This is a genomic window from Streptomyces himalayensis subsp. himalayensis (assembly GCF_013778455.1).
Lineage (GTDB): Bacteria > Actinomycetota > Actinomycetes > Streptomycetales > Streptomycetaceae > Streptomyces > Streptomyces himalayensis.
On sequence record NZ_JACEHE010000002.1, the window covers coordinates 112,308 to 169,978 of the forward strand.

The 57,671-nt window shown below is 70.3% G+C and carries 47 protein-coding genes, 1 tRNA gene and 1 pseudogene (2 of these 49 cut by a window edge); 15 read left to right on the forward strand and 34 right to left on the reverse strand.

The features are described 5' to 3' along the window. The 10 genes from H1D24_RS04250 to bldG all read right to left on the reverse strand — a co-directional run. Positions 1-196: the start of a DNA polymerase III subunit delta' gene (locus tag H1D24_RS04250; RefSeq protein ID WP_181656005.1), read on the reverse strand. 1,010 nt of this gene lie to the left of the window's left edge; the window shows 196 of its 1,206 coding nt (coding positions 1-196); its start codon is at positions 194-196; its stop codon lies beyond the left edge, outside the window. Positions 197-351: 155 nt separating this feature from the next. Beyond that, the gene (tmk, locus tag H1D24_RS04255) at positions 352-3,555 is read right to left on the reverse strand and encodes a dTMP kinase (RefSeq protein ID WP_181656006.1); all 3,204 of its coding nucleotides are present in this window, start codon (positions 3,553-3,555) and stop codon (positions 352-354) included. Positions 3,556-3,745: 190 nt separating this feature from the next. Then, positions 3,746-6,613, reverse strand: a complete 2,868-nt coding sequence (gene topA, locus H1D24_RS04260; protein WP_181656007.1) for a type I DNA topoisomerase — start codon at positions 6,611-6,613, stop codon at positions 3,746-3,748. Positions 6,614-6,842: 229 nt separating this feature from the next. After that, on the reverse strand, positions 6,843-7,040 hold the full coding sequence (locus H1D24_RS04265; RefSeq protein WP_181656008.1) for a hypothetical protein: 198 nt from the start codon (positions 7,038-7,040) through the stop codon (positions 6,843-6,845). A 309-nt stretch (positions 7,041-7,349) separates the two neighbouring features. Continuing rightward, positions 7,350-9,608: a serine/threonine-protein kinase gene (locus tag H1D24_RS04270; protein WP_181656009.1), complete on the reverse strand. Its 2,259-nt coding sequence runs from the start codon at positions 9,606-9,608 to the stop codon at positions 7,350-7,352. 191 nt (positions 9,609-9,799) lie between these two features. Then, complete coding sequence (locus H1D24_RS04275; protein WP_181656010.1) at positions 9,800-11,371, reverse strand: DUF7059 domain-containing protein; 1,572 nt, start codon at positions 11,369-11,371, stop codon at positions 9,800-9,802. A 227-nt stretch (positions 11,372-11,598) separates the two neighbouring features. After that, positions 11,599-12,180, reverse strand: coding sequence for a small secreted protein (locus tag H1D24_RS04280; RefSeq protein ID WP_181656011.1), 582 nt, complete (start codon positions 12,178-12,180; stop codon positions 11,599-11,601). A 193-nt stretch (positions 12,181-12,373) separates the two neighbouring features. After that, positions 12,374-14,779: a sodium-translocating pyrophosphatase gene (locus H1D24_RS04285; RefSeq protein ID WP_181656012.1), complete on the reverse strand. Its 2,406-nt coding sequence runs from the start codon at positions 14,777-14,779 to the stop codon at positions 12,374-12,376. 290 nt (positions 14,780-15,069) lie between these two features. Beyond that, on the reverse strand, positions 15,070-15,507 hold the full coding sequence (locus H1D24_RS04290; RefSeq protein WP_181656013.1) for an ATP-binding protein: 438 nt from the start codon (positions 15,505-15,507) through the stop codon (positions 15,070-15,072). A 101-nt stretch (positions 15,508-15,608) separates the two neighbouring features. After that, the gene (gene bldG, locus H1D24_RS04295; RefSeq protein WP_010986038.1) at positions 15,609-15,950 is read right to left on the reverse strand and encodes an anti-sigma factor antagonist BldG; all 342 of its coding nucleotides are present in this window, start codon (positions 15,948-15,950) and stop codon (positions 15,609-15,611) included. An 81-nt stretch (positions 15,951-16,031) separates the two neighbouring features. Here bldG and sftH point away from each other — a divergent pair. After that, positions 16,032-18,550: pseudogene (gene sftH, locus H1D24_RS04300) on the forward strand (DNA 3'-5' helicase SftH). Here sftH and H1D24_RS04305 read toward each other — a convergent pair. The 7 genes from H1D24_RS04305 to ssd all read right to left on the reverse strand — a co-directional run bounded on the left by H1D24_RS04305 (position 18,487) and on the right by ssd (position 23,848). After that, on the reverse strand, positions 18,487-19,023 hold the full coding sequence (locus H1D24_RS04305) for an Rv3654c family TadE-like protein (protein WP_181656014.1): 537 nt from the start codon (positions 19,021-19,023) through the stop codon (positions 18,487-18,489). The pseudogene sftH and the gene H1D24_RS04305 overlap by 64 nt on opposite strands. Next, entirely contained in the window at positions 19,020-19,391 is a 372-nt protein-coding gene (locus H1D24_RS04310) for a TadE family type IV pilus minor pilin (protein ID WP_309484196.1), read from the reverse strand. The genes H1D24_RS04305 and H1D24_RS04310 overlap by 4 nt, the downstream gene beginning before the upstream one ends. Positions 19,392-19,578: 187 nt before the next feature. Further along, a complete protein-coding gene (locus tag H1D24_RS04315; protein ID WP_181656015.1) occupies positions 19,579-19,800 on the reverse strand; it encodes a DUF4244 domain-containing protein in 222 nt (73 codons plus the stop codon). A gap of 97 nt (positions 19,801-19,897) precedes the next feature. After that, on the reverse strand, positions 19,898-20,671 hold the full coding sequence (locus H1D24_RS04320) for a type II secretion system F family protein (protein ID WP_181656016.1): 774 nt from the start codon (positions 20,669-20,671) through the stop codon (positions 19,898-19,900). Beyond that, entirely contained in the window at positions 20,668-21,504 is an 837-nt protein-coding gene (locus H1D24_RS04325; RefSeq protein ID WP_181656394.1) for a type II secretion system F family protein, read from the reverse strand. Before H1D24_RS04325 ends, H1D24_RS04320 begins: the two co-directional genes overlap by 4 nt. A gap of 23 nt (positions 21,505-21,527) precedes the next feature. Beyond that, positions 21,528-22,736: a TadA family conjugal transfer-associated ATPase gene (locus H1D24_RS04330; protein ID WP_258563824.1), complete on the reverse strand. Its 1,209-nt coding sequence runs from the start codon at positions 22,734-22,736 to the stop codon at positions 21,528-21,530. Beyond that, positions 22,733-23,848: a septum site-determining protein Ssd gene (ssd, locus tag H1D24_RS04335; RefSeq protein WP_181656017.1), complete on the reverse strand. Its 1,116-nt coding sequence runs from the start codon at positions 23,846-23,848 to the stop codon at positions 22,733-22,735. Before ssd ends, H1D24_RS04330 begins: the two co-directional genes overlap by 4 nt. A 559-nt stretch (positions 23,849-24,407) precedes the next feature. Here ssd and H1D24_RS04340 point away from each other — a divergent pair. Further along, the gene (locus H1D24_RS04340; protein ID WP_181656018.1) at positions 24,408-25,241 is read left to right on the forward strand and encodes an HAD family hydrolase; all 834 of its coding nucleotides are present in this window, start codon (positions 24,408-24,410) and stop codon (positions 25,239-25,241) included. Between the two features lie 405 nt (positions 25,242-25,646). Here H1D24_RS04340 and H1D24_RS04345 read toward each other — a convergent pair whose 3' ends face one another. Further along, positions 25,647-26,471, reverse strand: a complete 825-nt coding sequence (locus tag H1D24_RS04345; protein ID WP_181656019.1) for a Fic family protein — start codon at positions 26,469-26,471, stop codon at positions 25,647-25,649. Between the two features lie 143 nt (positions 26,472-26,614). Here H1D24_RS04345 and H1D24_RS04350 point away from each other — a divergent pair, with 143 nt between their 5' ends. Next, positions 26,615-27,616, forward strand: coding sequence for an ATP-binding protein (locus H1D24_RS04350; RefSeq protein ID WP_181656020.1), 1,002 nt, complete (start codon positions 26,615-26,617; stop codon positions 27,614-27,616). A gap of 110 nt (positions 27,617-27,726) precedes the next feature. On the opposite strand, the gene H1D24_RS04355 is transcribed toward H1D24_RS04350, so the two are convergent. Continuing rightward, positions 27,727-29,031 carry a polysaccharide deacetylase family protein gene (locus tag H1D24_RS04355; protein ID WP_181656021.1) on the reverse strand — a complete coding sequence of 435 codons (1,305 nt, stop codon included), beginning with the start codon at positions 29,029-29,031 and terminating at the stop codon, positions 27,727-27,729. Positions 29,032-29,446: 415 nt separating this feature from the next. Between H1D24_RS04355 and H1D24_RS04360 the strand changes: the two genes are divergently transcribed. The 6 genes from H1D24_RS04360 to H1D24_RS42080 all read left to right on the forward strand — a co-directional run bounded on the left by H1D24_RS04360 (position 29,447) and on the right by H1D24_RS42080 (position 37,734). Beyond that, on the forward strand, positions 29,447-31,978 hold the full coding sequence (locus H1D24_RS04360; protein WP_181656022.1) for a SulP family inorganic anion transporter: 2,532 nt from the start codon (positions 29,447-29,449) through the stop codon (positions 31,976-31,978). 124 nt (positions 31,979-32,102) lie between these two features. Beyond that, positions 32,103-34,100 (forward strand): acetate--CoA ligase, encoded by a 1,998-nt coding sequence (gene acs, locus H1D24_RS04365; protein ID WP_181656023.1) that lies wholly within the window; start codon positions 32,103-32,105, stop codon positions 34,098-34,100. A 285-nt stretch (positions 34,101-34,385) separates the two neighbouring features. After that, positions 34,386-35,804, forward strand: a complete 1,419-nt coding sequence (gene nhaA, locus H1D24_RS04370) for a Na+/H+ antiporter NhaA (RefSeq protein ID WP_181656024.1) — start codon at positions 34,386-34,388, stop codon at positions 35,802-35,804. A gap of 104 nt (positions 35,805-35,908) precedes the next feature. Beyond that, on the forward strand, positions 35,909-36,415 hold the full coding sequence (locus tag H1D24_RS04375) for a phage holin family protein (protein WP_181656025.1): 507 nt from the start codon (positions 35,909-35,911) through the stop codon (positions 36,413-36,415). Then, positions 36,412-37,371 carry an alpha/beta fold hydrolase gene (locus H1D24_RS04380; RefSeq protein WP_181656026.1) on the forward strand — a complete coding sequence of 320 codons (960 nt, stop codon included), beginning with the start codon at positions 36,412-36,414 and terminating at the stop codon, positions 37,369-37,371. The genes H1D24_RS04375 and H1D24_RS04380 overlap by 4 nt, the downstream gene beginning before the upstream one ends. Positions 37,372-37,545: 174 nt before the next feature. Further along, positions 37,546-37,734 carry a hypothetical protein gene (locus H1D24_RS42080; RefSeq protein WP_258563825.1) on the forward strand — a complete coding sequence of 63 codons (189 nt, stop codon included), beginning with the start codon at positions 37,546-37,548 and terminating at the stop codon, positions 37,732-37,734. A gap of 147 nt (positions 37,735-37,881) precedes the next feature. On the opposite strand, the gene H1D24_RS04385 is transcribed toward H1D24_RS42080, so the two are convergent. The 3 genes from H1D24_RS04385 to nth all read right to left on the reverse strand — a co-directional run bounded on the left by H1D24_RS04385 (position 37,882) and on the right by nth (position 41,043). Continuing rightward, positions 37,882-39,081, reverse strand: coding sequence for a MarP family serine protease (locus tag H1D24_RS04385; RefSeq protein ID WP_181656027.1), 1,200 nt, complete (start codon positions 39,079-39,081; stop codon positions 37,882-37,884). Positions 39,082-39,197: 116 nt separating this feature from the next. Further along, entirely contained in the window at positions 39,198-39,914 is a 717-nt protein-coding gene (locus tag H1D24_RS04390) for an NUDIX hydrolase (protein WP_246460752.1), read from the reverse strand. Between the two features lie 85 nt (positions 39,915-39,999). Continuing rightward, positions 40,000-41,043, reverse strand: coding sequence for an endonuclease III (nth, locus tag H1D24_RS04395; RefSeq protein WP_181656395.1), 1,044 nt, complete (start codon positions 41,041-41,043; stop codon positions 40,000-40,002). 554 nt (positions 41,044-41,597) lie between these two features. Here nth and H1D24_RS04400 point away from each other — a divergent pair. Further along, positions 41,598-42,272, forward strand: a complete 675-nt coding sequence (locus H1D24_RS04400) for a Crp/Fnr family transcriptional regulator (RefSeq protein ID WP_030573597.1) — start codon at positions 41,598-41,600, stop codon at positions 42,270-42,272. Positions 42,273-42,414: 142 nt separating this feature from the next. Here the strand turns inward: H1D24_RS04400 and H1D24_RS04405 are convergent, their stop codons facing one another. From H1D24_RS04405 to sp36, 4 genes are all read right to left on the reverse strand, one after another. Then, a complete protein-coding gene (locus H1D24_RS04405; protein ID WP_181656029.1) occupies positions 42,415-43,245 on the reverse strand; it encodes an MBL fold metallo-hydrolase in 831 nt (276 codons plus the stop codon). Beyond that, a complete protein-coding gene (locus H1D24_RS04410) occupies positions 43,242-44,117 on the reverse strand; it encodes an NUDIX hydrolase (RefSeq protein WP_181656030.1) in 876 nt (291 codons plus the stop codon). Before H1D24_RS04410 ends, H1D24_RS04405 begins: the two co-directional genes overlap by 4 nt. A gap of 123 nt (positions 44,118-44,240) precedes the next feature. Further along, positions 44,241-44,714 carry a RidA family protein gene (locus H1D24_RS04415; protein ID WP_181656031.1) on the reverse strand — a complete coding sequence of 158 codons (474 nt, stop codon included), beginning with the start codon at positions 44,712-44,714 and terminating at the stop codon, positions 44,241-44,243. Further along, a complete protein-coding gene (sp36, locus tag H1D24_RS04420) occupies positions 44,711-44,869 on the reverse strand; it encodes a Sp36 family protein (RefSeq protein ID WP_157902902.1) in 159 nt (52 codons plus the stop codon). Before sp36 ends, H1D24_RS04415 begins: the two co-directional genes overlap by 4 nt. Before the next feature lie 72 nt (positions 44,870-44,941). Here sp36 and bagA point away from each other — a divergent pair, with 72 nt between their 5' ends. Both bagA and bagB read left to right on the forward strand, forming a co-directional pair. After that, complete coding sequence (gene bagA / locus H1D24_RS04425) at positions 44,942-45,919, forward strand: ATPase BagA (RefSeq protein WP_181656032.1); 978 nt, start codon at positions 44,942-44,944, stop codon at positions 45,917-45,919. After that, positions 45,916-47,298, forward strand: coding sequence for an ATPase BagB (gene bagB, locus H1D24_RS04430; protein WP_181656033.1), 1,383 nt, complete (start codon positions 45,916-45,918; stop codon positions 47,296-47,298). Before bagA ends, bagB begins: the two co-directional genes overlap by 4 nt. A gap of 97 nt (positions 47,299-47,395) precedes the next feature. Here bagB and H1D24_RS04435 read toward each other — a convergent pair whose 3' ends face one another. Beyond that, positions 47,396-47,737, reverse strand: a complete 342-nt coding sequence (locus H1D24_RS04435) for a WhiB family transcriptional regulator (RefSeq protein ID WP_181656034.1) — start codon at positions 47,735-47,737, stop codon at positions 47,396-47,398. A 476-nt stretch (positions 47,738-48,213) separates the two neighbouring features. Here H1D24_RS04435 and H1D24_RS04440 point away from each other — a divergent pair, with 476 nt between their 5' ends. Continuing rightward, complete coding sequence (locus H1D24_RS04440; RefSeq protein ID WP_181656035.1) at positions 48,214-50,451, forward strand: transglycosylase domain-containing protein; 2,238 nt, start codon at positions 48,214-48,216, stop codon at positions 50,449-50,451. Positions 50,452-50,592: 141 nt separating this feature from the next. On the opposite strand, the gene H1D24_RS04445 is transcribed toward H1D24_RS04440, so the two are convergent. Further along, entirely contained in the window at positions 50,593-51,057 is a 465-nt protein-coding gene (locus H1D24_RS04445; protein WP_181656036.1) for a GatB/YqeY domain-containing protein, read from the reverse strand. Positions 51,058-51,133: 76 nt separating this feature from the next. Here H1D24_RS04445 and H1D24_RS04450 point away from each other — a divergent pair, with 76 nt between their 5' ends. Next, on the forward strand, positions 51,134-52,060 hold the full coding sequence (locus tag H1D24_RS04450) for a metallophosphoesterase (protein ID WP_181656037.1): 927 nt from the start codon (positions 51,134-51,136) through the stop codon (positions 52,058-52,060). Between the two features lie 248 nt (positions 52,061-52,308). After that, positions 52,309-52,382, forward strand: a tRNA-Pro gene (locus H1D24_RS04455). An 83-nt stretch (positions 52,383-52,465) separates the two neighbouring features. On the opposite strand, the gene H1D24_RS04460 is transcribed toward H1D24_RS04455, so the two are convergent. The 6 genes from H1D24_RS04460 to H1D24_RS04485 all read right to left on the reverse strand — a co-directional run. After that, positions 52,466-53,668, reverse strand: a complete 1,203-nt coding sequence (locus tag H1D24_RS04460; protein ID WP_181656038.1) for a site-specific integrase — start codon at positions 53,666-53,668, stop codon at positions 52,466-52,468. Between the two features lie 74 nt (positions 53,669-53,742). Further along, positions 53,743-53,952, reverse strand: coding sequence for a helix-turn-helix domain-containing protein (locus H1D24_RS04465; RefSeq protein WP_181656039.1), 210 nt, complete (start codon positions 53,950-53,952; stop codon positions 53,743-53,745). Between the two features lie 460 nt (positions 53,953-54,412). Next, a complete protein-coding gene (locus tag H1D24_RS04470) occupies positions 54,413-55,885 on the reverse strand; it encodes an AICE element replication initiation protein (RefSeq protein ID WP_181656396.1) in 1,473 nt (490 codons plus the stop codon). 2 nt (positions 55,886-55,887) lie between these two features. After that, the gene (locus H1D24_RS04475; RefSeq protein WP_181656040.1) at positions 55,888-56,733 is read right to left on the reverse strand and encodes a bifunctional DNA primase/polymerase; all 846 of its coding nucleotides are present in this window, start codon (positions 56,731-56,733) and stop codon (positions 55,888-55,890) included. A gap of 151 nt (positions 56,734-56,884) precedes the next feature. After that, complete coding sequence (locus tag H1D24_RS04480) at positions 56,885-57,349, reverse strand: hypothetical protein (protein ID WP_181656041.1); 465 nt, start codon at positions 57,347-57,349, stop codon at positions 56,885-56,887. A gap of 12 nt (positions 57,350-57,361) precedes the next feature. Then, on the reverse strand, positions 57,362-57,671 hold the final stretch of the coding sequence (locus H1D24_RS04485) for a deazapurine DNA modification protein DpdA family protein (RefSeq protein ID WP_181656042.1). Its footprint extends 485 nt past the window's final position; only the last 310 of its 795 coding nucleotides appear in the window; its start codon lies off the right edge, out of view; its stop codon occupies positions 57,362-57,364.

Consider the following 57,671-nt stretch of genomic DNA (forward strand, 5'->3'; position numbering starts at 1 on the left):
CCGCGAAGGCCCGGGCGGCCGTGGAGCGGCCTGAGCCGGGCGGGCCCGTGAACAGCCACGCATGCGTCATCTTCGACGCCTCCGGGAGCGGGGCGTCCGAGGCGGCGGCGGTCACCAGAGCGTCGGCGTCACGGGCGGCAGCGGCGAGCTGGGCGCTCACCTTCTCCTGGCCGACCAGGTCGTCCCACACGCTCATGGGTCCACCGCCCTTTCGTCGTACTTCGGCTTGCCCGGTCCATTGTGGGGCTGCGCACTGACAGTGGCGGACCGGCGGACCGGCGGACCGGGACCGGCGGACCGGCCGACCGGCGGACCGCGGACCGGCGGACCGGGCGGAAGGGACCGAAGGCGTCAGCGGCGGCCCCTGCCCCACCGCCCGCCGTCGTTCCCGTCCTGGTCCTCCTGCGGTCCCAGCAGCTCGTCCGCCAGGGTCGGGAGGTCGTCCAGGGGAGTCTCCTCCGCCCAGTCGGACCGGGGGCGGCGCGCGCGGCCCTCGGCATCGACGCGGGGCAGCTCGTGGGTCCTGGCGGTCGAACCGTCCGGCTGCGGCCCGTCCTGGCGCTCATCGCGGAAGTAGCCCGGCGGCACCCGGTCGGCGGGGTCCTCGCCCTGCCGGTCGTCACGTACCGGAGGCAGAACAGCCGTCTCCTCCGCCGCACCTGCGGGCCCGGCGGGGGCCGCGGGCGGCTGCGGCAGCACCGCGGTCTCCTCCGCATCCTGGCCGGTCCAGTCCTGGCCGGGCCGGGCCGTCGCAGCGCCACCGTGCTGCACGGGAGGCAGCACAGCCGTCTCATCCCCGGCACCCGGCGCCTGCACCGGCGGCAGCACCGCCGTCTCGTCCACCGGTCCGCCGGAGGCGTTGGTCGGCGTCACGATCGGGGTGGGCACCGTCCGCTCGTTGTCGGGCGAGACGCTGGAGGTATCCGTGGCCTCCGAGGCCCCGCCTGCCGACTGTGCCGCAGACGCCGCCGAGGCAGCCGCCGCCTCCGCCGCCAGGCGCCGGGCCTCCTCGGCCCGCAGCAGCGCCTCTTCCGCCTTGCGCTGCTTCTCCATACGCCGCGCCTCGGCCTCCGCGCGCAACCGGGCCTCTTCCTCCGCCTGCCGGCGGAGACGCTCCTGCTCGGCTGCCCGTACCTGCTCCTCGGCCTGCCGCCGGGCGCGCTCCTCCTCGGCGAGGCGGCGGGCCTCCTCGGCGCGCTGCCGGGCCTCCTCCGCCTGGCGTTCGGCCTCGCGGCGCTGGGCCTCCTCGACCTCGCGGCGCTTGCGCTCCTCTTCCTCGGCGCGGAGCTTCGCCAGCTGCTCCTGGCGCTCGCGCTCCAGGCGCTCCTCCTCCGCCTTGCGCGCGGCCTCCTCCTCGGCCTTCCGCCGCGCCTCCTCCTCGGCGGCCTTGCGGGCCTCCTCCTGGGCCTTCACCTCGGCTGCGGAGAGCGGCAGCATCACGTCGAGCCGGTGCCGGATCACGGTCGTCACCGCCTCCGGCTCCTGAGCCGCGTCGACGACCAGGTAGCGGCCCGGATCGGCGGCAGCCATCGTCAGGAAACCGGACCGCACGCGCGCGTGGAACTCGGCAGGCTCCGACTCCAGACGGTCCGGCGCCTCCGTGAACCGCTCCCGCGCGGCCTCCGGCGAGACGTCCAGCAGGACCGTCAGATGCGGGACGAGCCCATCCGTAGCCCAGCGCGAGATACGGGCGATCTCGGTCGGCGACAGATCACGGCCGGCGCCCTGGTACGCCACAGAAGAATCGATGTAGCGGTCGGAGATGACGACGGCGCCGCGCTCCAGGGCGGGCCTGACGACCGTGTCGACGTGTTCGGCGCGGTCGGCCGCGTACAGCAGGGCCTCCGCCCGGTGCGACAGACCCGCGGACGACACATCCAGCAGGATCGACCGCAGCCGCTTGCCGACCGGCGTCGCGCCGGGCTCACGCGTGACCACGACCTCGTGGCCCTTCGCGCGGATCCACTCCGCGAGCGCCTCGGCCTGCGTCGACTTCCCGGCGCCGTCACCGCCCTCCAGAGCGATGAAGAAGCCGGAAGCGGCGGGCGCCTGGGCGGGGTCACCGCCACGCACCGCGTCCCGCAGATCGTGCCTCAGCGGCACCCCGGACCGGTCGTCGGTCTTCGAAAGCACCAGCGCGGCCACCGGCAGCAGCAGCGCCCCGACGAGCATCAGCGTGAACGCCGCGCCGCCGTGTGCGAACACGAACTTGCCGCCGGCCAGCCGGTACGGCCCGATCGCCGCCGCCAGCACCGGCGCGGCCACGACGCCGAGCGCGACGCACACCCGTACGACCGCGTGCAGATGCTCGGTCGTACGCGCCCGCCGGTACTCCTCGGTCTCCTGGTCGAGCAGCGTGTGCCCGGTATTCGCGGCGACACCCGCGGCGACGCCCGCGATCACCATGATCAGCCACACGCTCGTCACATCCGGCACGAGACCCGCGGCGAGCAGCGCCACCCCGGTGAGCGCCACGGCGAGCGCCAGCAGCCGACGGCGCGACAGCGACGGCAGGACGGACGGAGCCGTACGGATACCGACGACGGTGCCGCCGGTCAGCGCGAGCACCAGCAGCCCGTACAGCACCGGGCCGCCGCCCAGGTCCTTGGAGTGCAGGACCGCAACGGCGACCGCGGCCGCGACGGCCGTGGCGACCGCGGCGCAGGCCAGCACCAGCAGCGGGATCGCCTTCGTACGTCCCTTGTCGGCGCCGGAGCCCGTCTTGGGGCGGCGCAGGCCCTCGAGCGGGGAACGCGCGCGCGGCGTCTGCGCGTCGGGCAGTTCGAGGAAGTACAGAACTGACAGCGAGGCGGCGAACAGGCCCGCCGCCACGTAGGAGGCGAGGGCGGCCTGATGCTGCCCGAACCAGGCGATGCCGGCGCCCAGCAGATTGCCGACGAGCGTGACCACGACGAGCGCGGCGGCGGCGATCGGCAGCGCCACGAAGCCGGTACGCAGCGACAGCCGCCGCAGCGCGTCCATGTGGTCCGGCAGCGGTCGCACCGCGGCGCCCTCGAGCGGCGGCGGGGGCAGCAGCGCGGGCGCCGCGCTCTCCCGGCACACCGTCCAGAAGCGTTCGGCGACGCCGGTCACGAAGGCGGTGACGAGCAGGAGGGCGAACGCGTTGTCCGGGGTCCAGTCGATCCACAGCGGAGCGACGATCAGCAGCGCGGCGCGCACGCCGTCCGAGCCGATCATGGTCCAGCGGCGGTCCAGGGGACCGCCAGGGGACGTGAGCGAAGTGAGCGGACCGAGCAGGACCGCCCCGAACAGCAGGGTCGCGAGGATCCGCGCCGCGAAGACGGCGGCGACTCCGAACGCCACGCCGCGGTAGCCGCCTCCGAACGAACTCTCGGAAATCGCTGCCTGGAGCACCAGCAGCACGAGGACGAGAAGGGCGAGTACGTCCCCCATCCCGGCGACGAGCTGGGCGCTCCACAACCGCTTCAACTGCGGCCCGCGCAACAGTGCGCGGACGGCGCGCTCTCGGGAATCTGCGACCAGGGCGTCGTCAGGGGCCGGATTCTGGGCCGGTGGCTGCTCGGCTCGCGTCATCCTGCAAGGGTATCCGGACGCGAGTACTCCCCGGAGGGGACCCGAACAGACTGACGCCCCGGCGCCGGGTGGCATCGGGGCGTCGCAGGTCAGCACGCAGGTCCGGCGACTGCTCTGTTCCGTACTGTGCGGCTACTCAGTCGTCCGCGGCTGCTCAGTTGTCTGCGGCTGCTCAGTTGTCTGCGGCTGCTCAGTCGTCCGCGGCCGAAGAAGCCGTCGCCTTCTTGGCGGTGGTCTTCTTCGCCGTGGTCTTCTTCGCAGCCGTCGTCTTGGCGGCCGTCGTCTTGGCAGCCGTCGTCGTCTTCTTCGCAGCGGTCTTCTTGGCGGCCGTCGTCTTCTTGGCGGCCGTCTTCTTCGCCGGTGCCTTCTTCGCGGCCGCCTTCCTGGCGGTCTTCTTGGCCGGGGCCTTCGCCCGCTTCTCGGCGAGCAGCTCGAAGCCGCGCTCCGGCGTGATCGTCTCGACGCTGTCGCCCGACCGCAGGGTCGCGTTGGTCTCGCTGTCCGTGACGTAGGGGCCGAAGCGGCCGTCCTTGACGACCACCGGCTTGCCGCTGACCGGGTCCTCGCCGAGCTCCTTCAGCGGCGGCTTGGCCGCGGCCCGCCCGCGCTGCTTGGGCTGGGCGTAGATCGCGAGGGCCTCGTCCAGCGTGATCGTGAAGAGCTGCTCCTCGTTCTCCAGGGAGCGCGAGTCCGTGCCCTTCTTCAGGTACGGCCCGTAGCGCCCGTTCTGCGCGGTGATCTCGACGCCTTCGGCGTCCGTCCCGACCACGCGAGGCAGCGACATCAGCCTGAGCGCGTCCTCGAGCGTCACTGTGTCCAGGGACATCGACTTGAAGAGCGAGGCCGTACGCGGCTTGACGGCGTTCTTGCCGGTCTTCGGGGTGCCCTCGGGGAGCACCTCGGTGACGTACGGACCGTAGCGCCCGTCCTTCGCCACGATCTGGTGGCCCGTCTCCGGGTCCTTGCCCAGCTCGAAGTCGCCGCTCGGCTTGGCCAGCAGCTCCTCGGCGTACTCGACGGACAGCTCGTCCGGGGCGAGATCATCCGGGACGTCGGCCCGCTGGTGCTCCTCGGCATCGCGCTCACCCCGCTCGATGTACGGGCCGTAGCGCCCGACGCGCAGCACGATGTCGTTTCCGACGGGGAACGTCGACACCTCGCGGGCGTCGATCGCGCCCAGGTCGGTGACGAGCTCCTTGAGGCCGCCGAGGTGGTCGCCGTCGCCGTTACCGGCGTCCGCCGCGCCACCATGGCCCTCGCCCTCGCCCTCGCCGAAGTAGAAGCGCTTCAGCCACGGCACGGCCTGCGCCTCGCCGCGCGCGATGCGGTCGAGGTCGTCCTCCATCCTGGCGGTGAAGTCGTAGTCGACGAGCCGGCCGAAGTGCTTCTCCAGCAGGTTGACCACGGCGAAGGACAGGAAGGACGGGACAAGCGCGGTGCCCTTCTTGAAGACGTAGCCCCGGTCGAGGATCGTGCCGATGATCGACGCGTACGTCGACGGGCGGCCGATCTCGCGCTCTTCCAGCTCCTTGACCAGGCTGGCCTCGGTGTAGCGGGCCGGCGGCTTGGTCGCGTGGCCGTCGACCGTGATCTCCTCGGCGGACAGCGCGTCACCCTCGGTGACCTGCGGCAGCCTGCGCTCGCGGTCGTCGAGCTCGGCGTTCGGGTCGTCGGCGCCCTCGACGTACGCCTTGAGGAAGCCGTGGAAGGTGATCGTCTTGCCGGACGCGGTGAACTCGGCGTTCCGGCCGTCGCTCGCCCGGCCGCCGATCTTCACCGTCACGCTGTTTCCGACGGCGTCCTTCATCTGGGACGCGACGGTCCGCTTCCAGATCAGCTCGTAGAGCTTGAACTGGTCGCCGGTCAGACCCGTCTCGGCGGGGGTGCGGAAACGATCGCCCGAGGGGCGGATCGCCTCGTGCGCCTCCTGCGCGTTCTTGACCTTTCCGGCGTACGTGCGCGGCTGGGCCGGCAGGTAGTCGGCGCCGTACAGCTGCGTGACCTGCGCGCGGGCGGCGGCGACAGCCGTGTCCGACAGCGTCGTGGAGTCCGTACGCATGTACGTGATGTAGCCGTTCTCGTACAGCTTCTGCGCGACCTGCATCGTGGCCTTCGCGCCGAAGCCGAGCTTGCGGCTCGCCTCCTGCTGGAGGGTCGTGGTGCGGAACGGCGCGTACGGCGAGCGGCGGTACGGCTTGGACTCGACCGCGCGCACCGAGAACTGCGTGTTCTCCAGCGCTGCGGCCAGCGCACGGGCGTTCGCCTCGTCGAGGTGAAGCGTGTCGGACTTCAGCTGCCCGAGCGAGTCGAAGTCACGGCCCTGAGCGACGCGCTTGCCGTCGACCGTGTTCAGACGTGCGACCAGCGACGACGGGTCCGACGAGTCGCCGGGGCGGCCGGTCGCGAAGATGCCGGTCAGGTCCCAGTACTCGGCGGAACGGAAGGCGATGCGCTCGCGCTCCCGCTCGACGACCAGCCTGGTCGCGACGGACTGGACACGGCCCGCCGACAGTCGCGGCATGACCTTCTTCCACAGGACCGGCGATACCTCGTAGCCGTAGAGGCGGTCGAGGATGCGGCGGGTCTCCTGGGCGTCGACCATGCGCTTGTTCAGGTCGCGCGGGTTCTCGACGGCCTCGCGGATCGCGTCCTTGGTGATCTCGTGGAAGACCATCCGGTGGACCGGGACCTTCGGCTTCAGCACCTCGAGGAGATGCCAGGCGATCGCCTCGCCCTCGCGGTCCTCATCGGTGGCGAGGAAGAGCTCGTCGGAGTCGCGGAGCAGGTCCTTGAGCTTCTTGACCTGGGCCTTCTTGTCGGCGTTCACGACATAGATCGGCTGGAAGTCGTGTTCGACATCCACGCCGAGGCGGCGCACCTCGCCGGTGTACTTCTCCGGCACCTCCGCGGCACCGTTCGGAAGGTCGCGGATGTGCCCGACGCTCGCCTCGACGGTGTAGCCGGGGCCGAGGTAGCCCTTGATCGTCTTCGCCTTGGCAGGCGACTCGACGATGACGAGTCGGCGGCCGCCCTGTGCGGTCTCGCTGGTCGGGGACAACTTCGCTCTTCTCTCCGGTCGGCACTCGATGACTGTGCGGTACGTAGGGTGACGCTGCGGAGTGTGACGGTACATCCCGCCCCCGTGTCAAACGGGAAAAGCCCACAACGGCCACTCGAACGGTAACCCGAGTACCGGTATTCCTGCCGCACGGAGTGGCGACCTGGTCTTTTCGGGCAGACCCGCGCACCGAGCGGCGCGGTGCCCGGCGACATGGCCGCCGCCGACGTCACAGCCCTGCGAAGCACCAGATCCCGAGCAGCAGCGCGCCTGCTCCGGCGACGGTCGCAAGCGTCGCAGATGCGACCGGGTTCACACCCTGTGCCACGGGTGCCCGATGCAGCACCCGCGCCCCGGTCCAGACCAGGAGGGCGGCTCCGAACAGCACGAACACCGTCCCTGCGAAGATCGCCGGCCCGCTCTCCATGCGCTCTGCCCTCCGCCGCTGCTCGTTGGCTCCCCAGGAGCTGCCCCGGACCCACCAGGTCCGGGCGGCAGGCTGGCACAGCCGGGAAGCCCCGGCACGAACCCGAGGTGAACGGCAGAAGGCATCGCGGCGCGCACTCGGAGGCGCCGCGCGCACCCGCCAGGTTGCCAGCAGTCGGTGAGCGGGAGGCCTGCAGTCGGTGAGCGGGAGACCGCCTGCGGCCCACGCCGAGCCCGGCCCTCTCAGACCCCAGACCGTGCCCGGCCTGCCCACACCGCTCCCAGCCGGCTCAGGCCGCGTCAGGCCGGCTCAGGCCGAGCCCGGCGCCGGTATCTTCCCGCTCGTCTTTTCGCCGTCGGCCCTGCCTACCGTGCACACGACCTTCGTGAACCCCTCCTCCCAGTCGTCCTCGCCTGCGATCCAGCCGTACACGACGAGCTCGGCGCCGGACGCCCAGGTCGACTCGAATGTGTTCTTGCAGAGCTTGTTCGCGTTGTCGAGAGCCTTCTTGTGCGCCATGTTCTCCGGGGCCGGGACCATCCCGATGACCTGGTCGGTGTGCGGCTTGGCGCAGTCGACGAGCGGCGCCCGGTAGGTGTCCTTCTCCTCGATGTAGTTCCAGCAGTCGCCGATGCTCATCTGGCTGACCCACAGGTCCGTGCCCGAGTCGCGGAAGTTCCCCACCTCGCCACCGATCGGGACGTGGCGCCCCAGTACGAGACATGGCGTACCGCCACCGCTCGCCTGGAACCGGTCCTTCGCCGGCGTCAGGGCGTAGGAGCCCGCGTCGGGGAGGGCCGTCGCTATCTCCTCGGTCTGCTGATCGCAGCGCCTCGCGCCCTCGTTGACGGCCTCGTCGTAGTCCTTGGATATGTCGACGGCCACGACCTGCCCGTCAGGAACGTCCTCCGCGCAGTCGACGACGCCGAGGTTGGGCACGGACTTGAACGGCTCGCCCGACCAGACAGCGTTCACGCAGTCTCCGACCTGCAACCGCTTGGTCAGTCCCGCCTTTTCTCCGTACGGGTAAACGGGGCCTGTCGGTGTCGGCGATGGCGTGGCAGTTGGTGACGCCGACTTCCTACCGGCCGAGTTCTTCTTGCCGTCGCCGCTCCCGTCTCCCGCGAGCGAGACCGCGGCCCAGGTGCCGCCGCCGACGGCGAGCACCACGGCGACCACGATCGCCACGAGGGCCGCGGCGGGCGGTCGGCGACGCGGCCCATCTGGCCCGCCCGGCCCCGGACCGCCCGGACCACCGGTCTGTCCGGGCCCTCCGAACTGAGCTCCCGGAGCCCCTGAATAAGGAGAACCGGAACCGGAATGTGTCGGGCCGGAGGCCCCGGACCCGACCGCGTAGGGGTTCCATCCGTCGTACCCGGGGGCACCGCCCTGTGCGAGCGCCGGTGAGCCGAACGGTGTGCCCAGGGGCGTTCCCACCTGCGATCCGGCCGGTGTGCTCGGTCCGGACGCCGGGGTCTGCGGTGTGTGCGGGGCCTGGGCGGACTGCGGCGTATGCGGAGTGCCGGCGCCCACGACCCCAGGCGTAACCGGAGTTCCCGGTCCGGATCCGTACCCCGACGCGTGCCCTGCCGGATGGCCGGAGCCGTCCGGCGTCGATCCGGATGCCCATCCGCCCGGTCCGGACGCCGGCCCCGGCACCGGCGTGACCACCGGCGGAGGCCCGAAGAAACCATCCGACGGCCCCTGAACGACCCGTTCCAGACCACGGGCCACGGCCTCGGGCGCCGACCGCCGCACCGGGTCCTTGATGAGCAACCCGTGCAGCACGGGAGCGAGTTCACCGGCTCGTTGCGGCGGGTTGGGGTCCTCGGTGAGCAGGGCGGTCAGCGTCGAGTACTCGTCGCTGCGGTCGAAGGGGCCTCGGCCCTCCACGGCCTGGTACAGCGTGGCGCCCAGTGAGAAGAGGTCGGCCGCGGGCGTCGGCGGCTCGCCTCGGGCCCGCTCGGGTGCCAGAAAACCGGGAGTTCCGAGGATCCCCGCGGTCGAGGTCAGCCGGGGCTCCCTCGACTCCGGCTGCAGCGCGATGCCGTAGTCCGTGAGCAGCACGCGCGCGTGTGGATCACCCGAAGCGTCCGGCGCCAGAAGGATGTTGGCCGGTTTCACATCCCGGTGCAGGATGCCGATGCGGTGCCCGGCGGTGAGCGCGTCCAGCACCGCGAGCCCGATCCGGGCCGTCTGCTCGGGCGACCGCGGCCCCGACCGGCGCACGAGGGCCTGGAGATCGACCGCGTCCGGCACGTACTCCATGACGATCCACGGCAGCCCCTCGTGCAGCAGCACGTCGTGCACCGTCGCCACATGCGGATGGCCCCGCAGCCGCGCCGCGTGCCGGGCCTCGCTGCGCGCCCGCGCAATACGCTGCGCGGGCTCCGAGGCGTCCATCGGCCCATCCGGCATGGCGATCTCCTTCATGGAGACCTCGCAGGCCAACTCCTCGTCGTACGCGAGCCAGACGCGCCCCATGCCGCCCGCGCCCAGCGTCCTCAACAGCCGGTAACGACCGTTGATGACCCTGCCTTCACCGTGATCCGGCGTCTCCCCCGCCATGGCGCCTCCCCCGAGACAGCGCGCCTCCCCCGAGGACGCGTGAAGCTGGTCTCTCGAAGGTAGCTTCGCAGACACCACTGACAGGAGGCCTTTTGCGGATCAATCCCCTCATATCGGCCCCTTGAGCGCCAGTAGCCTTGTCCGACCCCACGGGCAACAGCGCGCTATGGCGGGGACGCGCAGAGGAACACCTACGAAACCGTCGGCTCCAGGAAGCCCTGCTCGATCAGCAACCGGATCTGAGCGGGCGTCCGGTCGCGCAGCAACACAGGGTCCTCGCCGACCAGTTGGGCGATCGCGTCGAGGATCCGTCCGGCGCTGAGCGTGCCGTCGCACACGCCCGCGAATCCGGCGCCGACCGTGTCGACCTTTGTCGCCCGGCGCATCCCACGGTGCTGACGCAGCACCACATGCTCGGGGTCCTCGGCTCCGGGCAGCCCGACCTGCTCCTGCACGACCTCGGCAGCGAGCGCGAAGTGCGAGGTGAGCAGCGCCGCGTCGTCGTGCGTCCGCAGAAAGCCCTGGCGCTCGAAGTGCCTGAGCACGGTCTCGCCGAGCGGCTGTTCGACCGGGTGCGGCCACTCCTCCACCGTGACGGAGGGCTCCGCCGAGTCCGTCCTGTGCAGCGTGATCCATCCGAACCCGATGGACTTCGTCTTGCGGGCCTCGAACTCGTCGAGCCACGCGTCGTACCGCGCGGCGTACTCGGCCGGGTCCGTACGGTGGTCGCCCGCGTCGCGCAGCCACAGCTCCGCGTACTGCGTGATGTCCTGCACCTCACGCTGCACGATCCAGGCGTCGCAGCCGCGCGGCACCCAGGAGCGCAGCCGGTCGGTCCACTCCTCGCCCTCCACGTGCTGCCAGTTGGCGAGGAACTGCGCATACCCGCCCTGGTTCAGCCGCTCCCCCGCCTGCTGGACGATCGTCCGGCACAGATCGTCCCCGCCCATCCCGCCGTCCCGGTAGGTGAGCCGAGACCCTTCGCGAGAGAGGGGCGAGATCACGAACGGCGGGTTGGACACGATCAGGTCGTACGTCTCGTCGGCCACTGGCTCGAAGAGCGAGCCCTGACGCAGATCCGCTTCCGGGGCCCCGGACAGCGCGAGCGTGAGCCGCGTGATGTGCAGCGCGCGCGGGTTGAGGTCGGTCGCGGTCACCCGGGTCGCGTGCTGGGCGGCGTGCAGCGCCTGGATACCTGAGCCTGTGCCGAGGTCCAGGGCCGATGCCACGGGCCTGCGCACCGTGATCCCGGCCAGGGTCGTGGACGCCCCGCCGACCCCCAGCACGACGGCTGTGTCTGCCTGACGGCCCTGGCTGCCGCTGCCTCCGGCACCCCCGACCGCGCACCCGAGGTCCGAGACGATGAACCAGTCCTCGCCGTCAGGTCCGCCGTACGGCCGCACATCCACCGTCGCCGCGACCTCGTCGCCGCCCGCGCGGACCAGCCACCCGCTGTCGAGGCACTCCTCGACCGGCAGAACGTCCGCCACGCGTGCGTGCGGCACGGGTTGCTGCAGCAGAAAGAGTCGTACGAGCGCTTCCAGCGGGGTGTCCCCTCGGGTGGCGCGCAGGGCGGGGACGGTCTCGCTGCGCGCCAGCGCCGCGTACGCGGGGGCGCCGAGCAGTTCGAGAAGCCCGTCGGCGGTGAAGTCGGCGGCCAGGAGGGCGTCGCGCAGCCGGACGGCGACGTCGGCCCGGCCGGACGAGGGCAGGGAGGACAGGGAGGACAGGGAGGACTGACTGGCGCTACTCACGCGACCCATTGTGTCGCCCAGAGCCCGGAACGGCGCGCTGCCCTGCCTTGCTGTGGGCAGGCAGGTCCGCACCGCTGTGGGCAGGCGTTCCCCAGGGCTGGGGGGGCACCCCCCCAGCGGTAGCTGGGGGAGGGTGGCACAGCACCACGACGGCGGACGCCTCGGCGACGTACGAATCGAACACCCGGGCGTCGGGGCGGGCCCGGCCGGAAGCCGCCCCCAAGGGGCGGCGCCCGTCACCCCTGCGTAGCCGCCGGCGAGGCAGACTTGCAGCTCGCCTGCCGCTGCATGGCCTCGCCGACGTCGCCCTCCTCGAGCTTCTCCAGCGCGTCGTTGCCGCTCTTGCTGAGCTTGTCCAGCTCGGTCGCGATGTCCTTGAGACCGTCGGCGAACTTCGCCTGGTCCTCGGTGTTGAGGTCGTCGACCTTCTTCTTCAGGTCCGCGTACGCCGCGGAAATGCTCTTGAGCTCCTTGACGGCGTTCTGCTGCTTCTTCTCGCCGCCGTCGACCGGCGGCGCACCGGCCTTGTCCACGGCGGAGCCGATCGACTTGTACGCGTCAGACATGTCCTGGAAGGCCTGGGAGTCGGTCTTCTGGACGTCCTCCGGCGTGCTGTTGTCCGAGGTCTGCTTCTGGATCGCGGCGTTGGCGTCCTCGATCGCCTTCGCCTGCGGCTTCACCGCGTCGCAGACCGACTTGGCCCAGGAGTCCAGCTCCTCGTTGCTGTCGCCACTGCATCCCGACAGCGCCAGTACCAGTACCGCACCGCCGGACAGTGCGGCCGCGAGCTTCTTGTTCACCGGATTGGTCCCTTCCATGGCTCTCGGCCCCGGAACTTACACGCCAAGTGGGCGACTATCGCATGCCGGACGTCCGCTATGGGCCCCATTGAAGCCATTTGCACCAAGAGAGAGAAGGCTCACGAGTGCACGAAAGCGGGCGTGCAGCGCGCAGTAGCGCGCCGCACGCCCGCCCGTCGAGCCCTGTCTGACCAGGCCTTCTGACCAAGGGTCAGGAAACCACCGCCGGGTCGGCCGGCTTGGACGTCCGCTCGGCGTTGTCTTCGTCACTCACAGCGATGCCGCGCCGCTTGGAGACGTACACCGCGCCGACGATGACCACGATGGCCAGCGCCGCGATCAGGATACGGATACCGACACTGGCATCGTCGCCGTAGTTGAATTTGACTACCGCTGGCGCGATGAGGAGCGCCACCAGGTTCATCACCTTCAGCAGCGGGTTGATCGCCGGTCCCGCGGTGTCCTTGAAGGGGTCGCCGACCGTGTCGCCGATCACCGTCGCGGCATGGGCCTCACTGCCCTTGCCACCGTGGTGACCGTCCTCGACGAGCTTCTTCGCGTTGTCCCAGGCGCCCCCGGAGTTGGCGAGGAAGACCGCCATCAGCGTGCCCGTGCCGATCGCACCCGCGAGATACGCACCGAGCGCACCGACACCGAGCGTGAACCCGATCGCGATCGGCGCCATCACAGCGAGCAGACCCGGCGTCGCGAGCTCGCGCAGCGCATCCTTGGTGCAGATGTCGACCACGCGCCCGTACTCCGGCTTCTCGGTGTAGTCCATGATCCCGGGGTGCTCGCGGAACTGCCGCCGCACCTCGTAGACCACCGCGCCCGCCGAACGCGACACCGCGTTGATGGCGAGACCGGAGAAGAGGAAGACGACGGCCGCACCGGCGATCAGACCGACCAGGTTGTTGGGCTGCGAGATGTCCATCAGCAGGTTCATCGGCGCGTCCCTGCCGGTGACGCTCTCGCCGACCTCCTGTGCGGCCGTGACGATGGCGTCCCGGTACGAGCCGAAGAGCGCCGACGCCGCGAGGACGGCCGTGGCGATGGCGATGCCCTTGGTGATGGCCTTCGTGGTGTTGCCCACGGCATCCAGGTCGGTGAGCACCTGAGCGCCCGAGCCCGTGACGTCACCGGACATCTCGGCGATGCCCTGCGCGTTGTCGGAGACCGGACCGAAGGTGTCCATGGCGACGATCACGCCGACCGTGGTGAGCAGACCGGTACCGGCCAGCGCCACCGCGAAGAGCGCCAGCATGATCGACGTACCGCCGAGCAGGAATGCCCCGTACACGCCAAGGCCGATCAGCAGTGCGGTGTAGACCGCCGATTCGAGACCCACGGAGATACCGGCGAGGACGACGGTGGCCGGGCCGGTGAGGGAGGTCTTGCCGATGTCCCGCACGGGTCGCCGGGTGGTCTCGGTGAAGTAGCCGGTGAGCTGCTGGATCAGCGCGGCCAGGACGATGCCGATCGCCACGGCGACCAGCGCGAGGATCCGGGGGTCACCGCTCTTGGCCTGGATCACCGCGTCGGTGACGCCCTTCAGGTCGGCGTACGAAGACGGCAGGTAGACGAAGACCGCGGCGGCCACCAGCGCTAGCGAGATCAGCGCGGAGATGAAGAAACCGCGGTTGATCGCGGACATGCCGCTGCGGTCCGCACGGCGGGGCGCCACAGCGAAGATGCCGATCATCGCCGTCACGACGCCGATCGCGGGAACGATCAGCGGGAAGGCGAGACCTGCGTCGCCGAAGGCCGCCTTGCCGAGGATCAGCGCGGCGACCAGTGTCACGGCGTACGACTCGAAGAGGTCCGCGGCCATACCTGCGCAGTCGCCGACGTTGTCGCCCACATTGTCGGCGATGGTCGCGGCATTACGCGGGTCGTCCTCCGGAATGCCCTTCTCGACCTTGCCGACCAGGTCGGCGCCGACGTCGGCGGCCTTGGTGAAGATGCCGCCGCCGACGCGCATGAACATCGCGATCAGAGCGGCGCCGAGACCGAAGCCCTCAAGGACCTTCGGCGCATCGGCCGCATACACGAGCACCACACAGGAGGCTCCGAGCAGACCGAGCCCCACCGTGAACATGCCGACGACGCCGCCTGTACGGAACGCGATCTTCATGGCCTTGTGCGAGACGGCCGTCAGATCCTTTTCGGGTTCTCCTTCTGCGGGAGTCGCTTCGCGCGCGGCGGCTGCCACACGCACATTGCTCCGTACGGCGAGCCACATGCCGATATAGCCGGTGGCCGCCGAGAATGCCGCGCCGATCAGGAAGAACACCGAGCGTCCGGCGCGCTGATTCCAGTCGTCCGCGGGCAGCAGCATGAGCAGGAAGAACACCACGACGGCGAATACCGCGAGAGTGCGCAGTTGCCGGGCCAGATAGGCATTCGCGCCTTCCTGCACCGCCGCCGCGATCTTCTTCATGCTGTCGGTGCCCTCGCCTGCCGCGAGCACCTGGCGCACCAGCACTCCGGCGACCACCAGAGCCGCGAGCGCGACGGCCGCGATGACGGTCACGATGAGGCGGTTGTCGTCGGTCAGAACTGCGGCTGCGAAGGTTGAGGGATGGTCCAGCTGATGAGGGGTAGAAAGCCCCGCCATTCGTCCTCCTTGACGCTTGGGCTGAGCTCAAGATGTGGACGGATTGTAGGTAGCAGGCCCTGATCAAAACAGAGCGCGACAAACGGAATCGGACTTCATGTGCTCTTCAGCAAATGATCCCTCAACGCCGGCGGCATCCAAAAGGAGTAATGCCTTGAAAGCGTTGACACCAGATGAATGATCTAGGTAAATGAAAAAAGCCCTGTTCAACAGGGCCCGAAAGAGAAAAAGATCAGAACATGCGTGCGTCGCCAGGCGCGGGTCGATGGGTCAGCGACCCGCGCACGCGATCACGGCAGCACCGCCGCCGACGCGGTCGGCCAGCTCATGCGGATGAGGCCGCCGTGCTCGTCGGCCCTCACCTCGACATCGTCCACGAGACCACTGATGACGGCGAGGCCCATCTCGTCCTCTTCCGGCTCGAGCTCGTCGGCTGCCACACCGTCCGCGCCCGGCGCGCCGTGAGAAGCAGCCGCATGCGGCACCTCGTCGCCGACCTCGATGGAGAACTGCTTCTCCTCCTCGGTCAGCACCACCCGCACCGGCGCGGTGACGCCGCCGCTCTGGTGCAGCCCGACGGCCCGGCTGCAGGCCTCGCCGACAGCGAGCCTGACCTCGTCGAGAACGGCCTCGTCCACCCCAGCCCTGCGCGCAACTGCTGCCGCCACCAGTCGGGCGGTCCTGACATGCTCGGGTAGCGCGCTGAAGCGGAGTTCAACGGTGGCCATGCATCCCCCTCGGACGTATGGGCGTGCTCTCGGGAGACCGGGCCACAGCGGCCCGGTCTCCCTACTTGTGGCACCCCGGTTCGGAGCCCGGGGAGACCGGCTCAGTCGGTGGCCGCGACCGCTTCCTCAACCGAGGTGTGGATCGGGAACACCTTCGTCAGGCCGGTGATCCGGAAGATCTTCAGAATGCGCTCCTGGTTGCAGACCAGGCGCAGCGAGCCCTCATGGGCACGCACCCGCTTGAGTCCGCCCACCAGCACGCCGAGCCCGGTGGAGTCGAGGAAGTCCACGCCCTCCATGTCGACGACGAGGTGGAAATTGCCGTCGTTCACCAGCTCGACCAGCTGCTCGCGCAGCTTGGGCGCGGTATATACATCAATTTCGCCACCGACCTCGACGACCGTACGATCGCCGACGGTACGGGTCGACAGGGACAGGTCCACGGATCCTCCAGCACCTTGCTATCGAGCGGTCGTCCCTAGGGACACCTCGGCTTGAGCCCCCGGGACGGATCGCCAGCCGCGATGGCATTCAATCACTTACCGGCAGGCGTGCACGACGCCTTAGGCCATTGTCCGTCACGCCAGTGACACACTCGATGCCGATGGCCAACAATCACCGATCGGATCGACGCACGGGGGACACCACGGTGCGCCCCTCCCCTCGTGCTGTCCTGGACCGGCTCGCCCCGGGCCCGAGCCGCGCTTCCCGTATCACTCATACGGAGCACTTGCCCCCGAGAGCGGGACACCATGCCGTCTGGCCGGACCGCATCCGCCCCGAGGTCATCGCGGCCGTACAGGCCGCCGGTATCGAGCACCCCTGGTCCCACCAGGCACTCGCCGCGGAGTACGCCCTGGACGGCGAGTCCGTGGTCGTCTCCACCGGCACCGCGTCCGGCAAGTCGCTCGCCTATCTCGTGCCGGTCCTCAGCACCCTGCTCGACGGCTCCGACGCACCCAACGGGCGGGGCGCGACTGCCCTCTACCTCGCCCCCACGAAGGCGCTCGCGGCCGACCAGTGCCGGGCCGTGAAGGATCTCGCCCGCCCCCTGGGCAACGCCGTACGGCCGGCGGCCTACGACGGCGACACCCCCGTCGAGGAGCGCGAGTGGGTGCGCCAGTACGCCAACTACGTCCTGACCAACCCCGACATGCTGCACCGCGGCATACTCCCGTCCCACCCCCGCTGGTCCTCCTTCCTGCGTGCCCTGCGCTATGTCGTCATCGACGAGTGCCACACCTACCGCGGTGTCTTCGGCTCCCACGTCGCCCAGGTTGTGCGCCGCCTGCGCCGCCTGTGCGCCCGCTACGGCTCCGAACCGGTGTTCCTCATGGCCTCCGCCACCGCCGCCGAACCCGCGGTGGCCGCCCAGCGCCTCACCGGACTCCCCGTACGCGAGATCGCCGACGACGCCTCTCCTCGCGGAGAGCTCGTCTTCGCCCTCTGGGAGCCACCGCTCACCCAGCTCCACGGCGAGAAGGGCGCGCCCGTGCGACGCACGGCCACTGCCGAGACCGCCGACCTCCTGACCGACCTGGTCACGCAGGGCGTGCGCACGGTCGCCTTCGTACGGTCCCGCCGGGGGGCCGAGCTGATCTCCGTGATCGCCCAGGAGCGGCTGGCCGCACTGACGTCAGCAGCCGAGACCCCCGGCGACCGCTCACTCGCCCAGCGCGTTGCGGCCTACCGGGGCGGCTACCTGCCCGAGGAGCGCCGCGCCCTGGAGCGCGCCCTCCACTCCGGGGACCTCCTCGGTCTGGCCGCCACCACCGCCCTCGAGCTCGGAGTCGACGTCTCCGGGCTGGACGCCGTCCTCATCGCCGGCTATCCGGGGACGCGAGCCTCGCTGTGGCAGCAGGCAGGCCGCGCCGGTCGCTCCGGGCAGGGCGCACTGGCGGTGCTTGTCGCCCGGGACGACCCGCTGGACACCTATCTCGTCCACCACCCCGAGGCCCTGTTCCAGAAACCGGTGGAGTCCACGGTCCTGGACCCGGACAACCCGTACGTCCTTGCCCCGCACCTGTGCGCCGCGGCCGCCGAGCTTCCCCTCACAGACGACGACCTTCCCCTCTTCGGTCCGGCCACCGCCGATCTGCTGCCGCAGCTGGAGGCCGCGAAGCTGCTGCGCCGCCGTGCCAAGGCCTGGCACTGGACCCGCAGGGAACGGGCCGCGGACCTGACCGACATCCGCGGCGGGGGCGGCCGTCCGGTGCAGATCGTGGAGGCGGAGACCGGCCGGCTGCTCGGCACCGTCGACGCCTCCGCCGCGCACGCCACCGTCCACGACGGTGCGGTCCACCTGCACCAGGGCCGTACGTATCTGGTGCGGCAACTGGACCTGGAGGACTCGGTCGCCCTGGTCGAGGAGGCAGATCCGCCCTATTCGACTGTGGCCCGCGACACCACCTCGATCTCCGTACTGGAGACCGACGTCGAGGTCCCGTGGGGCGAGGCACGTCTGTGCTACGGCTCCGTCGAAGTCACCAACCAGGTCGTCTCCTTTCTGCGTCGCAAACTCATCACAGGCGAGGTGCTGGGCGAGACAAGGCTCGACCTCCCTCCTCGTACGCTCCGCACGCGCGCCGTGTGGTGGACAGTCACCGAGGACCAGGTCGACGCCGCGAGGGTCAACCCCGACCAGCTCGGCGGTGCCCTCCACGCCGCGGAACACGCGTCGATCGGCATGCTGCCGCTCTTCGCGACCTGCGACCGCTGGGACATCGGCGGCGTCTCCATCCCGCTGCACCCGGACACCCTGCTCCCCACCGTTTTCGTTTACGACGGCCACCCGGGCGGCGCCGGCTTCGCGGAGCGCGCCTTCCACACCGCTCGGGAGTGGCTCACCGCCACCCGCCAGGCCATCGCATCCTGCGAGTGCGACGCGGGCTGCCCGTCGTGCATCCAGTCCCCGAAGTGCGGCAACGGCAACGATCCCTTGCACAAGCGCGGAGCCGTGCGCCTCCTGACGGTGCTGCTTCAAGGGGCTCCCGAGAACGAGGCACCCGGTCCTGCGAAGGCCGCGGAGCGCACCGAGACCTGAGCCTCCGCCTCCGGGCCCGACCCCGCCACCGGGAGTGAAGCCTGCTCGGAGGCCGGGGGCGGCGGTCCCGGAGCAACCGGTCCCGCCGGTCCCGCCCGTGATCTGACCTCCGCCGTCCACGGACCGAGGCCGGCCGCCGCCGTCACGTCCGAGATCTCGCCAGAGACAGTGCATCGCACGAGCCGAGCGCCCTGTGCCTGTGCCACCCGTTCCGCCCGGGCGCACGCGGGCGTACTCCCCTCCATCCAGTGGTCCGCCGCCGCAAGTGCGGCAAGGTCGGCTGCTCCACCCGCCTCATGACGAGCGATCACGGCCTGGCCCATGGTCAGCACGGCGCCGAACACCAGGCACAGCACCGCGACCGCCCCGACGACCCAGACGGTGGCGGAGCCCCGGTCCGACGCGCGAGCCTGCGACCAGCGGGTTGTCCAGCCGTGCCACTCGCACCGGCGCCTGTACCGGGAGCGCCTCATCCGCCACTCATCCCCACCGTCTCCTCCGCCAGCGCCACGGCCTCGTGCCGCAGGCGCAGGGACAGCGCCCCGAGGCCCGGTGAGTCCGCTGTGACCTCCACCCGGACCAGGTCACCGTCCCGCCGCACGGTGACCCGTGCCCCGTCCGGTGCGGCCTGCTCCGCCGCCGCCACAGCGACCTTCTCCGGATCCTGGCGGGCGGCGGCACGAGCCCCGGCCCGCGCGGCGTCCACACACTGGATCTGGGCGGACGCGGCCAGCAGCGCCCAGACCAGTCCCATCGCGAACAGCACCAGAGAGGGAAGCACCACCGCCGCCTCGGCCGTCGCGAAGCCCTGGTCCCGAGGCCGCCGGACCGAGCGCCTCACAGCGGTCACATCCCTCTCGCCCCCACCTGCATGCATCACATCGCCCGCATGGATCTCAGGCCCGCCCGCATGCGTCACACCCTCGCCCGCACGCATCTCACTCCTGCCCGCGTGCGTCTCGTCGCCGGCCGCATGCGGCTGATCCCTGGCCGCATGCGGCTGATCCTGATCCTTTGTCGGCCACGCCTCAGAACTGGACATCGAGCGCCTTCTCCACGATGCCCTGCAGCGCGGCCATCACCTGCCCACTCGTCAGCACCTTGTAGAGCAGGGAGGCGAACCCCACTGCCGCGATCAGGCCCATCGCGTACTCAGAGGTGACCATCCCCGCGTCCCTCGGCCGCTCCGCGGACGCCGTACGAACCTTGCGCAACAGGCCACGCACGCGTGCCCGCATCACTTCACACATCTCAACCCCCAGAAAGATCCAATGGAATTCGGTACTCGTGGCCCGCTCGTTCGACGGACCCTGCTTTTACGGTCCGGTGCCCGGACTCACGCCCCTCTCAGCCACCACCCCCGCCCAGCACGCCATCCGCCAGCCCGATCAGCACCGGGACGATCCCGACGGCGATGAACGCAGGCAGAAAGCACAGCCCGACGGGAGCAGTGATCAGCACCCCGGCGCGGCGCGCCTTCGCCATGGCCGTACGCCCCCACTCGGCCCTGGCCTCCGTGGCCAGCCGTGCGACCGGCGCGGCCGCCGGTGCACCCGACTCTCCGGCCCGCTCCAGCAGGCGGGCCAGCGCCTCGGCCCCCGGTATCGCGGCCAGCCGCCGCCATGCCTCGGCAGGTTCGCCGCCGAGCCGCACCTCGGCCGCGCCCCACGCCAGCCGCTCGCCCACCGGACCGCCCAGCGATCCGCCAACCGCCTGCGCGGCCCTGACGGGGTCGGCGCCAGCCGCGATGCATGCCGCCAGCAGATCGGCGGCGAGCGGCAGTTGCCGTGCCGCGGCATCCGCATCGACGTCCGGTGCCGGCGCACCTGTCCGTCGCCAGCGCAAGGCGCCGTACCCGGCGACCGCCCCGACGAGGCATCCCACAACACCTCCCACCAGCGCATATCCGGCACACGCCGCGCCCACCACCGGCGCCCATCTCCGTACCGCATGCCGCACTCGCGCTTCTCTGGCAGGAGCCGCCCGGCGCACCGTGTCCAGCAGTGCACTCAGCCGGCGCCGCAGCGTCCGTTCACGCCGCCGGGAACTCAGTAGGTGCACCAGCCACAGCACAGTCACCGCGATGCACACCGCCACCCCCAGCCTGTGGACAACGTTCACTGCCGCTCCGCCCCTCGTACGATCCTCAGTGCCCACCACGACCCCGCCCCCTCCAGCGCTCCGCCCACGAGCAGGCAGCCGAGCCCCGGCCCGGTGTGCAGCAGCACCCGCAGCGGGTCGGCGCCCAGTGCCGTCCCGAGAAGCAGGCCAAGGAGGGGAAGCGCCGCGAGCAGTACGGCCGTTGAGCGAGCTCCCGCCAATTGAGCTCGCAGGTCCGCCCTTTGATCGCGCTCCGCACGGAGTGCGCTCTCCAGCCGCTCCAGCCCGGCGGCGAGGCCGGCCCCTCTGTCCACGGCGACCCGCCAGCACGCCGCGAGCCCTCGCAGACCTTCGGCCCCCGGCTCCCGTGCGGACTCCCCCAGGGCCCCCGGAACGTCCCCGCCGAACCGGGCTGCTGCTACCACTGCCGCCCGGGCCCCGCCGAGCCCACCGGAATCGCGGGCCGCCACGAGCAGCGCCTCGGCGGGCTGCCGCCCCGCGCGCACTTCTCCGGCGAGCGCTCCGCACAGCGCGATCACCGCATCGGTCCGCTTCTCGCTCAGCTGCCGTGCCGTACGGGCACGCAGCGCCCGCCCGGCAAGGGGCACACCCACTGACCCCACGACAAGCGGCACCAAGGACTCCCCGATGAGCGCGACGGTCACCCCGGCCATAAGGCACCACCATTCGGGCCGCAGCCGAGCGCGGCACCAGGCCCTCGCCCAACCCCATGGCGACCGGACGGGTCCTGTGGCCCCACCCTCCGCCAGCAGCCGCCGAGCACGTCGCACCACTCGGTCACGCCCGGCCATCACCCAAGCCGCCGCTCCCGCGCACACCATCGCCGCGCACATCGGCCCTGAGGGCACAATCGCTGTCACAGCGCCCCATCCCCGAGCAGTTCCCGTAGCCGCTGCCAGCCGCGCTCGTACCGGAACGCGTCCGCGCCCCAGCGCAGAGCGGGCACCGTCACCACAAGCCCGGAGGCCTCCCGCTCCAGCACGTGCACCTCTGCGATACGCCGCCGTCCGTCGCGATCGCGCACGAGATGGAGCACCACAGACAACGCGGCCGCCAACTGGCTGTGCAGCGCCGCCCGGTCGAGACCGGCCGCAGTGCCCAGCGCCTCCAGTCGCGCCGGCACATCGCCCGCGGCATTGGCATGGACGGTGCCGCAGCCTCCTTCGTGACCCGTGTTGAGCGCGGCAAGCAGATCGACGACCTCCGCGCCCCGCACCTCGCCGACGACCAGCCGGTCGGGCCGCATCCGCAGAGCCTGGCGCACCAAGTCCTCGAGCGTGACGAGCCCCGCACCCTCCTGGTTGGCGGGCCTGGTCTCCAGGCGCACCACATGAGGATGGTCGGGCCGCAACTCCGCGGAGTCCTCGGCGAGCACGATCCGCTGGCCCGGTCCGACCAGTCCGAGCAGGGCGCTCAGCAGAGTCGTCTTGCCCGAGCCAGTACCGCCGCTGATCAGGAACGACAGCCTCGCCTCGAGCAGCGCTCTCAGCACCCGCTCTCCGCCGGGCGGCACTGTGCCCGCCGCCACCAGCTCGTCCAGGGTGAAGGCACGCGGCCGCACGACCCGCAGAGACAGACAGGTCGAGCCCACGGCGACCGGCGGCAGCACCGCGTGCAGTCGCGTCCCGTCCGGCAGCCGGGCGTCCACCCAGGGCCGTGCGTCGTCGAGCCGCCGCCCGGCCACGGCCGCCAGACGCTGGGCAAGGCGTCGTACCGCCGCCGCGTCCGGGAAGGACACACCGGTGAGCTCCAGGCCGCCCCCTCGGTCCACCCACACCCGGTCGGGCGCGGAGACCAGGACGTCGGTCACCCGCGGGTCGGCGAGCAGCGGCTCCAGGGGCCCCGTGCCGACCAGCTCGGAACGCAACTGTTCGGCTGCGCCCAGTACTTCGGCGTCGCCGAGCACCCTGCCCTGCTCCCTCAACGCCTGGGCCACCCGGGCCGGGGTCGGGTCGGAACCACTTTCGGCGAGCCACTGCCGCACTCCGTCCAGCAGCCCGGCAGCCCTTCCGGCCTGCCCCGCGTGTCCGGGGCCACCTGCCACCCCGATGGGCTGGCGGCTCATACGCCCCCTCCTTCAGCGGGCACCCGCTCCCAGAAGGCGCTGCAGAACCGCGCCAGCGGACCGCGCGCGGCCGCCCCGGGCGGCGTACCGCTCGCCTGAGCCGCCAACAGGCCGGGCTCCACCGGGAGTTCTCCCGCCAGCGGCAGCCCCAGGAGCCGCGCGACCTCCTCCGCGGGGAGCCCACCGAGTCCACCGCAGCCACGCCCGGCACCCACCACGACCCGCAGGTCCTGCAGCACCATGCCCACCACCGACGCAACCCGTCTCGCCGCGGCCACCGCGCGAAGTTCAGGTGGCACCACCAGCAGCCCCAGGTCCAGCTGAGCGAGGACCTCGGCGGTGCCGTCGTCCACCCGGCGCGGCAGATCCACGACCACCGAGCCGCCCCGCCGACGCGCGGCGGCGAGTACCGCGCGCACGGCCTCCGGCGGAACGACCACCGAATCGCCCCGGTCCCAGCTCAGGACCCGCAGCGCATGCAGCTCGGGCAGTGACTCCTCGAGTGCCGAGCCGCCGACCCGCCCGCGTGACTCGGCGAACGCGGGCCAGCGCAGCCCGTCGGCGGTCTCACCACCCAGCAGTACGTCGAGGCCGCCGCCCAGCGGGTCGGCGTCCACGAGCAAGGTGCGGCGCCCCTCCCGTGCCGACGTCACCGCGAGCGCGCACGCGAGCGTGGAAGCCCCCGCCCCTCCGCGCCCGCCGATCACCCCGACTGTGAGCGCGGGCAATCCCGCACCCTCGGCCACGTCGGCGATCCGGTCCACCAGCCACTGCTCACCATCGGGGAGCCGCAGCACATGGTCGGCGCCGATCTCCACGGCCCGCTGCCACACGTCCGGATCGTCCTGGTCGTGACCCACCAGGACCACTCCCCGTCTGCGGACAGCGCCCCTCACCCGGACGGCGGCATCGTCCCCGACCAGCACGAGGGGCGCCGCTTCCCAGTCGCCTCGCTGCTCGGGCACCCCGTGGTGCACCTCGGGTCTCGCCCCTGCCGCGGCACACAGCCGCAGCAGGTCGTCCAGCAATTCCACGTCCTCCGTGACGATCAGCGGTGCGCCCTGCCGCCTGTCGGCGGCCGGCGACCGGTCGTATGCGATGGCTCCCGCCACGATCCCCAGCCCCTCTCGCTGTACACGTCATGCGCCCGTGAACCCGCGAGCACGGAGGACCGGCCGCCAATTCGCCAAACAGGAGTGGCGACTGGAAGCGGCCGTAGGAACCGGCGAAAGCGAGCCGGGTCTTGAACTCCGCGAGCGGGACGAGCGGAATCACCGTGCAGCGATCCCGGAAATCGTGTGGATCTTGGTCAATAACTGTGGACAAGCCTGCGGTTGTGAATATCCCCCTCACCCATACCGGTGACATCGCCGGAACTTCCACAGAGCAGCGCAACCACTACACAGAGTGACCAGTTGAGGCAGTCGGACGGCAGCACTGCTGAAGCCACAGGGAGGGCCCGATGATCGGAGAAGAGGGGACGAAATGCGTCCGGACATGCGACGACCCCCGCCGGGGGGGAGAGCGGGGGTCGTCCCCACGGCCGACTCGGGGGGGGAGGAGTCGGACCGGGTTAGCACGGTCGCGAACGATCCGTGACTTCCATGGTGTACCCGAGAGCCCTCTCAGGCAAACCCACGCGCCACACCTTACGCCGAATGGTGGGCCCCTATGCTCTGGCACGTGGAAAACCACTCGTCGCCTCGCGCAGCTGCCTTCTTCGACCTGGACAAGACGGTCATTGCGAAGTCGAGCACGCTCACCTTCAGCAAGTCGTTCTACCAAGGCGGGCTGATCAACCGCCGGGCCGTACTGCGCACCGCGTATGCCCAGTTCGTCTTCCTGGCGGGCGGGGCCGACCACGATCAGATGGAGCGCATGCGCGAGTATCTGTCGGCGCTGTGCCGAGGGTGGAACGTGCAGCAGGTGAAGGAGATCGTCGCCGAGACCCTGCACGACCTGATCGACCCGATCATCTACGACGAGGCCGCTTCGCTCATCGAGGAGCATCACACCGCCGGGCGCGACGTCGTGATCGTCTCCACCTCGGGCGCGGAAGTCGTCGAGCCGATCGGCGAGCTGCTCGGGGCGGACCGGGTCGTGGCGACGCGGATGGTCGTCGGCGAGGACGGTTGCTTCACGGGCGAGGTGGAGTACTACGCGTACGGACCCACCAAGGCGGAAGCGATCAAGGAGCTGGCGGCATCAGAGGGGTACGACCTCGCGCGATGTTATGCGTACAGCGACTCGATGACCGACGTGCCCATGCTGGAGTCCGTCGGTCATCCATATGCGGTCAACCCCGACCGAGCACTGCGCCGCGAGGCCGTCTCGCGCCAGTGGCCGATTCTCGACTTCCATCGACCTGTCCGGCTCAAGCAGCGGATCCCCGCGTTCAAGGTGCCCCCGCGCCCGGCTCTGGTCGCCATGGCCGCCGTCGGCGCCGCCGCCGCCACCGCGGGTCTCGTCTGGTACGCGAGCCGCCGCCGCACCACGACGGCATGACCGCCGGACCCGGCGCGGGGCACCTCTGCCGCGCCGGCCCCGCCACCAGCGCAGACGCCGCACACAGCGTCCGAATCACCCTTGTTTGAACCTAAAAGTAAAAGAAGTTCAGCCAGCACTTCCGCTTGCCCTTGACTCTGGAGTACAAAGGACTCAACGGCCCGCGAGACCAAGGCAATATCCGAAAGGATCACCTTTAAACGCAACGAAGGCCCACGGACCGATGCATGAACACCGGGCACCCACGCGACGTCGACCCGTCGATTACGGGCCAGCCGCACCAGGCGACGGGCAGAGTCCCCGGCCTGATGGGCAGATAACGAGGACGCATGGTAACGCGGTGAACATGCCAGCGGCGGTACGAATCCTCGTACCGCCGCAGCCCTGCCCGAGGGCCTGTCCGCTTTACGCCGCTCCGCGCTGGAGCGCCTCGCAGACGGCCGTCGACTCCCTGACACCCAGCTCAACTGACCGCCCGCAGTGGGCGATCCAGGCCGCCATCCCGTCCGGCGTACCGGACGCATAGCCCTCGAGCGCGGCCGCATAGGCCAGCCGTCCCTGCTCCGCGTGGCCGACCTCGGCCGGGCAGATGGACTTCGGGTCGAGGCCGCTGCCGATCAGCACGATGCGCTCGGCCGCACGCGCGACCAGCCCGTTGTGCGAGCCGAAGGGTCGCAGCGCCAGCAGCTCACCGTGCACCACGGCCGCAGTCACCAGCGCCGGGGCCTGGCTGCCCGCGATGATCAGCTGCGACAGGCCGTCCAGGCGGGCGGCCACCTCGTCCGCGCTGGGCAGCGGAAGGTCGATCAGCGTTTCGTCGACCGGTTCGCCGTCCCGCCGGGGGCGTCCCACCTCCTCGGACCGCCCGGCGGCCGCCACCAGATGGAGGCGCGCCAGCACCCGGAGCGGCGACTGCCGCCAGATGGAGAGCAGTTGACCCGCCTCGGCGGTGAGCCGCAGGGCCGCGCCGACGGTGCGCGCCTCGTCGTCGCCGCTGAAGTCGGTGCGCCGACGTACTTCCTCGAGCGCCCAGTCGGCGCCCGACAGCGCCGCGGATCCGCGTGCGCCACGCAGCGCCGCCTCGGAGGTGACCTCGTTGCTGCGGCGCCGCATGATCCTGTGGCCGTAGACCCGGTCCACCGCCCTGCGCACCGAGTCCACGGAGTCGGCGACGCCGGGCAGGGAACTCAGGGTCGCAAGCGGGTCGGCGGACGCACCTTTCGTACTCATGAGTACGACACTACGCGCCGGACGATCTCCCACGACCACTGCTCCGATGAGCTTCTCGCCACACCGCCTTCGCCCACGAAGGGGTGGTCTTTCCCCCTGCCGTGTTGCCACGCTCCGAGATCACGCCATTACGCTTGGCGAACATGAAGATCGCTTTCGTAGGGAAGGGTGGCAGTGGCAAGACCACACTGTCCTCCCTCTTCATCCGTCATCTCGCCGCCACCGGCGCTCCGGTGCTCGCCGTCGACGCGGACATCAACCAGCACCTGGGCGCCGCTCTAGGTCTCGAGGAGGCGGAGGCCGCCGCGCTGCCCGCGATGGGCGACCGGCTGCCGCTGATCAAGGACTATCTGCGCGGCACCAACCCGCGGATCTCCTCCGCCGAGACGATGATCAAGACGACACCACCGGGCGAGGGTTCCCGGCTGCTGCGGGTGTGCGAGAACAATCCGGTCTACGAGGCGTGCGCCCGCCCCGTGGAACTCGACGGCGCCGCCGCCCGTTTGATGGTCACCGGCCCCTTCACCGAAGCCGACCTCGGCGTCGCCTGCTATCACTCGAAGACGGGCGCGGTGGAACTGTGCCTGAACCATCTGGTGGACGGCCGCGGCGAGTACGTGGTCGTCGACATGACGGCAGGCTCGGACTCCTTCGCGTCCGGCATGTTCACCCGCTTCGACATGACCTTCCTGGTGGCCGAGCCGACCCGTAAGGGAGTGTCCGTCTACCGCCAGTACAAGGAGTACGCGCGGGACTTCGGCGTGGTGCTCAAAGTCGTCGGCAACAAGGTGCAGGGGCAGGACGACATCGACTTTCTGCGAGCGGAGGTGGGAGAGGACCTGCTGGTCACGGTCGGGCACTCGGACTGGGTGCGCGCCATGGAGAAGGGCCGCCCGCCCCGCTTCGAGCTCCTGGAGGACGCCAACCACCGCGCCCTGCAAGCGCTTCGGACGGCCGCAGAGGCGACGTACGACGTCCGCGACTGGGACCGCTATACGCGTCAGATGGTGCACTTCCACCTGAAGAACGCACAGAGCTGGGGCAACGCGCGGACGGGCGAGGATCTGGCGTCGCAGGTGGACCCCGGCTTTGTGCTGCGGGAGAGCCTCGACGGCTCGGAGGTCAGTGCCCCTCAGCCGGCATGACCGCCGGGCTGCCGTCGCGTCGTCGGCAGCAGCCCGGCCATTCGCCCGCGCATCCCCGAACGACCGCGACATGCCGTCGACCCGCGAGACGTCCTCGACCCCGAGACGCCCTAGCCTTCCCTGGACGTCGAAGCACCGGATGTCAAAGCACCAGGTGCCCCCTTAGGGGCCGGCGAGGGTTCGGCGGCGAGGTAGCGGGCCCAGCCCGCCTTCGGGGCCTCGCCGACCTTCAGCTCCCGCAGCTTGTCGAGGACGGCCGGGTCCTGAGCGTCGAGCCAGTCGGCGAGCTGACGGAAGGAGACACAGCGCACGTCCCGCTTGTTGCAGACACGTTCGATGGTCTCCTCGATGGCCCGCATATAGGTGCCGCCGTTCCAGGACTCGAAGTGGTTGCCGATGATCAGCGGCGCCCGGTTGCCGTTGTAGGCGCGGTCGAAGCCCTGCAACAGGCCGTCGCGCATCTGGTTGCCCCAGTACTCGTGCTTGGACGGGTCGCCCTGGGTCGCGGTACCGGACTGGTTGACCATGAAGTTGTAGTCCATGGTCAGCGTCTCGAAGGACCGTCCCGGTAGCGGCACGAGCTGCATCGACAAGTCCCAGAGGCCACCCTTCCGCTCGGGCCAGACCTGGTTGTCGACGCCGCTGGTGTCGTAACGGAAACCGAGCTCGCGGGCCGCCCGCCGGAAGTTCTCCTTGCCCTCCAGGCAGGGCGTGCGGGCGCCGATGAGCTCCTTGTCGTAGTCGAAGGGCAGCGGCGCCGTCGTCTTCAGGCCCGCGTTCGTCTTCCACGACTTCACAAAGGACTTGGCCTGCCGGATCTCGTCCTTCCAGTCCTCCACCGACCACTCGCCGACGCCCCCTCCGCTGCCGCAGAAGTGGCCGTTGAAGTGCGTGCCGATCTCGTTGCCCTCGAGCCAGGCTCCGCGGAGCTGCTCCACGGTCGCCTTGATTCCCTCGCGGTCGTTGAAGCCGATGTCCGAGCGGCCGGGCGAGTGGTGCGGCGGCCGGTAGAGGTCAGCCTTCTCCTCGGGGAGCACGTACACGCCGCTGAGGAAGTACGTCATGGTGGCGTTGTTCTTCTTCGCCACCTTGCGGAAGTACGAGAACAGTTTCTGGCTGTCCTCGCCCGCGCCGTCCCATGAGAACACCACGAACTGCGGGGGCTTCTGGCCGGACTTCAGGCGCTGGGGTTTCGCCAGATTCGGCTGCGCCCCGGTGAACGCCGTCGAACCGTCACCGATCAGGCGCACCGCACTCTTCGGCGCCGGAGCAGGAGCCACAGCTCCCTTCGGGCCCTTGGCGCCTTCCCTTGCGCCCTCTTTGGCGCCGGTCGCGCCGCCTGAGCAGCCGGCGAGGACGGTGGCACAGGCCGCGGCGGTCGTGATCCTCGCAGCGATCCTCATGGTGACGGCCATCTCCGCCCACCTTCTTCCTTCGGTCGGGGCAGTGCCTCGAGTCCGGGCAGTGCGCCGAACCCGGGCAGTGCGCCGAACCCGGGCAGTGCGCCGAACCCGGGCAGTGCGCCGAACCCGGGCAGTGCGCCGATCGAGGCTTTTACCGGGACTGTCACCGGCGCGCTCAACGTCGCACGACGCCACGGAAGGAATTAGTACGACAAGCCGATAAGAAGCTGCATTCACTCGCCAGGGTGAACGTATGGCCCTTTTGTCCCAATAATCAGGCGCCCACCTTTACTCTGCATTACGGTTCATTTACCAAGTGTTGAGAAATCCCGCCGCTGCAACGCCGTGACCCACGGCCGCGACCCACCCGGCAATGGCCGGGCCCCCAGTTCCGCGACCGCGCCGCCCCGGAGGAGACGGGAAAAAGATGTCAGCCTGCGTCCCCACTCGCATCGACGACTCTTCGCTCACGACCGACGCCCATGGACCCCACAGCCCGCCGCCGAACCGGCACCGAAGATTCCGGATCGCCGGCGCCGACCTGTCCGCCTCGGTGGCCGTCTTCCTGATCGCGCTGCCCCTGTCGCTGGGCATCGCCCTCGCGACCGGAGCACCGCTCCAGGCAGGCCTCGTCGCCGCCGCGGTGGGCGGCCTCGTGGCGGGCCGGTTCGGCGGCGCACCGCTCCAGGTGAGCGGCCCTGCCGCCGGGCTCACCGTCGTGACCGCCGAGATCATCCAGCAGTACGGATGGCGTACGACCTGCGCCATCACCGTCCTCGCCGGACTCGCCCAGCTCGGTCTGGCCTACCTGCGGGTGGCGCGTTCGGCGCTCGCCGTGAGCCCCGCCATCGTGCACGGCATGCTGGCCGGCATCGGTGTCACCATCGCCGTCGCCCAGCTGCATGTCGTGCTCGGCAGCACCCCGCAGAGCTCCGTGGTCGACAACCTCAAGGCTCTGCCCGGTCAGTTGGCCCAGCTGCATCCGGCGGCGCTCTCGGTGAGTCTGCTGACCTTGGCTGTTCTCCTGGCCTGGCCCCGGATTCCCGGGCGGGCAGGGCGTGCCGCCCGGAAGATCCCCGCCGCCCTCGCGGCCGTTGCGCTGGCCACAGCGGTGGCGGCGCTGGCCGGGCTGCGGCTGCCGAGGGTGGATCTGCCCTCCTGGTCCAGCCATGCGCTGCCGCAGTTGCCCGATGGACCCATGCTGGGCATCGCGGCCGCCGTGCTGACCATCACCCTCGTCGGCAGCGTCGAATCGCTGCTCTCCGCGGTGGCCGTGGACAAGCTGGCCGCAGGACGCAAGGGGCCCCGCGTGCCGCGGGCCGACCTCGACCGGGAGCTGCGCGGCCAGGGGACGGCGAACATCGTCTCGGGCGCGCTCGGCGGCCTGCCCGTCACCGGCGTCGCGGTGCGTAGCGCGGCGAACGTCCATGCGGGCGCCGTCAGCCGCAACTCCGCGATGCTGCACGGCCTGTGGGTCGTGGTGGCTTCGCTGCTCCTGGTGCCGGTGCTCGACCTGATCCCGCTGGCCGCGCTTGCCGCGCTGGTCATGGCCGTCGGCATCCAGATGGTGAGCATCAACCACATCCGTTCGGTCACCCGCCACCGCGAGGTGCTGGTCTATGTGGTGACGACGGTGGGCGTGGTGTTCCTCGGCGTCCTGGAGGGCGTGGGCGTCGGTATCGCCGTCGCGGTCGCCGTCGCACTGCACCGGCTGACCCACACCCGCATCACGCACGAGGAGGACGCATACGGCATCCACCACGTCCGCGTCCGCGGGCAGCTGACGTTCCTCGCCGTGCCCCGGCTCAGCCGCGCCCTGCACCTGGTGCCCCATGGAGCCCGAGTCGTCGTCGAGCTGGACGGCTCATTCATGGACCACGCGGCGTACGAATCGCTGCAGGACTGGCAGGACGCCCACCGCGCGCACGGCGGATCGGTCGAGATGACCGGGCGCGCCGGGATCGCGGCCTCCCCTGCCCATGGGGCCACTCAAGGCGGCAAGGCCGCTCAGGAAGATCTCCCCACTCGAAGGAGGTCGAGAGTCATGGAGAAGGCGCGAGCCTGGGGAAGACTCGGCGAGCCCACGGTCGCCTCGCACTCCTGCTGCCGCCCATGGACGCCGTGGCACAACCACCACTGCGACCGGCCCGGGCACACGCCGGAGGACGGTCTGCCCAGCGGGCACCAACTGGCCAGCGGGATCAGCGCGTTCCAACGCGACACCGCTCCCCTGGTGCGCGGTGAGCTCGCCCGGCTGGCGCGCGAAGGGCAGCGGCCCACCCAGCTGTTCCTGACCTGCGCCGACTCCCGGCTCGTCACCTCGATGATCACCTCCAGCGGTCCGGGCGACCTCTTCGTCGTGCGAAATGTGGGCAATCTGGTACCGCTGCCGGGCGAGGAGAGCGGTGACGACTCGGTTGCGGCAGCCATCGAGTACGCCGTGGACGTCCTGAAGGTGCAGTCGATCACCGTGTGCGGGCACTCCGGATGCGGTGCGATGCAGGCACTTCTGCAGTCCGGCGGGCAGTCTGACGACCAGGCCGGGCGACAGGCCACGGCCTCGCGCCCGGAGGAGCCCGACGGTGTGCAGACGCCACTCAGGCGCTGGCTGCGGCACGGGCTGCCCAGCCTGCGGCGCATGGCCGACGCGGAGCAGCCCGGGGCGCGGCTGGACAGAAGGGGGCCGGCCGATGACGTCGAGAGGCTCTGTCTGACCAATGTGGTGCAGCAGTTGGAGCATCTGCGGGCGCACGAGGCGGTGGCTCGGCGGCTCGCGGACGGCACGCTCGAGCTGCATGGCATGTACTTCCATGTGGGCGAGGCCCAGGCGTATCTGCTGTCCGACGCCGCGCCGGACGGCATGGTCTTCGACCAGGTCGGCGACGCGCCCCTCCACGACGTCGGCAAGGCGTCCTTCGACCAGGTCAGTGGCGCGCCCCTGGAGGACTCGCGCGCCTGAACCCTTCCCTGATCCCGTCCGTGAGTAGGTATGACCCCGTGCCGGTGCGCGGGGTCATATCGGCGTAAAGGTCTAAACCAGTGTTCGGCAGACCCTTGCACCCGTGGCCTCGGACTGATGAGCTATGGCCTGGGACACAACGGACACCCTGGGAAAGGGAGATGTCGTGAGCAACGAAAGCCTGGCCAACCTGCTTCGTGAGGAGCGGAGGTTCGCGCCGCCCGCCGACCTGGCCGCGCACGCCAACGTCACCGCGGAGGCGTACGAACAGGCCAAGGCTGACCGGCTCGGCTTCTGGGCCGAGCAGGCGCGTCGGCTGACCTGGGCCACCGAGCCGACCGAGACGCTGGACTGGTCGAACCCGCCGTTCGCCAAGTGGTTCGCGGACGGCAAGCTCAACGTCGCGTACAACTGCGTGGACCGCCATGTCGAGGCGGGCCTCGGCGACCGTGTCGCGATCCACTTCGAGGGTGAGCCGGGCGACAGCCGGGCCATCACCTACGCCGAACTGAAGGACGAGGTTTCCAAGGCCGCGAACGCCCTGACCTCGCTCGGTGTGCAGAAGGGCGACCGGGTCGCCGTATACATGCCCATGATCCCGGAGACCGCGGTCGCCATGCTGGCCTGCGCCCGCATCGGCGCCGCGCACTCCGTGGTCTTCGGCGGCTTCTCTGCCGACGCGCTGGCCACCCGTATCGAGGACGCCGACGCCAAGGTCGTCATCACCTCCGACGGCGGCTACCGCCGCGGCAAGCCGGCCGCGCTCAAGCCCGCCGTGGACGATGCCATCGCGCGCGTGGACCGTGTCGAGCACGTCCTCGTGGTACGCCGCACCGGGCAGGACGTCGCCTGGACCGAGGGCCGCGACGTGTGGTGGCACGAGCTGGTCGAACAGCAGTCGGCCGAGCACACCCCGGAGGCCTTCGACGCCGAGCACCCGCTGTTCATCCTGTACACGTCCGGTACGACGGGTAAGCCGAAGGGCATCCTGCACACCTCCGGCGGCTACCTCACCCAGGCCGCGTACACGCACCACGCGGTCTTCGACCTCAAGCCCGAGACGGACGTCTACTGGTGCACCGCCGACGTCGGCTGGGTCACCGGCCACTCGTACATCGTGTACGGGCCGCTGGCGAACGGCGCGACGCAGGTCATGTACGAGGGAACGCCCGACACCCCGCACCAGGGGCGCTTCTGGGAGATCGTCCAGAAGTACGGGGTGACCATCCTGTACACGGCGCCGACGGCCATTCGTACGTTCATGAAGTGGGGCGACGACATCCCCGCGAAGTTCGACCTGAGCAGCCTGCGCATCCTGGGGTCGGTCGGTGAGCCGATCAACCCCGAGGCGTGGATCTGGTACCGCAAGCACATCGGGGCCGACCGGACGCCGATCGTGGACACCTGGTGGCAGACCGAGACCGGCGCGATGATGATCTCGCCGCTGCCGGGCGTCACCGAGACGAAGCCGGGCTCCGCCCAGACGCCGCTGCCCGGTATCTCCGCCACCGTCGTCGACGACGAGGCGCGCGAGGTGCCCAACGGCGGGGGCGGCTATCTCGTCCTGACCGAGCCGTGGCCGTCGATGCTGCGCACCATCTGGGGCGACGACCAGCGGTTCATCGACACCTACTGGTCCCGCTTCGAGGGCAAGTACTTCGCGGGCGACGGCGCCAAGAAGGACGAGGACGGCGACATCTGGCTGCTCGGCCGGGTCGACGACGTGATGCTGGTGTCCGGCCACAACATCTCGACCACCGAGGTGGAGTCGGCGCTGGTCTCGCACCCGTCGGTCGCCGAGGCGGCGGTCGTGGGCGCGGCGGACGAGACGACCGGCCAGGCCATCGTCGCGTTCGTGATCCTGCGGGGGACGGCCGCCGAGACCGCCGACCTGGTCGGCGAGCTGCGGAACCACGTCGGCTCCACGCTGGGCCCGATCGCCAAGCCGAAGCGGATCCTGCCGGTGGCCGAGCTGCCGAAGACCCGCTCCGGCAAGATCATGCGGCGCCTGCTGCGCGATGTCGCCGAGAACCGCCAGCTGGGCGACGTCACGACGCTGACGGACTCGTCCGTCATGGAGCTGATCCAGTCGAAGCTGCCGGCTGCGGCGAGCGAGGACTGAAGCCCCGCAAAGGTCTGCGGAAGGGCACCTGGCAGCGCGCCGGGTGCCCTTTTCGCTACACGGCGTCGCGGGGTCCTCCCCCAGCTAACGCGCTGGGCGAGGAACGCCTGCCCACAGCGGCAGCAAAGATCATCAGGTAGGTCTTGCGGTCACCCGGTAGGGTGGTTCTCGCGTCAGGAACGCGTAAGCGATCGCGTAACGATCGCGCCAGGGTGCGCCGGGAAGTCTGGTCGGCAACGCAGTACAGCCAGCTGTCTTGCCGATCACGACCAGGAGGTCCCGCCCGTGGCCGCGCCCGCACCTGCACCCACGCCCACACCCCCGAAGACACGCAAGGTACTGGGCCGTCTGTCCCTGCCGGAGCGGAACTACGTCGCGGACGCCCTGCGCACCGAAACCCTCGGCGGAGTCCTCCTCCTCGTCGCCGCCGTCACCGCGCTGATCTGGGCGAACACCCCGCTCCACGGCAGCTACGAGGCCGTCCGCGACTTCCACATCGGACCTGCCGCACTCGGCCTGGACCTCTCCCTCGAGCACTGGGCCGCCGACGGGCTGCTCGCCGTCTTCTTCTTCGTCGCCGGCATCGAGCTCAAACGCGAGCTCGTCGCCGGCGATCTGCGCGACCCCAGAGCCGCGGTGCTCCCGGTCGTCGCCGCCATCTGCGGCATGGCCGTACCCGCGCTCGTCTACACCTTCGTCAACACGGTCGGCGAGGGTTCACTCGCAGGGTGGGCGGTGCCGACGGCGACCGACATCGCCTTCGCCCTCGCCGTACTCGCCGTCATCGGCACGTCACTGCCGTCCGCACTGCGCGCCTTCCTGCTGACGCTCGCCGTCGTCGACGACCTCTTCGCGATCCTGATCATCGCCGTGTTCTTCACGAGCGACCTGAACTTCGCGGCGCTCGGCGGCGCCGTCGCCGGCCTCGCCGTCTTCTGGCTGCTGCTGCGCAAAGGCGTGCGCGGCTGGTACGTCTACGTGCCGCTCGCACTGATCATCTGGGGGCTGATGTACAACAGCGGCGTCCACGCCACCATCGCAGGCGTCGCCATGGGTCTGATGCTGCGCTGCACACGCCGTGAGGGCGAGGAGCAGTCCCCCGGTGAGCGCATCGAACACCTCGTACGCCCCCTCTCAGCGGGTCTCGCCGTGCCGCTGTTCGCGCTGTTCAGCGCCGGGGTCGTGATCTCCGGCGGGGCGCTGGGCGAGGTGTTCACGCAGCCGGAGGCACTGGGAGTGGTGCTGGGCCTGGTCGTCGGCAAGGCGGTGGGCATCTTCGGCGGCACCTGGCTGACGGCCCGGTTCACCAGGGCTTCGCTCAGCGAGGACCTCGCATGGCCCGACGTCTTCGCGGTGGCCTCTCTCGCGGGCATCGGCTTCACCGTCTCGCTGCTGATCGACGAGCTCGCCTTCGCCGAGGACCCGGTGCTGTCGGACGTGGTCAAGGCGGCTGTCCTCATGGGCTCCGTCATCGCGGCCGTGCTCTCAGGAGTGCTGCTGAAGATCCGCAACGCCAAGTACCGCAGGCTGTGCGAGGACGAGGAGCGCGACGAGGACCTCGACGGCATTCCGGACGTCTACGAGCTCCACAAGCCCGAGTACCACCTCCGCATGGCCCGGATCTACGAGGCCAAGGCGGCCGAACACCGCAGGCGTGCCGAAGTGGCGTCCGGGGCAGGCGGACAGGGCGACGGTCCGGCATGATCTGACACCAGGGGCGCAGTACGCACATGCAGGGCGCACTCACCCGGCTACCGCTGGGGGCACCCCCAGGTGTCACACCCGCAGAAGAGAAGAGGGAGACCGCGATGAGCGCACCCGACGGCCCTGTCGGCGCCGACCGCAGCATCGGCCAGCTGTTCGCCTCGGCGTCCAGCGAGATGTCCGCGCTGGTGCACGACGAGATCGCGCTGGCCAAGGCCCAGCTGCGCCAGGACGTCAAGCGCGGTGCGGTCGGCGGCGGCGCGTTCGCGGTGGCGGGCGCGGTGCTGATCTTCTCCCTGCCCATGCTGAGCTTCGCCCTGGCCTACGGCATCAACGCGTGGAGCGGCTGGCATCTGTCGGTCTGCTTCCTGCTGTCCTTCGCCGCGAACGTGCTGCTGGCCGGGTTGCTGGCGCTGATCGGCACCGTGTTCGCGAAGAAGGCCAAGAAGGGCGGCGGCCCGCAGAAGACCGTCGCCTCCGCCAAGGAGACGGCCGCCGTCCTGCAGAAGGCCAAGCCGCATCCGCGAGCCGCCGTGCCCGCCTCCTCCCGGCTCGGCCTGCCGGAAGGCGTCGGCGGCAAGGCCGACGCTGTGGCACGCTCGTCCTCATGACGGACCCCTCCACCCCTTCGGCCCACTCCGCGCAACCTGCCTCAGCCGTACGCATCGACATCCCCGGCGGCAGAAAGGTGACGCACCGGGACATCGCCGCCAACGGCGCGCGCTTCCACATCGCCGAACTGGGTGACGGGCCTCTCGTCCTGCTGCTGCACGGATTCCCGCAGTTCTGGTGGACCTGGCGCCACCAGCTGGTCGCGCTCGCCGACGCGGGCTTCCGCGCGGTCGCGATGGACCTGCGCGGCGTGGGCGGCAGCGACCGGACCCCCCGGGGCTACGACCCCGCGAACCTCGCGCTCGACATCACGGGAGTCGTACGGTCCCTCGGCGAGCCCGACGCGGCGCTGGTCGGCCATGACCTCGGCGGCTATCTCGCGTGGACGGCGGCCGTGATGCGGCCCAAGCTGGTGCGCCGGCTCGCCGTGTCCTCGATGCCGCATCCCCGGCGCTGGCGTTCGGCGATGCTCTCCGACGTCCGGCAGACCGCCGCGGGCTCCTACATCTGGGGCTTCCAGCGGCCGTGGCTGCCCGAGCGCCGGCTCGTCGCGGACGGCGGCGCACTGACGGGCCGGCTGATCCGGGAGTGGTCGGGGCCGCGGCTTCCGGATGACGAGGCGGTGGAGACGTACCAGCGGGCGATCTGCATCCCCTCGACGGCGCACTGCTCGATCGAGCCGTACCGGTGGATGGTCCGCTCCATGGCACGGCCCGACGGCATCCAGTTCAACCGCCGTATGAAGCGGCCGGTGCGGGTGCCGACGCTGCATCTGCACGGCTCCCTCGATCCGGTGATGCGCACGCGCAGCGCGGCGGGCTCGGGCGAGTACGTGGAAGCCCCGTACCGCTGGCGGCTGTTCGACGGCCTGGGGCACTTCCCTCACGAGGAGGACCCGGTGGCCTTCTCGGCCGAGCTGGTCAACTGGCTGAAGGACCCGGAGCCGGACCGCTGATCGGCCTCCGTCGGGCTGCTTCGGGCTTCTTCGGGGACTTCTCCGGGCGGCCGTCCAAGTGACCGTTAATCGGACGTGAACGCCAGTCCTTCGAACGCCACATGCCTGCCGCATAGGCCAATTGGGGGCCCAGCGCGAGGTTACCGACCTTGAGGCACGGGCAGACCTCGGGGTATGGGCTGGACGCACGACTACAGTGACGCAGCACGAAACCGCCGCTCGGCCGCGGGGCTGAACAGTCATCAGGAGGGCGGCCCGCAACATGCGGGTCCCGACGATTCCTCCCAGGTGATCGGCATTCCCCGCATCCTCCGCCGCAGGGCCCGCTGGGTCTCGGCGCGCCTGCGGCATACGCGCGGCTAGCCGCGGCGGCATACGCGCGGCGGCCTGCGGCTCCTCCGGCATCCCGGACGTACGGGCTTCCTCTGCAGGGCACACGCCTGCTCCAGGCACACCCGTGCACAGGGCGCACCTCGCTACAGACGCACCCTGCTACGGGAGAGACGCCTGCTACAGCGCGCACTCCTGGCTGTCGACCTGCTGGTTCGCGGTGCGGCCCCGGTTGACGTCCTGACGCACCTCGTCCGCGGTGAGCGCATAGCCCGTGTCGGGGTCGTCGAGCGACTTGGCGAAGACCACGCCGTAGACCTTGCCGTCCGGGGTGAGCAGTGGGCCGCCGGAGTTGCCCTGGCGCACCGTCGCGTAGAGCGAGTACACATCGCGGCTCACTGTGCCGCGGTGGTAGATGTCGGGGCCGTTGGCCGGGATGCGGGCGCGCACGCGCGCGGGACGCACGTCGTACGAGCCGTTCTCCGGGAAGCCGGCGACGATCGCGTTGCTGCCGCTGGTGGCGTCGGTGGACGTGAACTTCAGTGCGGGCGCATTCAGGTTCGGGACGTCCAGTACGGCGATGTCCCGCTGCCAGTCGTAGAGCACGACCGTGGCGTCGTAGAGCTTGCCCTTGCCGCCTATCTGCACGGTGGGCTCGTCCACGCCGCCGACCACATGGGCGTTGGTCATGACGCGGCGGTCGGAGAAGACGAAGCCGGTTCCTTCGAGGACCTTGCCGCAGCTCTCCGCGGTGCCGAGGACCTTGACGATGGAGCGCTGGGCGCGGGCCGCCACCGGGCTGTCGGCGAGGGCCGGGTCAGGCGCCTGCACCTCGTTGATCGGCTCGTTCGAGAACGGGCTGAAGACCTGCGGGAAGCCGTTCTGCGCGAGGACCGAGGAGAAGTCCGCGAACCAGGTGTCCGCCTGATCGGGCAGCGCCCGGGAAACGCCCTGCAGCACCTTGGAGTTGCGGACTTCCTTGCCGAGCGTCGGCAATGTCGTGCCCGCGAGGGCCGAGCCGATGAGCCAGGCCACCAGCAGCATCGCCACCACGTTGACCAGGGCCCCGCCCGTGGCGTCCAGGGCGCGGGCAGGGGACCACGTGATGTACCGGCGGAGCTTGTTGCCGAGATGCGTGGTGAACGCCTGGCCGACGGAGGCACAGACGATGACCACGACGACCGCGACGACGGCGGCCGTGGTCGTCACCTGTGCACCTTCCGTCACCTCGTTCCAGATGACGGGCAGGAGGTAGACCGCGACGAGACCGCCGCCGAGGAAGCCGATCACCGACAGGATGCCGACGACGAACCCCTGGCGGTAGCCCACGACCGCGAACCACACCGCGGCGATCAGCAACAGGATGTCCAGCACGTTCACCGATTCAAGCCTCGCCTCGCATTGCGGCCGCCGTCTCCTGGCCGGGGCCCCGAGGGCCCGCGGCTTCAGCGGCCGATGTCAGGTCCCCGGGATCACACATCACGTACGCCAGCCTGTCACGCACGCCAGTCGAGCGGGACCTGCTTATTGGTGTCCCAAGGGCGCTCCCAGCCCGAGTAGTGAAGGATCCGGTCGATCACTCCGGCCGTAAAACCCCAGACCAGAGCCGATGCGACCAGGAACGCTGGACCTCGGTGACCGCTCGGGTGCACTGTCGTCGCACGGTTGTCCGGGTCCGTGAGATCCGCCACGGGGACCGTGAAGACACGGGCCGTCTCGGCCGGATCGACGACGCCGACCGGTGACGGCTCGCGCCACCAGCCCAGCACGGGTGTGACGACGAAGCGGCTCACCGGGATGTACAGCTTCGGCAGGACGCCGAAGAGCTGGACGCCGCGCGGGTCGAGTCCGGTCTCCTCCTCGGCCTCGCGCAGGGCGGCGCGCAGCGGCCCCACGGTCGCCGGATCGCCGTCCTCCGGGTCCAGGGCGCCCCCGGGGAAGGACGGCTGCCCGGCATGCGACCTGAGGGAGCCGGCGCGCTCCATCAGCAGCAGCTCGGGGCCGCGCTCGCCCTCGCCGAACAGGATCAGTACGGCCGACTGGCGGCCCGCGCCATCCTCAGGCGGCAGAAAGCGGCTGAGCTGCCGCGGCTGCACCGACTCGGCGGCGCTCACCACGGGCGCCAGCCACTCGGGCAGGCCCTCGGCACTCACCGCCGGCGGGCCGTCCTGATCCCAGGCCCTGCTGGTGTCCATGTGGCTCGCGTGCGTCATCGCCACCCCCGTCCCTCTGAACACAACGCCGGCGGCCATGCGGATGGTTCCACCGGACGGGTCGCGGACGGTGCCGTCAGCCCCCTCATTCGGCCCCCAGCGGTGGCGCGGGCCGGCCCGGATAGTCCGGGGGCGGCTTGAGGCGCTGACCCGGCATGCCGCCCTTTTCGTACTTCAGCAGCTTCTTCGCCTTCTCGGGGTCCGTCTCGCCCTCTCCGTACGCCGGGCAGAGCGGGGCGATGGGGCAGGCGCCGCAGGCCGGCCTGCGGGAGTGGCAGATGCGCCGGCCGTGGAAGATCACGCGGTGCGAGAGCATCGTCCACTCGCTCTTCGGGAACAGCGCTCCGACGGCCGCCTCGACCTTGTCCGGGTCCGTCTCGTCGGTCCACTTCCAGCGGCGGACGAGCCGGCCGAAGTGGGTGTCGACGGTGAGTCCCGGGACGCCGAAGGCGTTGCCGAGCACGACGAAGGCGGTCTTGCGGCCCACTCCGGGGAGCTTCACCAAGTCCTCGAGCCGACCCGGGACTTCGCCTCCGAACTCATCCCGCAGGGCGGTTGCGATGCCCATGATCGACTTGGTCTTGGCGCGGAAGAAACCCGTCGGCCGGATGAGCTCCTCGACCTCTTCGGGGTTGGCCGCGGCCAGGTCCTCCGGGGTCGGGTACTTGGCGAAGAGCGCGGGCGTGGTCTGGTTCACCCGCAGGTCCGTGGTCTGGGCGGAGAGGACGGTCGCGAGCAGGAGCTGGAAGGGGTTCTCGAAGTCGAGCTCGGGGTGGGCGTACGGATAGACGTCGGCGAGCTCGCGGTTGATACGGCGGGCGCGGCGGACGAGCGCGGTACGGGACTCGGGCTTGGCGGCCTTGGTCGCCGGGGCGCTCTTGGCAGGGGCGGCGGTACTCGCGGGGGCGCTCTTGCCGGGCGCCGCCTTCTTGGCTGCCGCCTTCTTGGCTGCGGCCGCTCCCTTGGCGGCCACCGTCCCCTTGGCGACTACCGGTGCTTTCACGGCAGCCGTCTTCTTCTCGACCGTCGCCTTCTTCGCGGCCACCGTTCCGTTCCCGGCAGCCGTTCCCTTCACGTCCGCCGTCTTCTTCGCGGCCACCGTTCCGTTCCCGGCAGCCGTTCCCTTCACGTCCGCCGTCTTCTTCGCGGCCACCGTTTCCTTCCCGGCAGCCGTTCCCTTCACGTCCGCCGTCTTCTTCGCGGCCACCGTTCCCTTCCCGACAGCCGCTTCCTTCACGTCCGCCGTCTTCTTCGCGGCCGTCGCCTTCTTCGCGGCCGTCGCCTTCTTCGCAACCGCGACCTTCTTCGCCGCGGTGCCTGTCGCCTTCTTCGCCGCGGCCTTGGTCGGCGTCGGCTGCCCGGCCGCTCCATCCGGCGTCGGATTTGTCGCTTTTGTCGCATTCTCTGGCTCGGCGGCGACCTGTTCGCCCATAGCGGAATTACGGCGTACAACCACCGGCCCAGCCCCCTCTGCCCGTGCTCTCACTGGCGTTTTGGACACCCGACCAGCCTAAAGCCAGCAACTGACATCCGCCTTGGACCCGGCGGACCGGCCCCCGATTGGCCCCCTCCCGCACAGCTTGCGACGCGGGTGCGGCAGACTTGTGACTGATCACACTATTTGGACCGTCCGGCAAAATGGGGAGCACGGTCCCCTGATGCAGGTCGACAAGGAGAGAACTCGTGGACGACGTTCTGCGGCGCGCCCCGCTCTTCGCGGCGCTCGATGACGAGCAGGCCGCGGAGCTCCGCGCCTCCATGAGTGAGGTGACCCTCGCCCGAGGTGACTCGCTCTTCCACGAGGGCGACCCCGGTGACCGCCTCTACGTGGTCATGGAAGGCAAGGTCAAACTCCACCGCACGTCCCCCGACGGCCGCGAGAACATGCTGGCCGTCCTGGGCCCCGGCGAGCTCATCGGCGAGCTGTCGCTGTTCGATCCGGGCCCGCGTACGGCGACCGCCACCGCCCTCACCGAGGTCAAGCTGCTGGGCCTCGGCCACGGCGACCTCCAGCCGTGGCTGAACGCACGCCCGGAGGTGGCCGCCGCGCTGCTGCGCGCCGTCGCCCGGCGCCTGCGCAAGACCAACGACCAGATGTCCGACCTGGTCTTCTCGGACGTCCCGGGCCGTGTGGCCCGAGCGCTCCTGGACCTGTCGCGCCGCTTCGGTGTGCAGTCCGAGGAGGGCATCCACGTCGTGCACGACCTGACGCAGGAGGAGCTCGCCCAGCTGGTCGGTGCCTCCCGCGAGACGGTCAACAAGGCGCTCGCGGACTTCGCGGGCCGCGGCTGGCTCCGCCTGGAGGCCCGCGCCGTGATCCTGCTGGACGTGGAGCGGCTCGCCAAGCGCTCGCGCTGACGCGCGGTCGTCTCTCGACGTTACGGCGACGGGGTCCCGCCCAACCGTGGGCGGGACCCCGTCGTGCGTGCCGGAACCAGGCACCAGGCACCAGGGACCAGGCGCGCCGCGCGTACCGACGTGCCACGGGTCTCCGGACCGGCTAGATCAGCCCGTGCTCCCGCAGATAGTCCAGCTGCGCCCTGACGGACAGTTCGGCGGCCGGCCACAGGGAGCGGTCCACGTCGGCGTACACGTGGGCCACGATCTCGGAAGCCGTGCGATGGCCGTCTTCGACAGCCGTCTCGACCTGCGCGAGCCGGTGGGCGCGGTGCGCGAGGTAGAACTCGACGGCGCCCTGGGCGTCCTCGAGCACCGGCCCGTGGCCGGGCAGCACCGTGTGAACGCCGTCGTCGACGGTGAGGGAGCGCAGCCGGCGCAGAGAGTCCAGATAGTCGCCCAGCCGCCCGTCCGGGTGAGCCACCACGGTCGTGCCGCGGCCCAGGATCGTGTCCCCCGTGAGCACCGCGCGGTCGGCCGGCAGATGGAAGCAGAGCGAGTCGGCGGTGTGCCCAGGGGTCGGTACGACGCGCATCTCCAGCCCGTCGAGGCGCACGACGTCCCCCGCGGCCAGGCCCTCGTCGCCGAGCCGCAGGGCGGGGTCGAGGGCACGTACCTTCGTGCCCGTCAGCTCCGCGAAGCGCGCCGCGCCCTCCGCGTGGTCCGGATGTCCGTGCGTGAGCAGTGTCAGCGCGACCCGCTTGCCCGCCTGCTCGGCGGTCTCGATCACATGGCGCAGGTGCGCGTCGTCCAGCGGGCCAGGGTCGATGACCACTGCGAGCGCGGAGTCCGGTTCGGAGACGATCCAGGTGTTCGTCCCGTCGAGCGTCATCGCCGAGGCGTTGGGGGCGAGGACGTTGACGGCACGTTCGGTCGCGGGGCCGGAGAGCACCCCGCCGCGGGGCTGGCCCGGGAGAGCGGTGGCGTCGGTCATGTGGCGGGTCCCCGGGTCGGGATCGGGATGGACTTGGTGAACTCGTCGTGCCCCGGCCAGGTCAGGACCACGTTGCCGTCCTCCAGACGGGCCTGGGCCAGCACCGGCGTCATGTCGCAGGAGGGCGCGGCGGCCAGCGCCTCGGCCGCCGAGTCGTACGCGGCGAGCCGGCGCAGCATCGCGATGGTCGGCGGCATCATCAGCAACTCGCCCGCGTCGTATCGGGCGGCTGCCTCGGCGGGGCGGATCCACACGGTGCGGTCGGCCTCCAGGGAGGCGTGGAGGGTGCGCTGGCCCTCGGGGAGCGCGGCCACGAAGAACCACGTGTCGTAGCGGCGCGGTTCGAACTCGGGCGTGACCCATCGGCCCCAGGCGCCGAGCAGATCCGAGCGCAGGGCCAGGCCGCGGCGGTCCAGGAACTCGGCGAAGGACAGGTCACGGCCGATCAGCGCGACGCGGTCCGCCTCCCAGTCCTCGCCGGTGATGTCCCCCACGACGGTGTCCGCGGTCGGCCCGGCGAGCAGGACGCCCGCCTCCTCGTACGTCTCGCGCACCGCCGCGCAGACGATGGCCTGCGCGGACGCCTCGTCAACGCCGAGGCGGGCCGCCCACTCCGCGCGCGTGGGGCCGGCCCAGCGGACCAGGCGGTCGTCGTCGCGCGGGTCGACACCGCCGCCCGGATATGCGTACGCGCCTCCGGCGAAGGCCATGGAGGCGCGCCTGCGCAGCATATGGACGGCAGGGCCGCCGTCGCCGTCCCTCAGCAGCATGACGGTGGCGGCCCGGCGCGGGGTCGCCGGGGTGAGCTCGCCGCTCGCCAGGGCGCGGATGAGGCCGGGCCACTCCGGTGGGTACCACTGACCATTTGCCATGGCCGGAGGCTAACCCGTGGCGGGCGAATGTTCGAGGGGCATGATCGGCCGTGCCGCACCGCCGGGCGGCACACGCCACAACGTCTCAGCCCTCGTCCGTACGGCCCGTAGGCCCGTCAGGTCTCAGCCCTCGTCCGTGAGCTCCACCTGGATCTCGACCTCCACCGGAGCGTCCAGCGGCAGCACCGCGACACCGACGGCGCTGCGCGCATGCACGCCCTTCTCGCCGAGGACCTCGCCGAGCAGCTCGCTGGCGCCGTTGAGCACGGCGGGCTGGCCCGTGAAGTCGGGGGCGGAGGCGACGAAGCCGACCACCTTCACGACGCGTGCGATCCGGTCGAGGTCGCCGGTCACCGACTTGACCGCGGCCAGGGCGTTCAGCGCACACGTACGGGCCAGGTCACGGGCCTCCTCGGGTGTGACCTCCGCGCCGACCTTCCCGGTGACCGGAAGCTTGCCCTGCACCATCGGGAGCTGGCCCGCGGTGTAGACGTAGACGCCGGTCCGGACGGCGGGCTGGTAGGCGGCGAGCGGCGGCACGACTTCGGGCAGGGTCAGCCCGAGCTCGGCGATCCGCGCCTCGACGGCCCCGCTCACGCGGTCTTCTCGCGCTTCAGATAAGCCACCAGCTGCTCGGGGTTCGGCCCGGGCACGACCTGGACGAGCTCCCAGCCGTCCTCGCCCCAGGTGTCCAGAATCTGCTTTGTCGCGTGCACGAGAAGAGGCACGGTCGCGTATTCCCACTTGGTCATGTGGCCGACTGTAGCCGCCCTGAACGGTGGCCTCGTGCGTAGCCCGGTCCGTCACTGGTTAGGCTCGAAGACGTGAGCAGGCTCCAGGTCGTCAGCGGCAAGGGCGGTACCGGCAAGACCACGGTGGCCGCAGCCCTCGCGCTCGCCCTCGCGACCGAGGGAAAGCGCACCCTCCTGGTCGAGGTCGAGGGCAGACAGGGCATCGCGCAGCTCTTCGAGACGGAAGCCCTTCCGTACGAGGAGCGCAAGATCGCGGTGGCTCCCGGGGGCGGGGAGGTGTACGCCCTGGCCATCGACCCCGAGCTGGCGCTGCTCGACTACCTCCAGATGTTCTACAAGATGGGCGGCGCCGGCCGCGCGCTCAAGAAGCTCGGCGCCATCGACTTCGCGACCACCATCGCGCCCGGCCTGCGCGACGTGCTCCTCACCGGCAAGGCCTGCGAGGCGGTCCGCCGCAAGGACAAGCGCGGCCGCTTCGTGTACGACTACGTGGTGATGGACGCGCCGCCGACCGGCCGCATCACCCGCTTCCTGAACGTGAACGACGAGGTCGCGGGCCTGGCGAAGATCGGCCCTATACACAATCAGGCGCAGGCCGTCATGCGGGTCATCAAGTCGCCCGAGACCGAGGTGCATCTGGTGACGCTGCTCGAGGAGATGCCGGTCCAGGAGACGGCGGACGGCATCGGCGAGCTGCGTGCCGCGCAGCTGCCGGTGGGGCGGATCATGGTGAACATGGTGCGGCCCGCCCTCCTCGACGAGGCCTCTCTGGAGCTCGCGCAGAGCGTGCCGCGGACCGCCCTCGCCAAGACGCTGTCGTCGGCCGGCCTCGGCGGCGCGCGCCGCGGCGGACTCGCTGAGCGTCTCGTGGGCCCGCTGCTCGAACAGGCCGAGGAGTACGCCGAGCGGTACGCCTTGGAGCGCGACCAGCGCGCCGTACTGGCCGAGCTCGGTCTGCCGCTGCACGAACTGCCGCTGCTCACCGAGGGAATGGACCTGGCAGGCCTCTACCGGCTCTCCACGGAACTGCGGAAGCAAGGGATCTCATGACGCTGGACGCGGTGCGCACGCTCGACGTCGACCCCCTGCTCGACGACCCGAAGACCCGCATCGTGGTCTGCTGCGGCTCGGGCGGCGTCGGCAAGACGACCACGGCCGCGGCCCTCGGGCTGCGCGCCGCCGAGCGCGGCCGGAAGGTCGTCGTCCTCACCATCGACCCGGCCCGCAGGCTCGCCCAGTCGATGGGCATCGACTCCCTCGACAACACCCCGCGCCAGGTCAAGGGCATCGACGAGTCCGCGGGCGGCGAACTGCACGCCATGATGCTCGACATGAAGCGCACCTTCGACGAGATCGTCGAGGCGCACGCGAACGGCGACCGGGCCCGCCAGATCCTGGAGAATCCCTTCTACCAGTCCCTGTCGGCCGGCTTCGCGGGCACGCAGGAGTACATGGCGATGGAGAAGCTGGGCCAGCTGCGCTCCCGCGACCAGTGGGACCTGATCGTCGTCGACACACCGCCGTCGCGCTCCGCGCTGGACTTCCTGGACGCGCCCAAGCGGCTCGGCTCGTTCCTGGACGGCAAGCTGATCCGGGTCCTGATGGCGCCGGCGAAGATGGGCGGCCGGGCCGGGATGAAGTTCCTGAACGTCGGCATGTCGATGATGACGGGCGCGCTGGGCAAGCTCCTCGGCGGTCAACTCCTGCAGGACGTCCAGACGTTCGTGGCCGCGATGGACACCATGTTCGGCGGCTTCCGCACCCGCGCCGACGCCACGTACCGGCTGCTGCAGGCGCCCGGCACCGCGTTCCTCGTGGTGGCGGCCCCGGAGCGGGACGCGCTGCGTGAGGCGGCGTACTTCGTGGAGCGGCTGGCCGCGGAGGACATGCCGCTGGCCGGTCTCGTACTGAACCGGGTGCACGGCAGCGGAGCAGCCCGGCTGTCGGCGGAGCGGGCGCTCGCAGCCGCGGAAAATCTCGATGCAGAAAATCTTGACGAGAGCCGCATTGTGGATCAGGACGGCGGGAAGGCTGGAGTTCGTAACTCCCCCGAAACACCGGCCGACTCTGCCAAGTCTGCTGCCTCCGACCGGAGTTCGCACAATCCCGGCCCATCCGCCGGTTCGGAATCTCCCGATGAAGGCTCCCCCGCCTCGGACCGAACCGACGGGAACGACGGAACCAACAGGCCGGCCGAGCAACCAGCTGAACAACTGACCACTCTGACCGGGGGCCTGCTGAGGCTGCACGCCGAGCGGATGCAGCTGCTCGCCCGTGAGCAGCGCACACGCGATCGCTTCACCGCGCTCCACCCGGAGGTGGCCGTGACCGAAGTGGCCGCTCTGCCCGGTGATGTGCACGACATCGCAGGACTGCGGGCCATCGGAGACCGGCTCGCGGCCGGAGAAGGCCCGACCGGAGCTGCCTGAACCCCATATCCGCTATCCGCAGAGGGGTTTGTCACCCCGCTGCTGCAGAGGGCTTTGTTGCTGCAGAGGGGCTTTCCGCGCCGACAGCGTCGGGCGGTCAGCCCACCGCCGCGTAGCTCTCGTACACCTCTTCTTCAGCGTCCATCGGCAGCAGACCCGCTCCGCGCTCGTATTCCGTGCGCGCGGTCTCGAGCAGCCTGCGCCACGAGGTGACGGTGGGCCGCCTGCGCAGAAGCGCACGGCGCTCCCGCTCGGTCATGCCGCCCCACACGCCGAACTCGACGCGGTTGTCCAGCGCGTCGGCCAGGCACTCGGTGCGCACCGGACACCCGGTGCAGACCGCCTTGGCCCTGTTCTGCGCTGCTCCTTGTACGAACAGTTCGTCCGGATCAGTAGTGCGGCAGGCCGCCTGCGCACTCCAGTCGGTTACCCAGCCCATACCGGCGCCGTCCTCTCCCGAATCGAGGCTCCCCCACGGCGGCAGCGGCATATTCACCGCCGCCAGTTGAGGACGTTACGGAAGGTGGGCACAGCGCAACACCCCCTTCGGGCCCAATCTTGAATGGCCCGAACGGACTATGCGTACGCGGCAGATCACCCAACGGAGTGAGCTGGCGACATGCGTAAGGAACCCGGCAAACCGGGACAGTTCAGTTGAGTCACAACGGACGACCGATGACACATAAGGCAGATTCGGACACGCGCCCACCACGGGGGAAGGTTGACATCCAGTAACGATTCGGGTTCGCGGGACGCTACGCCGTGACTTGCGGTGGGGCCGTCGAGGGGACCAGTTGAGGGCTGCCCCAAAAGTCCCCGAACGGCCGGGTATGACCGACACTGCCGTGACAATCGAGAGCAGCTTAGGCCAAGGGATATACGGCTGTCCGGCGAATCAGAACGTAGGCTTCCCCCATGGCAAACAAGCGCTCGGGTGGTGGTCTGTCGCCCACGCAGCAGGCGGCCAAGTTCCTCGGTGTCAGTGTGCTCGCTGGAGCGGTGCTGGCCGGTATCGGGCTGCCCGCCGTGGGCGCGCTCGGACTTGCGGCCAAGGGGTCGGTCGAGGGGTTCGACGAGATCCCGGCGAATCTGAAGCGGCCGCCCCTGAGCCAGCGGACCACGATCCTGGACAGCAAGGGCGGCACCATCGCCACGGTCTACTCGCGCGACCGTACGGTGGTCGAGCTCAAGGACATCTCGCCGTACATGCAGAAGGCGATCGTCGCGATCGAGGACGCCCGCTTCTACGAGCACGGCGCGGTGGACCTCAAGGGCATCCTGCGCGCGCTCAACGAGAACGCGCAGAGCGGCGGGGTGGCCCAGGGCGCGTCCACGCTGACCCAGCAGTACGTCAAGAACGTCTTCGTCGAGGAGGCCGGCGACGACCCGACGAAGGTCGCCCAGGCCACCCAGCAGACCATCGGCCGCAAGATCCGCGAGCTGAAGTACGCGATCCAGGTCGAGGAGAAGCTGGGCAAGAAGCGCATCCTCGAGAACTACCTGAACATCACGTTCTTCGGGCAGCAGGCGTACGGCGTCGAGGCGGCCTCCCGGCGGTACTTCTCCAAGTCGGCCAAGGACCTGGACCTGGAAGAGGCAGCGCTGCTCGCCGGCATCGTCCAGTCGCCCAGCCGCTACGACCCGATCAACGACGAGGCCGAGGCCACCACGCGGCGCAACGTCGTGCTCCAGCGCATGGTCGCCACCGGCGACATCTCCCAGGAGGAGGCCGACAAGGCCAAGGAGAAGCCGCTCGGACTGAACGTCAGCAGGCCCCAGAACGGCTGCATCACCGCGGTCAAGGGCGCCGGCTTCTTCTGCGACTACGTGGAAGAGGTGTTCATGAGCGACCCCGTCTTCGGCAAGACCAAGAAGGACCGGGCGAAGATCTGGAACCGGGGCGGCCTGACGATCCGTACGACGCTCGAGCCGCAGGCGCAGAAGTCGGTGCAGGCGTCGATAAAGCAGCACGTGAAGCAGAGCGACGAGGTGGCAACGGCCGCGACCATCGTCGAGCCCGGCACCGGCAAGATCCTCGCGATGGGCCAGTCCCGCCCGTACGGCTTCGGGAAGAGCGAGAGCGCGATCAACCTGTCCGTGGACAAGACGATGAACGGCGGCGCCGGTTACCAGCCGGGATCGACCTTCAAGCCGATCGTCGCGGCGGCGGCCATCGAGGGCGGCAAGCCGGCGACGCAGTCGTACTCGTCGCCGTACGAGATGGCGTATCCGAGCCCGGTCGCACAGTGCGACGGCAAGACCTGGGTGAACACGGATGGTGCCAAGCTCACCAACGAGAACGAGTCCGAGAAGGGCCCGTACGCCATGAAGGAGGCGACCGCCAAGTCGGTCAACACCTATTACGTACAGCTGATCAGCGATATCGGCATCTGCCCGGTGACGCAGATGTCGAAGAAGATGGGCGTCGAGCGCGCCGACGGCGGGAAGATCTCCCAGGTGCCGTCGATCGCCCTGGGCACGCAGGAGATGTCGCCGCTGACGATGGCGAACGCGTACGCGACGTTCGCCTCGCGCGGCACGTACTGCACGCCGATCGCGATCGAGTCGATCACGCAGAAGCTCGGCGGCGAGGAGGAGAAGCCGCTGGCCGTGCCGAAGTCGACCTGCACGCGCGCGATGTCGGAGAAGACCGCCGACACGATCAACACGATACTGAGGGGCGTCGTCGAGGACGGTACGGGCCAGCAGGCCGGCCTGGACAGCCGTCCGAGCGCGGGCAAGACCGGTACGACGGACTCCCGCTACGCCGCCTGGTTCGTCGGCTACACGCCGAACATGTCGGGCGCCGTCTGGGTCGGCGACCCGCAGCACAAGCGGCGGATGGTCGACATCACCATCGGCGGCGTCTACCACGCCAAGGTCTACGGCGGGCAGGTCCCCGGACCGATCTGGAAGGACGCGATGACCGGAGCGCTCGCGGGCAAGCCCGCGCCCGACTTCAACCTCATCCACATCCCCGACCCGGTTAAGGACAAGGACAAGGGCAAGGGCAAGAACCGCGACGACAAGGGGAACAACGGCGGCGCCACCCAGACCCCCCTGCCCAGCATCTCCATCCCGCCGGACTTCCTCGGCGGCACGGGCAATGGCGGGACGACCAATGGGAACGGCAACGGCGGCAACTGGCCCTGAGGCGCCCTGGGCCTGACGCTGGGCCCCAGCCCGACCTCGTCGTGTCGGTGACCGGGGCTGTTACGTGGTGAGGGCGCCCCCTGAGGAAGGGGGCGCCCTCACCGACGTATGCGGATGTGCGAATGGGTGCTGCAGACGCGGTCAGCCCGCGAGAAGCTTCTTGACGACCGCGGCGACGCGGCCGCCCTCCGCCTGGCCCGCGACCTTGGGGTTCACGATCTTCATGACCTGCCCCATGGCCCGCGGCCCCTCGGCGCCGGCCGCCTTCGCCTCCTCGACCGCCTGCGCGACGATCTGCTGGAGCTCGTCGTCGGACAGCTGCTTCGGCAGGTACGCGGCGAGGACCTCGCCCTCCGCCTTCTCCCGCTCGGCCTGCTCGGGGCGGCCACCCTGCGCGAAGGCGTCCGCGGCCTCGCGCCGCTTCTTCGCCTCCCTGGTGATTACCTTCTGCACCTCGTCGTCGGAGAGCTCGCGCGCCGTCTTGCCCGCGACCTCCTCCTTCGTGATGGCGGCGAGGGTGAGCCGGAGCGTCGAGGAGCGCAGCTCATCGCGCTCCTTGATCGCCGCGGTGAGGTCTTCCTGCAGCTTCGACTTGAGCGTGGTCATGCAGTGATTCTCGCAGGTACGTCCAGCCGGACGCCCGCTGATTTCCGGCGTCCTGGGGGTCTGACACGATGGGCGTATGCGCGCGCGATACGGAGTACCCCTGGGCATCACGGCGACCGCGGCAGCGGGACTCGTCTACGCGGCGGGCTTCGAGGCCCGCTCCTTCCGGCTTCGACGGGTCACCGTGCCCGTACTGCCGCAGGGCATGCGTCCCCTGCGAGTCCTCCAGGTCTCCGACATCCACATGGTCTCCGGCCAGCGCAAGAAGCAACGCTGGCTGCGCGCCCTGGCCGGGCTGCGCCCCGACTTCGTGATCAACACCGGGGACAACCTCTCCGACCCGGAGGGCGTACCGGAGGTACTGGACGCGCTGGGCCCGCTGATGGAGTACCCGGGCGCGTACGTCTTCGGCTCGAACGACTACTACGGCCCCAAGCTGCGCAACCCTGCCCGCTACCTGGTCGACAAGGTGCGCGGCCGGCACGGGCTCAACGGCAACCCGCCCGCCGTCGGCGCCGTCCACAACCCGTGGGAGGACCTGCGCGACGGCTTCGACGAGGCGGGCTGGGTGAACCTGACCAACACCCGCGGTTCGCTGAAGATAGACGGCTTCGAGATCGCACTGACGGGCGTGGACGACCCGCACATCAAACGGGACCGGTACGCGCGCGTGGCGGGCGGGCCCCCGGCGGGCGCCGACTTCGCGATGGGCATCGTGCACGCCCCGTACCTGCGCAGCCTCGACGCCTTCACCGAGGACGGCTATCCGCTGATCCTCGCGGGCCACACCCACGGCGGCCAGCTGTGCATCCCCTTCTACGGCGCGCTGGTCACCAACTGCGACCTGGACACGGACCGCGTGAAGGGTCTCTCCACGCACTCGGCGGCCGGCAACGTCTCCTACCTCCACGTCTCAGCAGGCTGCGGCACCAATCGCTACACACCGGTACGGTTCGCTTGCCCGCCGGAGGCTACGTTGCTGACCTTGACGCCGCAGGTCTGAGATTCAGGGTCTGAGCCGCCGCCGGGTCTGAGTCGCAGGCCCTGAGACGCCGGGGCCGAGCCGCCGGGGCCGAGCGTGAGGTCTGAGAGGCCGGGTCTGAGGCGCCGGGCTTGCGGGGGCGCGTGCCTGCGGCAGGACGCCCCAGGTCAGCCAGCCCCGCAGGCGCCGGAAAACCGGATTTCGTCTCCGGCCGCCGGTCCGCTAAAGTAATCGATGTCGCCGCGACGTGAACGCCGCAACAGCGACATCGGGGTGTGGCGCAGCTTGGCAGCGCGCTTCGTTCGGGACGAAGAGGTCGTGGGTTCAAATCCCGCCACCCCGACGCAGGTCAGAGGGCCAATCGCATGATCGCGATTGGCCCTCTTTCATGCTCGGGGGGCCAAACAGGGGGCCAAACGAATTTGATCAGGCCACCGCGTCGTTCTCTTCCTCGCCCTCTGCGTCCTCCCCTTCCTGATCTTCGGCGAAGATGTCGTCCATCGCTTCGGCGCCCTGCGTGATCACAGGCCGGAGCTGTTTGCGGTAAACCGCCTCTGTGGTCGCCTGGCTGCTGTGACCGACCAAGAGCGCGATCCGCTCCAAGGGGATGCCGTGATCGGAGAGCAGAGACACGAAGCTGTGCCGGAGCTCCCGCGGCGTCCACTCCGGCTTCAGCCCGGCCTTCTTCACGATGGCCTTGAAGTCGCGCCGGACGTTGGCCGCGTCAAGCGGCTCACCGCTCCGAGTCGTGAAGACACGGCCGGTCGGACTCCACTCCATCCCTCTCGATGCCCGCTCCTGCTTCTGCCATCGCATGTGCTCTTCGAGGACTTCGACCACCTGCTTCGGCAGGGCGATGGTCCGGCGGCTCTTCCTGGTTTTGGTCTCACCGTGCTTGCGCACCGAACGCCACACCGCGACATGAGGCGGGATGCCGTCCGTCGTTTCCAGGAAGACGTGATCCCAGGTGAGGGGCCGCGCCTCTTCCGTGCGCACACCGCTGAGGAGCGAGAGCACGAGGTAGGCGTACAGCCGCGACGGGCGCGCGACGGTGAGTACGGCTTTCGCCTGCTCCAGGTTCAGTGCCTTGCTCGGTCGGCCGGGGCGCCCCTCTGGTGCGGTGACGAGTAGGGCGACGTTCCGCGCGGCCTTGTCCCTGCGCTGAGCGTGCGCGATGGAACGGCGCAGGATGGCGAGCAGGTCACGCAGGCTTCGCGTCGCGAGGAATTCGGCCCTGTCGTCCAACCAGTCGTCAACGTCGTCCGCGCTGAGTTCCTTCAGCTTCGCCTTGCCGATGAACGGGATCAGATGCTTGTTCGCCATCGAGCGGTTCTTGCCGATGGTGCCCTTCTCGTCGCGCCCCTTAAGCCCACGCTCCAACCAGTCGTTCACCGCGTCGGCCACGGTGTAGTTGGCCGGCGCCTTGACGCCGGTCTGCATCTCCTTCTTCAGGTCCCGGATCTTCTGGCGGACTTCGGTCTTCGTCTTGCCGTACACCTTCGGCCGACGGCGCTTGCCGTTCGGGGCGTAGCCCAGGGAGACGGCTCCCACGTAGCTCTTCTTGGCGGGGTCCCAATAGATGGTGTCCGCACCATGGCCAGCGCGGGTGCTCTTCGGGGTCTCGCTCATCTTCTGTTGTGCCTCCATAGGACAGGGCCGCGCCCTGAAGGGCGCGGCCCTGTGGAACTGGGGTGATGGGGAGTTCAGGCGGTGGCCTCTGCCTCGCGCTTGAGGAGTTCGACGTACTGCGCGATGTACTCCGGCGGCACGAGTCGGCGACGGCCGATGCGGACGGTGTGAAGTCGTCCGAGTCGTATCTCTTCGTAGACCATCGAGCGTCCGATCCTGAGGGCCTTGGCCGCCTCTTCGGGGCGGTAGAGGAGCTGTTCGGCAGCATCAGCAACGGTGGCCATGCGGTGGTGCCTCCTAGGCAGGGTTCCGGGGTGGGGCCCTTCTCGGGAGTCCGCGTCTGTCCGAGGTTCGGATTTCTGCGTCACAGCGTCACCTGCGTCATCCAGGCTTCTGACCTGCGGGTTTGCGTGACGCAGAGCGCGGGGAGTGCGTCACCCGTGACGCAGGCTGTCCGTCATGGGTGACGCAGGTGACGCGGCGTGACGCAGGTGGCGGCCGTCTGCGTCACGGTCGTCTGCGCAGGTCACCAGCCGTTTTCCGGGTGGCCGTGACGCAGGTGACGCAGCATTTCCCACTTAGGAAAAGGGGAGGGGGTGTCTGTGGTGGTGCAGTGCGGCTCAGGACGTGAAGAAGGAGCCGCTTCGCGGCGCGTCCATCGCAGGGCGGCGCCGCCGCCGAACAGCAAGAAGAGCACGGCCCCGCGCGGGGTGCTCCTCTTGCTCGTGCGGCCGGGCGTGCCGGTCAGAACGACTGCTGCTCGTGCGGGACCGAAGCAGGCGAGCGGGCCATCTCGATGTAGCGGCCTTCCCTGGTGCGCCCCGAGTCGATGAGCACGCCCCGCGCGGCCAGGGTCGGCTGGAGACGCTTGAGACGGTCGGAGAGGACCTTTCCGGTGGTCGGCCACCCCTTCGGCAAGGGTCGAAACTCCTCGCCCGTGTAGAGGTGGGTGAGGCAGTGCAGCCACTCGGTGGAGGTCATCCGCTGCTCTGCGCCCGGTTCGATGTCTGCGGCGTGCCGGAGGACCGTCTGCGCCAGCAGGTCACCCTCGATGACGTCGTCGTTCAGGTCGTCCAGACTGGCCCGGTAGGCGGTGAGCGCCCCGAAGCCGGTTGCCGCGTCGAGCTGCGCGCACAGGTGCGCGAAGTCCGCCATCCGCAGGTCGGTGGGGGTCTCCGCTTCCACCGAGCGGACCTTGACCGTGAGGTCCAGGAGCGAGCCGAGGACGACCGGCAGCGCGTCCGCGTACTCCGCCCACAGCTCCGCCTCGGTACGCCGGACCTTGGGCCGTTCCAGACGCAGCGGCAGGAGCCGTTCAGCGAGGTCGGGGCGGATGACTCCGACGTCGATACCGGTCAGGAGCAGGGGGCGGCGGTAGCGGGCGCGGAACACGTCCCCGTCGGTGAACAGGGCGCGCTTGACGTTCTCGGCTCCGGTCACAATGCAGCACATGGCGTCGGACAGGTCCGGGGTCATGTGGGAGAGGTTGTCCAGCGCCGTGACCCATCCCGCGGCCACCGCCGCGATCAGGTTCTCCTCGTCCTTCGGAGCCCGGCGCAGGTCGCCGCTCATGCCCTCAACGATCCTGATGAGCATGCGGCCCCCGGTGGACTTGCCCGCGCCCTGGGGGCCGGTGAGGAAGGGGGCGGGGACGGGCACGGACGGTCCGAGGCAGCCGATGAGCCAGGCGATGGCCAGGCACTCGGTCTCCGCGGTGGCGAAGTTGCACAGCCTCAGCAGCAGGTCGATGCCCTTGCCGTCGGTGTCCTTGGCAGGCAGGGGCAGTTCCCCGGTGAGCTGCGTGCGCCGCCAGCACACCTCGCGCGGGTCGGGGACAGCGATGTCCCATCCGGTGGGGTGGATGCGGACGGACTGTCCGTCCGTGCGGCCCAGGTCCAGCCACGTCGCCCCGTCGAATCCGGGGGCCACGCGGATGTGGACGGGCTGCACGTCCTCGGTCAGTGCGAGCGCTTCGATCAAGTCCAACGCCTCCTTGAGGGCGGTTCCGTTGAACACGCCCACCCCGTCCCTGAACAGGCCGACCATGAGTTCCTGGCGGTGACTGCCCGTCGTGCCCTGGGAGCGGATCGGGCGGGCGACGGGGTGGCCGTTGCGCTGCGCGTACACGGTCCCGTCGGCGGTGCGGAAGTAACGAAAGTGCTGTTGGGCGTAGTCGGTGATGACCTTGCGGGCGGGGTCCTTCTCGTCGTCGGACATGCTCACAGTCCCAACCTGGTGCGGGCGTTGGTCCACGCGTCGGTGCAGTGCCGGGGCGATTCGCCCTTGGCCTGAGCAGCGGTGAACAGCCGTGCGATATGGGCGTCGGTGATGCAGCCACACCGGCCATGGGTGGACAGCACGGCGAGGAACGTGCGGTACACGGTGGCGTGGACGGCGCTGCGGGCCTCGGTGATGCGCTGCTCTGCCATGGCGATGCCACGTTCCAAATAGGTGGGCGTGCGGTGACGGCACTCACCCTGTCCGCCCCTCAGGGGCACTGTGAGCGTCTGTGGCGCCCTGCGGGACGGGTGCGGCTTTACTGCCAGCGCGCGCACAGCGTCCGGGAGAGCGGCCGTGGCGCCGGTGCCGGGACCGAGCCAACGGGCGTAGGCCATGGAGGACTTGATGTCCACGCCGGGCCGGACCGCGTTGGCAGACTGCATGGCGCCCTGGTAGAGCCAGTGCTCACCCCTGGTGGTGCGCACGGTTCGGGTGGCGGGCAGGCTCGCACGGGCCCACGCGATGGCGTCCGCGCTGTCGAGGTCGATGACGGTAAGGCCTGCGCCGCCCGGGTGGTAGGCCACCGCTGCGGCCTCGCGCCACGCCCTCGCCCACTCCCGTGAACGCAGAACGGTGGGGTCGGTGGTGGCGGCAGCCCACGCGTGGCACGGACGGGGGCAGGCGCAGGGGCCCGAGGTCTTCATGTTCGGCCGACCCCCGCACGCGTTGCGGGCGCAGGCACGGCAGTTGCCGAACGGCACCTTCCCTGCCCGCAGCGGCAGCGGAGGCACGCCGGCCGCCGCGAGGTGAAGCGCGATGCGCAGATGGCTGTCGACGGTGCTCATGCGACCGCCCCTAGCGCCGGGGCGAGCGCGGCGTGCACTCGCCGGATGTCGGTGGGTTGCGTCATGCTGGGGGTTCTCCTGCTCTCTTGGAGGGACGGGAGGACCGGGGCGGGCGCAGGCTTTGGAGAGACGGCGCCCGCCTCGGGCGTAGCTACTGGTTGGTGATCCAGTGGGCGTACTGCTGGCGGACGTAGTGGCGCGGGTCGCAGATGACGGCCGCGTCGTCCAGGCTCATCAGCCGCTCGGCCGCCTCGTTCGCCACCTCGGCCGCGTCGCCGGGGATGTGGTCGGCTTCGTCGCGCAGCGCGATGCGGTCCAGCAACGCCGCTTTGCGGAGCCAGAAGTCACGCGGCAGCCGGGTGCCGAACGACTTGTCGGCAGCCGTCCGGGCGGTCCATCCGATTTCGCTGACGATGCTCGGGGCGAGCGCGTACGCCTCATCGGGCGCGGGCCACGGTCCGGTGTTGCTGTGGTGGTCGGCCGTGACGTACAGCCGCAACTGCTTGCCGTCGCGGGTGGGGTGCTGGCGTACGGGGCCCACGGTGAAGGCCTGCGACAGGGCGTCGCTGACGCGGTCGGTGTCGGCCGGGTCGCAGATGATGCGGATCTCGAACATGGCTTCCTTTCGTCAGGCTGCGTCGAGGAAGGGCTGTTGCCAGGGCGGCAGGCTGGCCAGGACGCGGGTACGCCAGCGCATGGCGTAGTCGATGCAGTTGGCGCAGTTCTTGTGCGTGTGGCCGGGCAGTGGGGGCCGCTTGCGGGCGTGGTAGCTCCACGCGGCGGAGTCGGCCGATGCGAGCAGATGGCCGACCCGTTCCAGGCCGAGCGTCTTGAAGCCGAAGCCGTGCAGTTTCAGCCCGCGCGCGGCCATCGCGGTGACGATCGCGGCCCCCTCGCGGGTGGACTGCAAGCGGCAGACCGAGCCGAGCCCGACGGTG

What these genes read in the sequence shown, in the direction of transcription:
- H1D24_RS04340 (WP_181656018.1), top strand. Translation starts at nt 24,408, where the DNA reads ATGCTCTGGCACGTGGAAAACCACTCGTCGCCTCGCGCAGCTGCCTTC.
- H1D24_RS04355 (WP_181656021.1), bottom strand. Translation starts at nt 29,031, where the DNA reads ATGGCCGTCACCATGAGGATCGCTGCGAGGATCACGACCGCCGCGGCC.
- H1D24_RS04265 (WP_181656008.1), bottom strand. Translation starts at nt 7,040, where the DNA reads ATGGAGAGCGGGCCGGCGATCTTCGCAGGGACGGTGTTCGTGCTGTTC.
- H1D24_RS04290 (WP_181656013.1), bottom strand. Translation starts at nt 15,507, where the DNA reads ATGGCCACCGTTGAACTCCGCTTCAGCGCGCTACCCGAGCATGTCAGG.
- H1D24_RS04480 (WP_181656041.1), bottom strand. Translation starts at nt 57,349, where the DNA reads ATGTTCGAGATCCGCATCATCTGCGACCCGGCCGACACCGACCGCGTC.
- H1D24_RS04375 (WP_181656025.1), top strand. Translation starts at nt 35,909, where the DNA reads ATGAGCGCACCCGACGGCCCTGTCGGCGCCGACCGCAGCATCGGCCAG.
- H1D24_RS04360 (WP_181656022.1), top strand. Translation starts at nt 29,447, where the DNA reads ATGTCAGCCTGCGTCCCCACTCGCATCGACGACTCTTCGCTCACGACC.
- H1D24_RS04270 (WP_181656009.1), bottom strand. Translation starts at nt 9,608, where the DNA reads ATGGCGGGGGAGACGCCGGATCACGGTGAAGGCAGGGTCATCAACGGT.
- H1D24_RS04475 (WP_181656040.1), bottom strand. Translation starts at nt 56,733, where the DNA reads ATGAGCACCGTCGACAGCCATCTGCGCATCGCGCTTCACCTCGCGGCG.
- H1D24_RS04280 (WP_181656011.1), bottom strand. Translation starts at nt 12,180, where the DNA reads ATGGAAGGGACCAATCCGGTGAACAAGAAGCTCGCGGCCGCACTGTCC.
- bagB (WP_181656033.1), top strand. Translation starts at nt 45,916, where the DNA reads ATGACGCTGGACGCGGTGCGCACGCTCGACGTCGACCCCCTGCTCGAC.
- acs (WP_181656023.1), top strand. Translation starts at nt 32,103, where the DNA reads ATGGCCTGGGACACAACGGACACCCTGGGAAAGGGAGATGTCGTGAGC.
- H1D24_RS04405 (WP_181656029.1), bottom strand. Translation starts at nt 43,245, where the DNA reads ATGACCGACGCCACCGCTCTCCCGGGCCAGCCCCGCGGCGGGGTGCTC.
- H1D24_RS04440 (WP_181656035.1), top strand. Translation starts at nt 48,214, where the DNA reads ATGGCAAACAAGCGCTCGGGTGGTGGTCTGTCGCCCACGCAGCAGGCG.
- H1D24_RS04465 (WP_181656039.1), bottom strand. Translation starts at nt 53,952, where the DNA reads ATGGCCACCGTTGCTGATGCTGCCGAACAGCTCCTCTACCGCCCCGAA.
- H1D24_RS04460 (WP_181656038.1), bottom strand. Translation starts at nt 53,668, where the DNA reads ATGAGCGAGACCCCGAAGAGCACCCGCGCTGGCCATGGTGCGGACACC.
- H1D24_RS04345 (WP_181656019.1), bottom strand. Translation starts at nt 26,471, where the DNA reads ATGAGTACGAAAGGTGCGTCCGCCGACCCGCTTGCGACCCTGAGTTCC.
- H1D24_RS04470 (WP_181656396.1), bottom strand. Translation starts at nt 55,885, where the DNA reads ATGTCCGACGACGAGAAGGACCCCGCCCGCAAGGTCATCACCGACTAC.
- H1D24_RS04390 (WP_246460752.1), bottom strand. Translation starts at nt 39,914, where the DNA reads ATGACGCACGCGAGCCACATGGACACCAGCAGGGCCTGGGATCAGGAC.
- tmk (WP_181656006.1), bottom strand. Translation starts at nt 3,555, where the DNA reads ATGACGCGAGCCGAGCAGCCACCGGCCCAGAATCCGGCCCCTGACGAC.
- H1D24_RS04445 (WP_181656036.1), bottom strand. Translation starts at nt 51,057, where the DNA reads ATGACCACGCTCAAGTCGAAGCTGCAGGAAGACCTCACCGCGGCGATC.
- H1D24_RS04330 (WP_258563824.1), bottom strand. Translation starts at nt 22,736, where the DNA reads ATGAGCCGCCAGCCCATCGGGGTGGCAGGTGGCCCCGGACACGCGGGG.
- H1D24_RS04325 (WP_181656394.1), bottom strand. Translation starts at nt 21,504, where the DNA reads ATGTGCGCGGCGATGGTGTGCGCGGGAGCGGCGGCTTGGGTGATGGCC.
- H1D24_RS04450 (WP_181656037.1), top strand. Translation starts at nt 51,134, where the DNA reads ATGCGCGCGCGATACGGAGTACCCCTGGGCATCACGGCGACCGCGGCA.
- H1D24_RS04435 (WP_181656034.1), bottom strand. Translation starts at nt 47,737, where the DNA reads ATGGGCTGGGTAACCGACTGGAGTGCGCAGGCGGCCTGCCGCACTACT.
- sp36 (WP_157902902.1), bottom strand. Translation starts at nt 44,869, where the DNA reads ATGACCAAGTGGGAATACGCGACCGTGCCTCTTCTCGTGCACGCGACA.
- H1D24_RS04285 (WP_181656012.1), bottom strand. Translation starts at nt 14,779, where the DNA reads ATGGCGGGGCTTTCTACCCCTCATCAGCTGGACCATCCCTCAACCTTC.
- H1D24_RS04305 (WP_181656014.1), bottom strand. Translation starts at nt 19,023, where the DNA reads ATGAGGCGCTCCCGGTACAGGCGCCGGTGCGAGTGGCACGGCTGGACA.
- H1D24_RS04380 (WP_181656026.1), top strand. Translation starts at nt 36,412, where the DNA reads ATGACGGACCCCTCCACCCCTTCGGCCCACTCCGCGCAACCTGCCTCA.
- H1D24_RS04350 (WP_181656020.1), top strand. Translation starts at nt 26,615, where the DNA reads ATGAAGATCGCTTTCGTAGGGAAGGGTGGCAGTGGCAAGACCACACTG.
- H1D24_RS04410 (WP_181656030.1), bottom strand. Translation starts at nt 44,117, where the DNA reads ATGGCAAATGGTCAGTGGTACCCACCGGAGTGGCCCGGCCTCATCCGC.
- H1D24_RS04275 (WP_181656010.1), bottom strand. Translation starts at nt 11,371, where the DNA reads ATGGGTCGCGTGAGTAGCGCCAGTCAGTCCTCCCTGTCCTCCCTGTCC.
- H1D24_RS42080 (WP_258563825.1), top strand. Translation starts at nt 37,546, where the DNA reads ATGGGCTGGACGCACGACTACAGTGACGCAGCACGAAACCGCCGCTCG.
- H1D24_RS04315 (WP_181656015.1), bottom strand. Translation starts at nt 19,800, where the DNA reads ATGTGTGAAGTGATGCGGGCACGCGTGCGTGGCCTGTTGCGCAAGGTT.